This is a genomic window from Sphingomonas telluris (assembly GCF_022568775.1).
Taxonomy (GTDB): domain Bacteria; phylum Pseudomonadota; class Alphaproteobacteria; order Sphingomonadales; family Sphingomonadaceae; genus Sphingomicrobium; species Sphingomicrobium telluris.
In genome coordinates this window covers 336,382-390,179 of the sequence record NZ_JAKZHW010000001.1, presented here as the reverse complement: position 1 = coordinate 390,179, position 53,798 = coordinate 336,382, and the positions used below count along the sequence as shown (strand labels likewise).

Below are 53,798 nucleotides of genomic sequence, written 5' to 3'. Positions count from 1 at the left end.
CTACTTCGTCGACCGCCGCGGGCGGTTCGGGCGCGTCGAAGGCTTTGCCGCCGAAGACGACCAGCGCGCAGTCGAGCGCGCGGAGGAGCATGGGGAGGCACTGAAGGAACTCTGGTGCGCCGGGCGCCGCGTACGGCAGTGGGGCCAGGAAAAGGCCGCCTGAACCGCCTTACCAGCCGCTACGGCGAAGCTTCGGCTGGGGTGGCTCTTCGGCCTCGGGCAGCGAACCGCCCTCGCCGCGCTCGCGCATCTCCAGGAAGGTGCGCACGGTGTCGGCGGAAAGCGGACGGCCGAACAGCCAGCCCTGCCCCTCCGAGCAGCCATATTTGCCAAGCTCGTTGCGGACGTGCTCTGACTCGATGCCTTCCGCCGTGATCGGGACGTTGAGCGTGTGACCCAGGCTGGTGATCGTGTTGACGATCGCGGCGGTCTGCTCGCTCTTCACGATGGTGCTGATGAAGCTCTTGTCGATCTTGATGCGATCGATGGGCAGCGTGTTCACCTGCGACAGCGAGGCGTAGCCTGTGCCGAAGTCGTCGAGCGAGATGCTGACGCCCACGTTCTTCAGGCTGCGGATGGTTGCGATGACCTGATCGCGGTCCTCGAGCAGCGATCCCTCGGTGATTTCGACTTCCAGCCGGTTGGCCGGAAAGCCGCCCTCGGTCAGGATCTTCATGATCTGCGCGGCGAGAGAGGCATCGCGGAACTGCACCGGCGAGATGTTGATCGCCAGCTTGAGATGCGCGGGCCACGACCGCGCCTCGACCAGCGCCTGCTCGAACACGCTCATGGTCAGCGGGCCGACCAGGCCGGTCTTCTCGGCGACATCGATGAAGCGCTCGGCCTCCAGGAATCCGCGGCTTGCGGACCTCCAGCGAGCGAGCGCTTCGAACCCGACAAGCTCGCGGGTCTCGAGATCGATCAGCGGCTGGAAGAAGGGAATGAACTCGCCGCGTTCCACGCCGCGGCGGATGTCCTCCTCGAACTGGACCCGGTCGGTCAGCTCGCGCTCCAGCTCCGGATCGAACCAGGCGTGGCAGTTCCGGCCGGCGCGCTTCGCGGCATAAAGCGCCACGTCGCTTTCGTGGAGGATGTCCTCCTCGCGCTGATACTTGCGGATTTCGGCCAGGCCGATCGACGCCGATACGAACGCCTGGGCCGAGCCAAGATGAACCGGAAGGGCGAGACGCTCCAGCACGCTTCTGGCCACCGTTTCTGCCTCGCCCGCCGTCGAATCTTCGAGCAGGATGGCGAACTCGTCCCCGCCGATGCGGGCGCAGCAGGCGCGCTCCGGCGAGACGTCGACTAGAATGTCGGCGACGTGCTTCAGCAGGTGATCGCCCGCGAGATGGCCGTGAAGGTCGTTGACGCGCTTAAAATGGTCGAGGTCGAGCAGCAGCAGGGCCCCGCTCTTCTTCCACTCGATCGTTTCCGACAGGGCCCGCATCAATTCGCGACGATTGGCCAGTCCCGTGGTCGGGTCGGTGTTGGCGTTCTTCCGAGCGAGCTGCTCAGCCCGCTCATACGCCTGAAGGGCCTCGCGAAGGTCCTTCGAACGGCGCCAGCCGAACAGGATGATCGCGATGTTCAGCAGGAAGGCGACCGTCAACTCAGAGTCGGACGCCTGAAAGGGCACGTTCTCGAACGCGGCGGGCAGCACCTGGCTGCCCAGCGCGACGAACAAGATGATAGCCGCTGCGGTCGCACAACTCGTGATGAGGTGGCTACTCGCAATACGAACGACTTTGCTGGTTGCCCCCTGCATGTCCCGCCCACTCGAATTTCTGTCCAGCGCAAGGGTTTACGCAACATAGGTGAAGATTCTGCTACCTCAGCGAGCAGTTGTCGCGGTAGGAAATTACCTATTGCAGATAGGGAACAAATAGGGAACAGTCGACTGCTGAGTCGCCTCCCGCGCCTCGCAAGGAGTGGATTCCGTGCTCGTTCTCGATCCCCCCGCAGTGCTCGCTCTCGCTGCCCTGATCACCTCCCTTTCCGCGCTCGTCTGGGCGGTGCGGAGGAAGCCGTGACGCCTACTGCGAGCGCCGCCGCATGATATCGCCTACCTCCCGAAGCCGCGACACATAAGCGCTCGTCAGGCAGGAATCGGAACGGCAGGCATTGCGGCGATCGAGGAACTGATCACGCGTGTTGGAGAGCGACGTCCGCTTCGAGGCGTCGGCCTCCGCCCAGGACTGGCGGTAGAGCAGCGCCAATTGGCGATCTAGGCCTGTCAGGTTGCTGTTGTTGCACACTGCCTTGTCCGCCCATCCGCTGAGCGTGCGGCAGTGCGGGCTTGAGAGGTCGGCCGGAGCCGATGGTGCCGTCTTGGCCGTCTCGACAGGAGCGGCAGCGGAAGACCGCTTCGCGGACGCAACTTCCACCACCTTGCCGCTCGTCTCTGGAAGCTTCCCTGGGCGGACCACCCGCGGGGGTGAAGGCTTCGACAGGGCGATCTCCTCCGGCTTGACGTCTTCTTCCGAAATCTGCTCCCGCGGCGGCGGGCCGGCCGTGGCCAGCGAGCGCACCAGCCCGCTGGCTCCCGACAGGCTCGCTAGCCTGAAGCCTTTGTCGGCCGTGCGCAGAAGACCGAACGCAACTTCTCCGTTGAGGTTGGTCCGTCCGCCCTCGACCACCACTCCCGGCGGGAGGTTGACGGAAAGCCAGCCGCTGCAGCCGACGGCGTCGATGCCGCGGTCGCCTCGAGCCGTTGGAGAATCCAGGCGCACGCTGGCGCTGTTGCCAACGGCCTGAAGCATCTCCCCATCCGCATCGCGAAGACGTCCGGCTTGGCGCACGAGCTCCGCTCGAATGAGCCGAGGTACGGAAGGATCATCGCAAGACGCCGCATCGGCAGCTTGCGCCTTCGATGCCGCTGCTTCGCGCATCCTGTTCGCCGAGCCCGCCCGTTGCTGGCCGGCTTCAGCCAATGTGTCCGGAGGCAGCACGCCGATCGGCGGCGAGATCGCGATGGCCGTGAGCGCGACAGCCAGAGTACCGAGGGCAAGAAGGCCGGCGGGGCCGGGAATGTATCGGGAGAGCCCACGCCGCTTATCCGGTTCAGTCTTGATGAGGCGCTGAGCGGCCAGCGAACCGTCGTAGCGCGCCCTCTTCTCGGGATCGCTCAGGACAGCGTAGGCGGCGTTGATCGCGGCGGCGCGCTGCGACGCTTCGCTGCTGGGATCGGCGTCGGGATGATAGCGGCGCATCAGCGCGCGATAGGCGGCGCGGATCACGACATCCTCGGATGCCGGCGTCACTCCCAAGACTGAGTAATAATCCCGTGCCACCACCGGGTGCCCGCAACCTGCCTTCGCCAGCCACGATTTTTGAGGCCTGTTAGTCAGTTAGCGCAAGTGCTTCCGTTTCGGAATCGCTGTCTCAAATCGCGGCAGTCAGGGTTCACCCGGAACTTGCGGTTTCCCTGTCTCGTTATACTGTTGGAACGATGGACAAATAGGGGACGCATGGAGCGTTTGAGGGTCCTCGCGTTCGGAACGCTGCTGGTTTGGGCCCATCCGGGCGTCGCCGAACCCGGTAGCATAGACGAGGCGAACAAATTGCCTTCCATGGCCCGCTTCAGCGGAGAGCCCCCGGCTCACTTCCACCATCGCGGCTTCGCCTTCCCCGTTATCGAGTATACCGATCCGACCGGCGTGCGGCAGCAGCAACGCGGCGTCCTTGCCAGCAAGCGCATCGCTGCCGGCACCTTGATGGGCGTGGGTCTGTATGAGACGGCACCCAAGCACCGCGACTTCGTGCCTGAGGTCAATCCGAATCCGGCTTCGAAGCGCAAGCGGCTCGCTGCCGTTGGACTATCCTGGAAGTTTTAGTCCTACCTGCTCACCGACGAGCCTGATCGCTTCAGCAATCGATTCTTGAATGCCGAGGTCGCTCGTATCGAGCACAAGCGAATCCGGGGCCTGCCGCAATGGCGCTACGGGGCGGCCCGCATCGCGCTCGTCCCGGGCCCGAATATCCAGCAGGACATCCTCGTAATGCCCGGGCATACCGCGCTCCAGCAACTCGCGGACACGCCGCTGCGCCCGAACTTCCGCGCTTGCGGTCACGAACAGTTTCACATCGGCATTTGGCGCGATGACGGTCCCGATATCGCGGCCGTCGAGGACCGCCCCGCCCTCCTGAGCCGCGAAGTCGCGCTGTCGCTGCAGCAGGGCGTCTCGAACGGAAGGATAAGACGAGATCTTCGAAGCGATGCGTGAAACGGGTTCGCTGCGCAATTCCTCGTCGCCGGGGTCGAAGCCGAGGTCGTCGCAGGCGCGAAGAGCTTCGAATTCCACGTTGGGATCGCCGCCCCAGCGCCACAGCTTCAGGGCAACGGCGCGATAGAGCAGCCCGGTATCCATGTGCGGCAGGTCGAAATGCTTGGCGAGCGCGCGGGCGATCGTCCCCTTGCCGCTCGCCGCAGGGCCATCGACCGCAATTACGAAGCCCTTGCGAACCTCGTCGCCAGTTCCGAAATTCCTGTTCAAGGGAGGCGCTTTGACAGGGCGGATAGCCTATGGCAAGGCGCGCGCCCGAACGCTGCCGCCACTTCGCGGTCCACCGGATTTTGACTGGAGTTTACCACCATGGTGAAGCCCGAATGGGGCACCAAGCGCACTTGCCCCAAGTGCTCGACCCGCTTTTACGATCTCGGCAATGATCAGCCGGTGCACTGCCTCGAGTGCGGCACCGAGTGGATTCCCGAGCCGGTCCTGAAGTCGAAGCAGCCGCTTCCGTTCGAGGCCGCGGAAGCGCGTCAGAAGGAAGCCGCGACCGACCAGGATCTCGAAGCCGAGGATCTGGCGATCGAGGAAGAAGCCGAGCCGAGCGCCGACGAGGAAGTCGACCTCGACACCGGCGACGACGACCTCGGCGTTGAGAAGGCCCGCGAGGACGACGAAAGCTAATTTGAACGGAGCGCCTTAAATTCCCTCTTTGCGAGGGCGGACAACATCGCTTAAGGCGCGAGGGAACGGGGCCGTAGCTCAGCTGGGAGAGCGTCGCAATGGCATTGCGAAGGTCAGGGGTTCGATCCCCCTCGGCTCCACCATCCTCTGAAAATCCCGCGGAAATCCTGAAAAGCTAGGATTTTCGCGGGGTTCCTTTGCCCCCTGCTACGTCGAACTGCTACAGTGCAGGGGTGAAAGACGTGGCAAAACTCCGGGGGCTGCACCTTCGCGGCAAGACCTACTACTCGCGGATCGTCGTTCCGACGGCGCTCGTGGCGCGCTTTGGCCGAAAGCAGATCTGGAAGAGCCTGGGCACGTCGCGGCGATCCGACGCGGAAGCGCTCCATCTGCGCGAGGCCGGCAGGTGGGCGGCAGCTTTCGCCGAAGCGCAGCGAGCCGCGGTGGTCCCTTCCCCGGCGGCCTCCGCCCTATCCGACGATGAAGTGGCAGCGCTCGCCCGGCGGTTCTTCGCCCGGTCCAAAGCGGCCCTAGATCTCCGATCAGCCAGCCCCGCCGCACTCGACGATGACGAGCGCGAATTGGTCCGCGAGGATCTTCAACAGCAACTTGGGATCCTTGCCACATGGCAAAACCCCGATGTTCACTTGCTTGTCGGCCAAGCCGCCCGGGAGGCGTTGACTGGCGCCTCGAACGAACCGCGGCTGCTCGTCGACGAGCGTCTCGCCGAACTTGTCCGACGGGCGCTCATGCAACTGGTTGCACTGGAGTTGGCGCGGCTCGACGGCGACTATCGGGACCGGCTTGGCGACGCTTTCTTCGCGAACGCCCCGGCGCAGGTCGATCGAGGCGAGCGAAGCGCCACACTAAGCGAATGCCTGGCGCGGTATCAGCGGGAAGTGCTCGATCTAAAGCCTGTCACCGCAAAAACCGCGGCCAAGCAGCGGTCCCTGCTCCATCACGTCGGCCTGTTCTTTGGCCGCTCCACGCGCATTACGGAGGTCTCGCGGAGCGACTGCAACCGTTTCCGCGACACGCTCGCCAAGCTCCCTCCAAATTTCTCGAAGACCAGAGGCAGTCGATCGCTTGAGCAGCTTGCTAGGTCGAACAAGTCGGGCCGGACACTGTCGTGGGAGACCCAGAACAACTACCTGCGGATGCTCGAGGACCTGCTGCGATGGTGTGTGAGGGAGCGTATGGTCGCCGACAATGTTGGCGAAGACGTCGCGCCCCTGGTCAAGCGCCCGATCGGCGAGGACCAGCGTCTGCCCTTCGCGTCCAAAGAGCTCAAGGCCATCTTCAGCTCGCCACTGTACAGGGGCTGCGAGGACGACGGGCGCCGGTTTGCGATCAGAGGTCCGAATATCATCCGCCGCAGCCGTTATTGGGTGCCGTTGATCGCGCTTTATTCGGGCTTGCGGATGGGAGAGATCTTGCAGCTCACGCCGGCACACGTCCGCAAGTCGGCGAGCGGCACCCGCTACTTTCTGCTCACGCGGGATATGACATTAAAGACGGCGGCCGCGGAGCGCGAGGTTCCCATTCACAACGAATTGATCCGGCTCGGCTTCGTTGACTGGGTAAAGCGCTTCCAACAGCATTCGGATCGATACTGGACATTGAGCGACGCCTTTCTTCACCCCACAACGAGCAGGAACGAGAAATGCTGCGGGCTCGTAACCGCGATTCACCCGCTTTAATGGCCGGTCGGTGTGTACGCAGGGTCGATGTCTGAAGAGTTAGGCGGGCACCGATCTCGGTGCCCGCCACGGTCGATTCGGCACGCTACGAGTGTTTCATCGCCTCGAGTTCGTGGTTCTGCAAGCATCGATGGCCGTTCGCGTCAAATTGCATCGAAAGACATTTCAAGACGCGGCGTAATCGTTCAAATCTTCGATAACACCTTGGAGACGCGCTCCTAGTTCAGGAGGAACCTCCTGAGCGTCCAAGATCTGGAGAGCTTCGACCAGCATCGACAGCGCGCGGTCCAGCGGCGCTTGGTTCGATGTCTGGTCGGCGTCCTGATTGGCTGCCGCCATGATTGTATTCCCCCGAGCAAAACGGCATCGTCGGCCGACAAGCGGTCGTATCGCCGGATCGGCAAATAGCACGATATTGAGTAAACTCGATTGTTTTCAGGCGGATGTGTCGTTGAGACACACCGCCGCATTGGTACGATTTCAACTCAATATGATTGAGTTCCGACCCCCTCGTCCACGGAGCCCGAGCGAAACCGATCTTTATAGTCGGAACGGAGAACTGACAGCAGGCTCGAGAGCTTCGCCTTGGCTTCTTGCGGCACCGCGTTGGCCTCCAACTCCGCGGCAAGCTCGGTGAGGCCGTTCAGCATCGCCAGGTAGGAGCTTTGCTTCTCGGCAACCGACTGGTTTCGAAGGGTGGACATGGACATTCTCCGTACGCTGCTTCTGGGTTCGCGTCTTGCTACAGCGCGGCGTTCGACCGCGGCTATACCTCTAAATGACCAGTGGCCCCTTTCGGCAACACCCGTCTATGGGGCCCTTGAAGCCGCGAATCCCCAAGGTCCCTTCAAGAGGCCACTTGAGTCGCTCGCGGCTGCTGAAATCGCGCAGACCCACGAGGCGGCCTTCGGATAGTACGGACACAGCACACCGGCCTTTCCTGATTGCCATGGCTTGATCCTGCCCTAACGTGCGCGAACATGATCTCAATCGCGGGACAGGGCTGCAATTTGGCCAAGCAAATGCCGCTCGAGGCCAGCTGGCCGCTGTTTGATCTGGATAGACATTTCGACCTTGGGTGCATCTTGAACTCCGAGGCGATCGATGCGGTCCGACCCGCCGCGGTAGGCGATCTGAGCTGGCATCATGCCGGCTGTTGGGAATGCGACCTCAAGGACAATCGCCTGAGCTGGTCGGGCGGCGTGTACGATATCTTCGGCCTGCCCAGGGATGCGATCGTCAGCCGCGAGGAATGCACTGCCTTCTATTCAGAAGGGTCCCGTACGATGATGGAACGCTTGCGAGCCCATGCGATCCAACATCAATGTGGGTTCACTCTCGACGCTGAGATCAACGCCGCAATCGGAGGAAAAAGATGGGTCCGGCTCATTGCGGCGCCGGTTTGCGAGGGCGGCCGTGCCGTACGGCTGCATGGACTTAAAATCATCATTTCGTAACAGGGCCGGCAGGGGCCTGAACCGAGATTCTGATTGACTTTCAATCGGTTATCCCCTCCGAGAAGCGGAATACGTTTCAAAACAAGATGTTTGCAAGCGAGCCTGCTGACACCTAATCCATTGACGCTCGGTCAAATGGGTGTCGCGCTTCGCGCTGCCGGCGCAGGGGTATAGAATTGACCGACCCGAAGCATGAAGGAATGGCCGCTAACCACCTGGGGCCCAGGTACGTGGCGCTAAGCGATCGGGATATCGCTGATGCCAAGCGGATTCTAGGCCGTTTGTCGGCCGCCGGATCGTGCGACAACAGCAATGTCACGCGATCAGTCTATGAACGCGTACAGGGTGACAGTCGGCTGTTGCAGCGAGCAACGCGCCTGGTCGCCTTACGGCACAGACGCGCCAAGATTTTCGGTAAAGCCATGTTTGGTGAACCTGCGTGGGATATCCTTCTGGTACTCTACACCGCGGGCGGCGGGGTCTCGATGAGCCGACTCGCCCAAATGTCCGGACACTCCCAAGCTACGGGTCTTCGCTGGATGAACTATCTGGCGGATCAAAGGCTGATTGCCCGTGAGTCTCACCCGAATGATGCAAGGTCGTTTCGCGTGATGTTGACCGACAAGGGCAAGGCGTCGCTGGACGGCTACTTATCGGCGGCTGTTGAACTGGGCGAAGACTAACCCTTGCATGACTGTGCCGCGATCGACCGACGCGGTGGAGCGCAAATGATCTTCTCCCTGACAAGCGGCACCTGATTCATCTTTGCGCCTTGTCAATGAAGGCTGCCGATTCTGCTTCAAAACGGTGCAAATCGTAATCCCCGCTTCAAAGCTTCCTGCCAACGCAAGACCCTCTCGATCCTGAGTGTTGCGCCTGTCTCGACATCGACAGGCGCCTGAGGGAGGAATGCACCCGAATGTACCCGACGCGAGGTCATGAAACCGCATGAGACCGTTGGCTCTCCTGTTTGCAGTCTGCTGCTTACCCGCGGTCGGCACCGCACGCGCTCAACCTGCCGATGCAGCACCGGGCGCACAATCCCGGGCCTCGGTGCGGATTAGCGTCAGTGTCGCTCCCGTATTCACAAAGGAGCTGGCGCCGGAACGGACGGGCGCCGCCGGGACCCCCACCCTGCGCGCGACGGACAGGAGTTTGCGCTACACGCTCGTCCGGGTCGCGCCGATGCAGGGCACGCCTTCGAACGGGCCGCTCGTACTGGTCGTTCCCGACTAGGCGCTTTCTCAACAAGCGCCATCCTCCGCAAAAAACGCCTGTGCTTAACGTCTTGTTTACGCGCGACCTGTTAACTCCAAAGCGGACCAAAAATTAATCAGCCCGCGTGGGGGACCAGAAAATGACGAATGCTCGGTTTCGTCGGCTGTGCACGACATGCGTCGTTGCAATGCTGATGCCAGGTACTGCTTTTGCAGCCACTCAAGGAACGCTCGGCGCGACGTCGACGGGCTCCATCTCGATCGGGGCTTCGATCCCCAATCGGGTACAGATCTCAAAGCTCGCCGACGTTTCGTTCACGAACCAGGATCCGTCGGTCAACGCTTCCAACGCGCAAAGTGTCTGCGTCTGGAGCAATACCAGCACCAAGGGCTACAACGTAACGGCGACTGGGAGCGGCACCGCAAATGCCTTCACCCTGGCGAACGGCGCCCTGACGGTGCCGTACAGCGTGGAGTGGGCCGGAAGCTCCGGGCAGTCGTCGGGCTCCGCATTGACGGCCGGAACGGCTCTGACGGGTCTGACCTCGACGGCGACCAACATGAATTGCGCTAGCGGCCCGGCCACGAGTGCAAGCCTCATCGTGAAGATCAGTTCCGCAAACCTGCAGACGATGCAGGCTGCGACAACCTACACGGGCACGCTGACCCTGGTCGTCGCACCGGAATAACGAGAAAACGTGGCGGCTGACGCACATGCTGCCACCGCCTTTGCGATAAGGGAGAGCGGACGGGGAAAGTCGTGGGGCACCGCCCCCCGACCCTCCGCATCACCCTTGTGGCAATTCGCGGCAGGCATGAGGCTCGTCCTCGCCGGCACGTCGGCAATCCTGCTGGCGGCTTCGCCTGCGCACGCGGCGAGCAACAAGGTTCGTGTCACGAGCCTCAGCGATGTCGCGTTCGGAGCGATCGCCAACCTCAATTCAGACACGAGCCAGAGCCAAAGCGTCTGTCTGTTCGCCGACACGAATACGAACGGTTACAATGTGACGGCAACCGGGACCGGTCCCGGAGGTGCGTTCGAATTATCGTCCGGCTCGAATTCCCTTGCCTATGAAGTGCAGTGGAGCAGCTCGAGCGGGCAAATGTCGGGGGCGCAGCTCTCTCCGAACCTCCCGCTGACCGCACAAACCAGCACGGCAGCCCAGCAGACGTGCAACAGCGGTCCGTCGACAAGCGCGAGCCTCATCATCTTTTTGCGCTCGGGAGCCCTGTCGAGCGCAACCGCGGGCACCTATAGCGGGACCCTGACGCTCGTCGTCGGGGCTGAGTGACCGCGTCATGCGCATCATCTCTCGCCCCTTTTTTTGCCTTGCGGCGTTAACCATAAGTTCGCCCGCGTGCGCGGAAATGACCAACGCGGCCCTCTCGGCAACGGGGGTTCCGGCCGGGTTCGATGAACTCTCCTCTGCCCGCACGACACTGGTCGACGTTTACTTTGGCGAGAAGAAGGTCGGCGAGACTCTCGCGGTCACCAGGCCCGGAACGCTTCGCTTCCAGAACCCAGCCGACGTCGTCCGGATGCTCCCTCGTGCGACAGAGACGACGCTCCTCGAGTCAGGCCTCTCTGCCGAGCTTCCAACCAATGCAGCGCTCGCCTGCTCGCGGTCCAACTCCGCGCTCTGCGGAATCCTCGAGCCCGATGTCGTCGGTATCATTTATGACGAAGATCATTTCCGCGTCTCCGTCTTCGTCAATCCGCGCTTTCTTGGGGTAATCCAAAGGAATGACGAGGGTTACCTCCCTGCCCCGGATTCATCCCCATCCTTGACCAACGCGCTCGGGCTCAACGTCTCGGGCACCGTCGGGCGGCATAGCCAGTACAATCTTCAGAATCGCACGATCATTGGCCTCGGCAGTGCGCGTATCAGGGCGAACACGTCCATTGCATCGAAGTTCGGCCTGGTCGTCGACGACCTCGTCGGCGAATTCGACCACAGGGACCTGCGTTACTCCGCTGGCCTGTTTTGGAGTCCGGGAAGCGAATTCATCGGACAGCGGCGAATCCTCGGCGCTGGCCTTGGAACGCAGTTCGATACGTCCATCGATCAGGAAGCGCTCCACGAGACACCACTCGTCTTGTTCCTGGCCCAACCGGCACGCGTCGAGCTTCTCGTGGATGGCCGCCTCGTGGGCACGCAATCCTATCCTGCGGGCAACAACGAAATCGATACGTCGGGCCTCTCCAACGGCTCCTACAACGTCGTCCTTCGGATCCAGCAAGCGAACGGAAGCGTCCGCGAGGAACGGCGGTTCTTCGTCCGAAGCGATGCCCTTCCCCCGGTTGGCCGCCGCACTTTCCACGCCTACGCCGGTGTCCTTGCCAATACGGATCCCAGCCACCCGATCAGCGCATCCAACACTTTCTACTATCAGGCTTCGAGCGGCTGGCGACTGACCGATCACCTCGCCCTCGACGCGGCCGTGTTCGGGACGCAGAGCAAGGCGATGGTGCAGGTCGGCGGCTGGTTCCTCAAGGGGCCGGCGCGGGTTCGGGCCGCAGGTCTCCTGTCCACCGCCGGCGACAAAGGCGCTCTGCTGCAGGCGTCGGCCATGGGGCTCGGAGCGCTCAACATCAGCTTCGACGTTCGCCGCATCTGGTCGGCCGATGGAAAGCCGCTGATCCCGCTGTCGCAGCAGCTTGATACGTTCGATGGATCGGCCCCGACCGGCGTGCAGCTCGCCAGCGGGTCCTACACGCAGGCCACGGGAAGTGTCGGGCTACGCTTCGGAGACGGGTACCTCACCATGGTTGGCTCGTACCGCAAGGACCGAGACCTGCCGGCGGATTACAGCATCGGTCCGACCGTCAATTGGCCAATCATCTCGCGCAATCAATTGCAGATCGTCCTTGAGGCCTCGGCGCAAAAAACCCGAACGACGAGCGCAGCCTTTGTCGGCGCCAGAATCTCCTTCGCGTCGGGCGCATTGACCACGCTGGGTACGGTTGGAGGCAGCTTTCAGAACGCTCGGGACGGACTTCAGCCATCTCGCGCCAGAGCCGTCAGCACGTTCACGGCCCAATATTCCCACCAGACGCCCGGCGAAACTTTGATCAGTTACGAAGGTGGCCTTGATCGCAACATCGACACGTCGGCTCTCCGCGGTGGCGGAACGGTCTACAGCCGCCTCGGGAACTTGCGGGCCAATGTGCTCCATAGCCTCGAGGGCCAGGGTGGGAGTCAGTACGATCTCTCCTTCCAGTCAGGCTTTGCTCTAGGCGCAGGGTCCGCGGCGGCGTGGGGTGCCCGCAACCCAGAACCGAGCACGATCGTCGTTTCGCTGGACGGCGATGCTTCGGACGCCCAGTTCAACGTGATGGTCGACGACGTCGCTCGCGGCCGCGTCAGGCTTGGCGAGCGCTTCTCGATTTTCGTTCCAGGCTACCGGACGTACAAGGTGCACCTGGCGCCGGTGGATGCACCGGCAGTCAGCTTCGACACGGCGTCCAGAGATGTGACGCTTTATCCGGGGAATGTAAAATCGCTGCGCTGGCGCGCCGATACCACTTTCGCCTTGTTTGCTCAGGCTGTTTCCCTGGACGGAATCCCGATTTCCAATGCGCTCGTCCAGACCGCAAGGTCGGTCTCCGAAACCGACGACAATGGCTATTTCCAGATCGACATTCGCCAGGGTGACGAAATAACAATCGGCAAGGCCGACGAGGCAACGTGTCACATCGGTCTCGAGAAGATCGCGGTCCAGAATGACTTCGCGTCGATCGGAAGGGTCATCTGCAAGTGAAAACCATCGGTTATTCCGGAAAACTGATCTTCGCCTGCCTCATCGCCTTCGCAGATGCTGGCCCAGCGCGTGCCGACCTGGTGCTTAGCGAACTCGTCGTTGAGCTTCAGCCGAGCAAGCATGCCCGCGAGGACATCGAGGTCTGGAACAACGCCCCGGACCGCGCCTTCGTCGCGGTCGAGCCTCGTGAGATCCTCGATGCGGGCTCGCCGACGCAGCGGACCCACCAGGATGCAGATCCCGCGAAACTCGGCCTGCTGGTCGGCCCGTCGCGCATGATCCTGGAGCCGGGGCAACGCAAACTCGTGCGTATCGCAACTGTCGCCGGCGATACGGATCGGGAGCGGGTGTACCGGGTCACGATCAAGCCGGTGGTCGGGGCCATCCAGTCCGAAGACTCCGGTCTTAAGCTGCTCGTCGGTTACGACGTGCTCGTCCTTGTCCGTCCCGCCCAGCCGCTCCCCAACCTCAGTGCGCAAAGGAACGGGCGAACGCTGACCTTCTCGAATACGGGCAACGTAAGCGTCGAAGTCGTCGAGGGGCGACAATGCAGCGCCGATGAAAGGAAATGCGCTGAATTGCCCGGCAAGCGACTGTATCCGGGCGCATCATGGTCCGTCGAGCTGCCGTCGGACTCGCCCGCCGAATATAGGCTGAAATCACCTGGACATTCCGACCGCAGGCGATTCTAGCAAATAGGGCAGGTTCGCGTATCGGCACGGAGCGGAAGCCACCAAGATTTGTTCTCGAGGAACCAGAAAATGGTTTCCTCCAGGCCTTCGGCGAACGGGACCGCGGGAGACCAGCCGAGCTCTTCCTCCGACCTTCTCGGATCCAGGCGGTATCGCAGATCATGTCCGGGCCTATCCGGCACGAACGTGATGAGGTCCTCGTAGGATCTACCGTTACCGCGGGGGTTCATCCGGTCCAGCACTGCGCAGATCGCACGGACAACGACGATATTGGCCTGCGCCATGGCGGCGCCAAAGTGATAGGTTCCACCATTGCGGCCTCGGGCCAGCGCGAGTTGAAGACCGCGCGCATGATCATCGACATGCAGCCAGCTTCGCTCATTGCGGCCGTCGCCATAAACCGGGATGGAGCGACCCTGCAGCGCATTTGTAATGGTCAGGGGAATCAGCTTGTCGGGATACTGATACGGTCCGTAATTATTGGACGCGTGAGAGACGATAATCGGCAGACCGTAGGTCCGGTGCCACGCTCTGACGAGATGCTCGCCCGCCGCCTTTGAAGCCGAGTAAGGTGAGGACGGAAAATAGTTTCCGCTCACCTGTTTTTCATCGCGTCCAGCTTCTCCGAAGACCTCGTCGGTCGAGACATAATGGAAGCGAAAGGCGTCTCTGGCCGTTTGTCCGAGCTCGCGCCAATATGCGAGGACCGCCTGGAGAAGCCGAAACGTACCGACGATATTGGTCTCGATAAACTCTGCCGGCGCAGCAATGGACCGATCGACATGGGTTTCGGCTGCCAAATGGACAACGGCATCGATTGCCTCTTCCCGGAGAATGACGGCGATGGCGTCGGCCTCGGCGATATCCATGCGTTCGAAACGGTATCTTGGATGACTGCTGATGGAGGCAAGCGAAAGTAGATTGCCTGCATAGGTGAGCTTGTCAGCGACAACGACACGGCTCTGACTACTTGAAACGAACCGCCGGCAAAACGCAGATCCAATGAAACCGGCCCCGCCGGTGACCAGGACCCGGCGAGGCTCGAGATCTCGCATTTCTACTCCGATCCCCACACCCGGCCCCTCAGACTTCTTTTATAGGACGATACGCGGCCCGAAGGCGGGCGAATAGCCGCTCACGGAAACGCAAATATCGCCCGAGCAGAGGCTTCAGCGCTGGCGCCATGTCTGCTCTCCACAATTCAGTTGGCACGCGGATGCCTCGTCCATTATCCGCCTGGCTGCGCTTTATCTCAATTGCCCCCGCTTGCTGCCGCGATGCGCGAGCCCCTCGCCCGTCAGCCTGTTTGCAGGCGGGTGCTCGGGAGGAATATCTACCGAGCGGGCCTCGACTTCGAGGGCACTGACGGGCCATCGAGCCTGCTCAAATTACTGAAGCGAGGTCTCCTTAAAGATGAAAGGAGACGCAAATGGCGAAGAGGCTCTGGGCTGGCCTCGACGTAGGAGTCGAGACCACGAGCATATGCATCGTCAATGAAGCTGGCGACGTCGTGCATGAAGCGATGTGCCAGACCAAGCTGAGAGAGGTGCACCGGGAGCTGGCCGTCCTAAGGCGCCTTCGCTTCGCGAGGGTCAGTATCGAGGCGGGGGTCGGAACCGCCCTGGCCCGCGGGCTGCGAAATCTCGGCTATTCGGTGGACATTTATGAAACGCGGCAGCTGAGCAAGTTCCTGAGGGTTCGGCGAAACAAGACAGATGCTGGCGACGCCAACGGGATTGCCCAGGCCGGAAGACTGGGCACAACCATCGTATCGAAGGTTCATCTCAAGAGCCTCGAATGCCAAGTTCTGGCTTCGCGGCTTACTATCCGGCGGCATTTGATTAAAACTCGGGTGAAGGCTGCCAGCCTGCTTTGCCGGCAACTCGAACAGTTCGGTGGGAGGGTCCAAGGTCCCGGCAAGGGTAAAGACCTCAGGGTAAAGGTCGAGCAGCAATTGAAGGAACTGTTCGGCAAAGCCGCAAATCCCGTCGTCGAGCGGTTTCGACCACTACTTAGCCAATGCGAGACGCTTTCGGCATGGCAGGAGGAGATCGACCGGGATCTCTACCGGCTCGCTCACGGGAATGAGCATTGTTGCCGTCTGATGCAGATTCCCGGTGTCGGTCCGATTTGCGCCCTCACCTTTTTCGCCGCGGTGGGCGAACCGGATCGATTTCAGAACAACGCGGCGGTGGGCTGCTATCTCGGCCTGACCCCTCGATTGCATCAATCGGGACTGACGTCTCGAATGGGCCGGATCTCGAAAATGGGCAATAAGGCGGCACGCTCGCTTCTGGTTCAAGCGAGCATCCGCTTCATGCGGGCAAGTCGGACGGACATCGAGCTGCACGCCTGGGCTTCGCGCATCGAACAGCGGCGGGGACGAGGTCGGGCGCGGATCGCTCTTGCACGAAAACTTGCGGTCGTCATGCTCGCGATCTGGAAGAGCGGCCAAGATTATCGGCCAACGCTCCTCGAAGCCGCCTAGGGGGGCACGGGCAATGCTGGACCTCGTCGGGTTTCTTACCGGTCAAACGGTGTCAGGAAAGTATGAGGCCAGCATTGCTCATGGAGCTGGCGTTCCGCTTGGCTCGACCGCAGCAGCTGCCGGGCGCGCGGCCGGGATGCCCGAGTGGCCATCATCGGCGCCTTCGTCGATGGCCTCAGCAGGCGGTAAACGCGCCGGGTGATCTCAGTAATGGGCTAATCGAAAGAACGGGCCGGCTGCAAGTAATCCAAGGGGCTCCTAGAAGGCGAAAAGCTCGTTCGCCAAGCATCACGGCGACTCCACCTGTGCTTGGTCTAGGCTTTCGCGGGGAAGGCGCACCTCCTCAAGCTTATTGCGAGCCAATGCCTGAGAACGATATCCTTTGCTGGGGCCTCGACTTCGATTGCTCCATCAGGCCTTCGAGCCTGCCCACATTCCTGAAGCGAGGTCTCCTTAAAGATGAAAGGAGATGCAAATGGCGAAGAGGCTGTGGGCCGGTCTGGACGTAGGCGTCGAGACCACGAGCATTTGCGTCATCAATGACGCTGGCGAGGTCGTGCATGATGCGGTCTGCCCGACCAAGGTGACGGACGTGCACCGGGAGCTGGCTGGACTGAGGCGCCTTCGCTTTGCGAGGGTCAGTCTCGAGGCGGGGGTCGGAACTGCCCTGGCCCGTGGGCTGCGGAATTTTGGCTATTCGGTGGACATCTACGAAACACGGCAGCTCAGCAAGTTTCTGAGAGTTCGGCAGAACAAGACCGACGCCGGCGATGCCAACGGAATTGCTCAGGCCGGAAGACTTGGTACGCGGATTGTATCCAAGGTCTATCTCAAGAGCCTCGAATGCCAATCCTTGGCGTCGCGACTTTCGATCCGGCGGCATTTGGTGCGGACACGGGTCAGGACCATCAACATGCTCTGCCGCCAGATCGAACAGTTCGGCGGCCGCATTCGAAACTCACGCAAAGGGAAGGACTTGCGCTTGAAGGTTGAGCAGCAGATCCGGGAACTGTTCGGCAAAGCCTCAAGCCCTCTCGTTGAGCAACTTCGATCGCTTCTTGACCAGTGCGAGGCTCTGTGCGCCTGGCAGGAGGAGATCGACAAAGATCTCCACCGGCTCGCTCACGAAGATGAGCTTTGCTGCCGCCTCATGCAGATTCCGGGCGTCGGTCCGATCTGCGCCCTTACGTTCCGCGGTGCGATCGGAGAACCGGACCGGTTTCAGAACAATGCGGCAGTGGGCTGCTATTTCGGCCTGACCCCTCGATTGCATCAATCCGGCCTCACGTCTCGAATGGGGCGGATCTCGAAAAGGGGGAATAAGGCGGCACGCGCGCTTCTCGTGCAGGCGGGCGTCCACTTCATGCGGGCTAGTCGGACCGACATCGAGCTGCACGCCTGGGCTTCGCGGATCGAACAGCGGCGAGGGCGAGGTCGGGCCCGGGTCGCCCTTGCGCGGAAACTTGCCGTCGTCATGCTCGCGATCTGGAAGAGCGGCCAAGATTATCAGCCAAAACTAATCGAGGCTGCGTAGGGGCGGTGCTTGCATGCTGGACCTCGTCTAGCTTCTTACCGTTCAACGGTGTCATGAAAATTGAGGCCAGCATTGCTCCAGCCGTCCATTATTCGAGCCGTTGCGGAGCGAAGAGCAACCAAATGTTATGCCCGCCAGCGGCACTCCAGTTGCGCGCTTGATCCCACTTTGAGCGCAGTTCGGTGAGGGCCCGTCAGTTCGCGCTGGCGGGCCTTCTTCGCGTCTCTACCGGGCAGAGGCGAAACGTGGTGTTCTGCGCTCGAGCCAGGCAATGACCCGGTTAAGCTAATCCGGCCGCGGCTGGCTCAATGGGGTCATGGCATGAGCGCCTGTGGAAATGGGACCCGCAGCCCCGGCGCGGACGAGCCCGCTACGATTCGAACTGAAGCACTCGCACTATTGGTCGTGCGTGTGTGATGAACCAGCGTCGCCCTCGTCGATGGCCGCGAGCAGGTCGGTGAACGCACCGGTTTCGGGCAGCGGGAACGCCGAACGCAAAGCGGTGATCATGATTGCCGGCTTCTCGATATCCTCCAGGCAATCTTCGCTGAGCTGAGGCGGCCCAAACCCGGCTGCCGCCGGGCGGGCAGCGATCGAGATCATGCCGTACGGCCAAGATTACGAAGATCTGAAGCGGTCGCCTCGATCTTCAACACTTCTTCTGCAAGCTCGACGGACATTCCCGGAAGCTCGGAAATCCGCTCGCTGATCTGCAGCAGCCTCGCGCTGATCATCAGAAGCTCGTTGGCTTCCCATGAGGGACGCGAACTTGCTTGGTTCGATTTCGGCTTCGGCGAGCCACCGTTCCGATGTTCCGCAATGACAGCATCGATCCTTTGCTGTCCAACGGGCCCCGGCCGATCCACCCAATCATTGACGTTGATGGCCTCGGCAAATCGAATCCCGCACTGCTGAGCGGAAGCCCAAGCAATCCGGCCTGCAACAGCGAGGCTGCCGCGTTTTAGGAAAACGGTACGCTGGTCAGCCGGAAGGCTGCTGCCTTCCAGAAGCGCACCGTGAACGGAGAGATTCCGCACCCGAACCGGGCATGAGATCTTTCCCGTGCTGAGCACGGCCATGAGGAAGACGTGCGACCTCAGGTCCGTACGGGGATCATCCGCTTCGGGAATGGACTGGATCAGCACGGGCTCAACCATCCGCGCCTTATGAACCCGCACTCTAAGAGAATAGTGAATCATCGTTCCGGAATGGGGTGATTTCGACCGGTTCTGCGCGCCGCTACGCGCCCTCTTTCATCTGCATCTTCCTATTTTTCGCGCTGATCGCAGCGCAGGTGCGCCCGCCGAACCCACGCGCGTTCGCCCCTCGACCGATGACTTGGGCCGGGTGTTTGCTTACACTAGCACCCAATCTTGACGTGTGGGCTTCAGAAGGATGGTTCGTGCCGCCGTTTCGCGTGAGAATTGCTTTTCGGGGAAGCCGTCGGCTGGGGGGTGACAGGAACCGGCGCACGTCTGGCGCAATGCTTTCGGCACCTTTCATTCCCACCTTCGCGCACAGCTTCGTCTATTCCAACGGCAAGCCTGCCGACGGACCCGTCGCGCTCACCTCCGTTCAAGTGAAGCAGATGGAAACTTACCAAAGCTGCGCTGCGGCGATAAACGCCGCCTATGGCCGTCTCGAACGCGGCCTCATGCACGCCCTCAGTCGTCTTACCGACCTGACTGCGACGCGGGCTCGCTCCCTGACGTTAGCCGACCTCGAGCTCGTGATGGAAAGATTGGACGCTCCCATCGAATTGAGAACAGCCGTGGAGCTTTTGCGCGACCCGGAGACACGGCTGCTTGCGCACGGCTATTGTCAGACCGAAGAGTGCCCCGATCGCAATCTTCGCTTCATCCTCTCGGCCGATGGGCATCGTCACGAGTTTTCCGAGCAGGATCTAGTTCGGATTGCCGGTTCCGCACCGCGTAAGCTCGCCGCGGCCCTCCACGCCCTGTAGCTTCATGCGGGCTCGCCGGCGCAAGCCCTTGCGAAGCCTGCGCGCGAGGCTCGCGCCGACCGCTTAACGCAAACGCCAGCCATTGACCCAAGTCCCGCTGATCATGGTCGAATCTCCTCCACTATGGAGCGCAACTTAAGCCGTCGGCAGGTGCCACCGCGCCATTCTCATCGCCCGTGTGAAGCCGCTCCGGCAAGGAGCGGCGCATGTTTGAGGATGGTTCCGACTTTCCGTGAAGCCTCGTCAGGATCGCCAAAAAGTAATGATCAGGGCGAGGATGCGCGCCGGCGCCTCGTGGCAGGACGTTTGCATCCTCAACCAGTCGCTGCACGGCCTCGGGATCCAGGCGGCCGAGCCGCCCGAGCGGGGGACCTATGTCGAGATCCGGCGCGGCCAGCACGTCATCGTCGCGCGTATCGCGTGGAAAAAGGGGCATCGCGCGGGGCTCCGCTCGCAGGATCCAATCTTCCTCCAGGCGCTCCTGGTCGACGCGGCTGCCCCCGCGCGCGATCCCGCGCGCGACTGCCGCGTCGAACGGCGATCCGTTCCGCGAAGCTCCGCCGAAGCCCATGCGCGCAGCCGGCGTACGGCCCGGGCCTTCGAGCTTGTCTCTCTCGGGCTCGTCGGGCTCGTCCTCGCCGTGAGTGCCTTCGGCATGGTCGAGCAAGCGCTCGCGCGTCCGCTACAGCATATCCGCATGGCACTCGGCTGAGCAGAGGCCCGAAGATTCGGCGTCGCACGGCTTCCAAAGGTGCGGAATGGCGTTTCCGAAGCGTCTATGGGAATAGCACGGAGGCACCGGGTTCCAAGGATCCGGCAGCTGGTGACTGACATGCGCCTTCCCCCATGCCACCACTCCGGGGGACATTGGGGCCGGCGGCGCGCGCGGCGAGGAAACGCTCGCCGGACAAGGTTGGCTAGGACAGGTCGCGTTGAGCGAGGAGGACGAGGCCGCGCGCGCTCCGCGCGTCGGCCAGCGCGGCATAATCCATGCTGATCGCGTTGGTGCCACGGCAATCGCCGCAAGCCTGTGAGATCACTGTCGATCTTAAGGAATGCGCGTAAGAGCCTCAGCGCACCGGAGGGCCTCTGGTGTAATCCGTTCAAATTGGAACGAATTTCAATCCAGACTGGATCGAACCTTAACGGCGCACCTACCGAAGATGGTTAACCCCATCCCGCATTCCGCAGTAAACGGAAAGGGAAAGCCATGAACAGCGTCAGCCTCCATCCGATGGTCAGCACGAGAGCCTCCAAAGACATCACTGCCCCCATCTACAACGGGGCCGCGGCGCACTGCGAGGCGCCGCTCGATACGTCCTATCGCCGCATCCATGGCATCCGCCGCTATCTCGCCGCTCGGGCGGGCCGCGGCCGCTTCTTCAACCCGCGCCTTTTCGCCGATCCCGCCTGGGACATGCTGCTCGAGCTCTACGTCGCCTCGCTGGCCCAGCGCCGGCTGCAGGTTTCTCGCCTCAGCGAGCGCTCGGGCGTGCCAATGACGACCGCTCTCCGCTGGATCAATGCGCTGGAACGCGACGGTCTCCTCCAGCGCGAGTCCGATGTGCACGATTCACGGCTCGTGCTCCTCTCGCTCACCGAGAAGGGCCGCCACTCGATGGACAATTATTTCGCCGAACTGCCAGTCGAAGGCGGGTTGCTCTAGGCACAAGAGGACGCCGGGGCGGCGGTCGCAAAGCGGCCGCCGGCAGCGCATCTTCCGGTCGGCCCGCGAGGGCGTGCATTGGCACCTCCGCCTCCAACGGTTTCAGGCCCAGCTTGGCAAAAAGCGCCGCGCCGGAACCATCGCCCGCATTTGACGTCGTCAGCAGCCGGTCGCCGGCGAAGAGGCTGTTCGCGCCGGTGTGCGAGCGACTGCAACCGTGCGCACGAACTCGATGTCGTCGATCGGCTTCTCCCCGCCCCGTTCTGATCATCTCGCGGGCGCAGTGGAAGCTGGCGAGATGGCCATGTCGGCGGCGCGTCCGAGCAGAGGCCCAATTGGCGGGCAAGGCCGGCGTGGAGAGACCGAACCTTGCCCGCTGGGAACCAGGACCGCCTGCTTCCTAAGGCGCGAATTGCTACGAAAGCGCCAAGAACCGGACCGGATCGGATGGAATTGGGTAGGCACGCCCGAAGGCGCCGCGCCAAGTCGCTTTTTGCTCCGGACCGGAGGGACGATCAGCATCCTGGAAGGGTCGCTGCGGGAAAGAGTCCTCGCATGCTCTGGCTCCTTGTTTTTGCGCAGGCAGTTCCGTCCGTACCGGCTCCGCCGCGGGTGCAGGCGAAGGCTGCCGTGCGCGTCATGCGTGCGGACAAGGTCACGGCCGAAACCTGGGCCAAGGCCGGTCCTGCCGCACGCCGCGAGCTGCTGCGCACCGATGAAGGCGGACGCCCGATCGTGATCCGGACGATCGAGCATCAATAAGCACCAAGTTTCCCGGACGGCTTCAGCTCGCTAGCAGTGCCGCACCCTCGCAACTCAGACTGGCTTTCGAACCGCTCCGGCAAGCGGAAGTTGGCGGGCAGAAGGACTCTTGACACGCACCCGATACGAGTGCGCGCCAGTGCTCAACTCCGCCCCTGAGAAAGAGGAGGGACCTTCGTGAAGAACGGTAGATTGGAAGCGTGCCAACAGTTGCGGCGCGGCTCGGCTAAAGTGGCGTATCGATCCGCCAGCTCGCTGCCACTACTGCATTAAGGTTGATCGCGATGCATTTTAACGTTCTTGTCTGTCCCTGCTATCTGGCCGTCTCGACGTTCACCTGTCTTATCACCTACGAAACAATCAAGACCGGGAAGGCTCCGATTGGCCGCGGTGGCGGCTTGTATGTTGAGCGTGACAGAAGTCCTCTGACCTATCAGGTACGGGTCGCGGTCAGCTGTTTCGTGTCGCTCGTGTTCATCACACTGACCGTGGCAAGCTTTTACAGCTACTTCATCCGCTAACGTAATGGCAGGAATGGGTGGAAAGCTGCCACTAGCAGGTGAGGATTGCGGCAGTTTGGCAAGCTGCTCTGGTCGACGTCGTTCGACCTGCTGAGAGTTGCTGGCCTACGCGGGGCGGAAACTTCCTTCGGCCTCGTCGAATACCCACAATTCCCCTTTCCGGATGGAAAAGTGACAGCCGAGCACAACCAACGATCGCTTCTGTTCGCCTTCCGCGACGAACGGAAATGTTCTGAGGTTCGCCATGCTCTGGCGGATCGCCGCTTCCTCAAGCAGCCGGTGCCCTTCGGGGCTCGAGCCGTGCTTCTGAGCGATAGCCTGCGCACTCTCGTCGATCTGGCTCATCCAGCGATCGATGAATCCGCCTTCACCGGCCCGAGCATCGCGGAAATGGCCGGTCAGGGCGGCAGATATGCCGCCGCACTTCTCGTGACCCATGACCACGATCTCGGGAACATTCAGCTGGGTCACGCCATATTCGATGGCTGCGGAGACTCCGTCGCGCGCTCCGTTCGGTTCGAAAGGAGGCGCAAGATTGGCGACGTTCCGAACGACGAAGATGTCGCCTGGGTCGGCATTGAAAATGATCGCGGGATCGGCACGACTGTCGCAACACGCGATGATGACGGCACGAGGGGATTGCCCCTCGACTAGTTGCTGCCATTGCTGGCGCGCGGGGCGGGACTGATTTGCTCGAAATCGCCGATAGCCGTCGATGAGGTTACCATAGCCGCGCACGGTAGTCCTCCGATCGTCCGTCGGTTAGTCAGCAGCGGCATTGATGGCAAGCTCGAGCGCCACGCCATCGATGCCCACTGGGCCGGCGTCGTTCTGGTTATCGCATGGATCGGTAGCGGACATTCCCAGACCCGCATCAGGATTGCCCCGATAGGAACCCAAACGCGAAGAGCTAATCCGCCCTGATGACGAGACGGGCAATGCCGGTCGCTATAGGGCTCACCATGGTCACTGCGGCGTTTGTGCCGGCAAGCGCAGAGCAGCACCATCATTGGTCGTATTCGGGTGAGGGCGGCCCATCGCATTGGGCGGAGCTGGACACGAAGAACGCCGCCTGCGGCGAAGGGAAGAGCCAATCACCAGTGAATATCCGGATCCAGGACGTTCGGCGCACCCAGTTGCCCAAGCTGATGTTCAACTATCGGACGACGTCGCTCCACATCATCGACAACGGACATAGTGTTCAAATCAATGTTGAGCCCGGCAGCGTCCTGAAGGTGGGCGATATGAGCTACCAGCTCCTCCAGCTCCATTTCCACCACCCGAGCGAGGAACTGATCAACGGCAAGCGTTCGGAGATGGTCGCTCATCTCGTGCATCGCGGTACCGAGGGCAAGCTTGCCGTCGTCGCCGTGCTCTTGCGGGCAGGCCAACCGAACTCCACCGTGGAAGCGCTGTGGAACCACCTGCCAAAACAGAAGGAGCGCGAAGCTTACTTCAAGGATGTTCTCATCAACCCGGCAGGGCTACTTCCGATGGATCGCAGCTACTTCACATACACAGGGTCCCTAACGACTCCGCCCTGTTCGGAGGGTGTGCGCTGGCTCGTCCTGAGGTCGCCTTCGACCCTGTCGAAGCACGAGATCGCCGTTTTCTCGAAGCTCTATCCGAACGACGCTCGTCCAGTTCAGAAGCTGAACGGTCGCCAGGTCCTCGGAACTAAGTAAGCCCGGGAGCAATCGCTAGCGTCCGAAGTAGCGCGGACATGGCGTCTAACTAACGAACTCGCGTCCAGGTCTGCGACTTGCATCCCATGCCCGCGAACAAGCAGCCGCGTGCGACTACGGTATTCTGGTCCTTGACCGTGCCCGTACCGGTCAAGACCTTGTTGAGATCGGGGACGAAGACCTTTCCTTTCCAGACCTTTGGGCTCACCTCACGGAACTCTCGGAAAAGCTCGGTGCCTACCAAGTGAGGCGTTCCGCCTCGTGCCGAGTCCGCCTTTGCCTTGGCATTTGCCCACACCACCGTGCCGCAGCGGCTCTTGCCGCACGGGTGGATGCGAACGTGGACGCTATTCGAGGGATTCCGCAGAACTATGTCCTGACCGGGCTTCTGCGAGAGCGCCGGGGCGGCGATCGCCAGAAATGCCGCAACGACGGCAAGACTTGTGAACTTGCTGAAGTCCCTTATCGCGCCTTGCCCGTCTCGGCTCGGCGTTCTGGCCCTCATTTCGGAGCTGCGCTCAGGCAGGCGTCATAGCTCTTCTGCCAGGCATCCTCGCTCCTTCTATCGCCACGGCGATCCTGGCGGTTGCGTGATCCCGCTACAGCCATGCCCGCTGCCGCGCCGCTCTTCGCCTTGTCTTCCCGATTCGCATCCTTCAGAGCTCCGGATGCGTTGTCATATTGGTTGTTCTGCACGGCGCCTGCTGCCGCTCCGACGGCAGCACCTTTCGCCGCTCCCGCAACCCGGCTGCCATCTGGTCCGCTATCCCCGGGCGTGTACCCCGTTGCCTGCGTGGCTGAAGCAGAGCAATTTGCGTCAAGCGGTTGCTGTGCTGCCGTTGGCGCGCTCATTGCTGCCGCGACCACGAACAAACTTCCGAGTGTGTATTTCATGGCGGCCTCCGATCTGCGCGGACTAGGCCCGTCGATCGCTTGGCAATATCGGGATTATGTCCGACCGACCTCTCGGGGTCGGACCGTTGGCACCCCCGCAGCTATTCATTTGAAGCGATCATAGTCCGATCGCGGGATTTTCATCGTGTCCCTCAGCAGAAGGAGACCCAGCTGACTTTCCCGGATTGTGCCCCTGGTTGGCCGATTGAGATCTACAATCATCGCGACCGCCAAGGTGAGCAGAACAAATAAAATCGCGGCGATAATGCGCTGTCGCGCGCCATTGAGGACCGCACCAAGAAGCCCCGCAGTGACTACAAGGAAGGCGTAGAGCGTTACCAAGATGCCGCCGGGCACTGGCGACATTCGAGCGACCTTGCGCTCGCTGTCGTAGTCGAGAACTTTTGCGAAGAATATATAAAATGGCGCGCTGACACCTTTGTCGCGAGCGGTTTGGGTTGCAGCAAGAACAGCTGCCGAAATGTCGGTGAGGAGTTGGTCGTTCCTGGCAAGCAACTGCCGGCGATCCCCCGGCGCCGTCGAAAGAGCGATACGGTTGTCCGTGTAATCGGCAAGCAGTTTGCTGAGGCGCGTGCGGTGCGGCTCATCAAGCGCCTGGGTTTGGAAATACGCGGAGCCAATTGCGTTGGCTTCCTCGACTGCGAGCAACCGGCGCTGATCGTACAGCTCAAGGACGAAGCTCGTGGTAAAGGCCAACATCAATGCGAGCAGCACGAGGATCCCCGAGACCAGGAAATTCTCCTGGCTTTCCATTCGCTCTGTTCGGGGCGCCCGCTTGCCGTAACGAATGCCTACCTTCTGAAGCCCGTAGCCAACGAGCGCGGCTATCACGATTGCCAGAAGGATTCTCAGGACGGTGGTGGCGACGGATATCTCGCCCGTCGGCCAGAATAGCTGGAACTCCTCCATCGGCGGCCCCCGCGCGTGTGCGCACCAATTGCGAGGAATGGGACCCAGTGAGGCGCAGCCTATCCCTGTTCCCGGCTCGCGGCTTGCTTCTTACTGATACGGGCGCAGCATCGGCCCAACTTTGCTTTCAGCAGTTGTACACGCCAGCTGCGCACCGCCGTGTCGTTCGTCGAGCAACGCCGGCCACACTGACGGGCGTCAAGGGACGACCAACTCTGGCTTCCGCTGGAGCAATCAGGCTAAAGGAGTCCGTCCCTGTCAGCGTGTTGGCCGCCTCCGTTCCGAGAATGGCGATAACTGACGCGAACAGGACAATCTTCAGCGTCCTGGGCGTGGTCATTTCGCTGCTCCAATCTTGTAATTTTCCGGCAGGTCGCTCGTTTCCTTGAGCGTTTCGAGATCCTTGGCGTCCAGCTTCGTCGCACCCGCGGGCGGCTTGAAACCGAAATCGGCGGCGCCTCCTGCCTTCCAATCACGGATCGTCATCGTGAATTGGGGCGCCTGGTCGACCCCCTTGCTGGTGATCACGTAACGGCAGGGATACGGATTTGCGCCCTGTGCGATCCAGATCTGCCAGTCGGTGTCCTTGGCGCGGAAGGCGAGGTGATCGCATTCCTGTCCGCCGACCACACCGCTTCCGAGGTCCTTCACGTCGGTGACGTCGGTCATCAGTGTGTCGTACACGTTGGAACCGAGCAGGTCGGCTCCCGGCAGTTGCCGATGGAATCTGTCGCGCAACTGGTCGATCAGATTGTCGACCGTCCCTGGTACTTCCGCCTGGACATAGGCGTTCTTGCCCTTGCCGTAGATCGTCAGCGTCTTCCCGTCGAACACCGTCTCGGTATCGGTGAAGCCCGACTTGCGTGTCGCCCGGATCTTGTCCGGCCGGCTCATGTCGACTGTTCCGGACGTCGCAATCTGGAACTTCTGGTGCTGGTCCGAGACGACCTCGAACACCGAGTCATAGCTCAGCGAGAAGGCCTTCTGTGCCGCGAGATAGTCTGACATCTTCTTCAGAAGGGCTTTAGCATTCTGCGTGCTTTGATCGTTCGATGGGGCGGCCGGCTCAGTCGCTTCCTGCGCGCCCGCATTTTCCTCGGTCGCATTTGCCTGAGCAGCATTTTGCTCTGCTGGCTTTGAACATGACGACAGGCCGGACGCGACGGTCAAAGCCATGGCTGCTGCTGGAAGCAGGCCTCCGTGGATACGGTGCGTCATAGGAGGCCCCCTCTTCTTCCAATTGCCAATGGAGTTGCGGTGGGCTTGGCCTCAGGGCAGGCTCAACCCACATCCATCCGACAATCGCGGTAGCTCCGCCAAGCGACCAAGCTAATTGGGGGAACTACGGGGAACTAGCTCAGGGCTTATGTCCGCTTTGGGTCGGAAGCAGACACTCCGTTGGAGCCGGCTCGGGGAGTAGACTTGGTTAATTCGGGTGTTCGCTTTCATTCGGTGCTACGAGACAGCAATTAGGCGGCTCCCTCCCGTGAGCATACGCCTGGTATAGAGAGACCACCGAGTTCCCGCCTGCCGATCAAGGAGCCCCGTTGTGAATCAACAGCCGGAGCCGAAGAAGATCCTCCTTCAGACGACCATCTCAACCACCGAAGACGATTGGTCGATCGCGCGCTTTAGCAGCCTCGCTGCGCTGCTTCGCGACGCGCGCGATGAAAGCGGAAACCTGCTCTATGAAGTGACGGCACGCGATCGCGATCCGCCCGGCAAGCCGGACTCGGTGCTATCGACCATTGATGGAAGCGACTTCGACGAGCTTTGGCTGTTTGCGGTTGATACCGGGAGCGGTCTCACAGAGGAGGATTGCGCTGCCATCTCCCGCTTCCGGAAGAATGGCGGGGGACTGCTCGTGACGCGCGACCACATGGACTTGGGGTCATCAGTCTGCACTTTGGGCGGAGTTGGAAAGGCGCATTACTTCCATTCGAAACAGCCGGATCCGGACGTCAGCCGTCGCAAGCGCGACGACCCTTATACGACCGACATCGATTGGCCGAACTTTCACTCCGGGGCGAACGGCGATTTCCAGGAGATCGAGGTTATCGACGAGGCGCATCCTGTGCTCGCCAACGAACGATCACCCACGGGCTCGATCCGCTTCCTGCCTTCTCACCCTCACGAGGGCGACATCGACGCTCCGAAAGGTGAGGACGCGCGCGTTATCGTGACGGGGAAGAGCAAGGCGACCGGCGTCGACTTCAACATCGCTGTCGCCTTCGAGCCTGGCGAGCACGGCGGTGCAGCAATCGCCGAAAGCACCTTCCACCACTTCGCCGACTACAATTGGGACCCGCGGTCCGGCTGCCCAAGCTTTGTGAGCGAAAGGCCGGGTGACGGCCTGCAGCGCGTGCCCGCCGCGATGGCGGACACGCACCGTTACGCGCTAAACATCGCAGGATGGCTGTCCGGAGCCCTGCGGACACAGCAGAAGGCGACGCGCGACGCCGCGCTGACGGGTGCCATTCCAGCGGATTAGCTCGGACCGGGTCTAGGCGGGCCGTCCTCAGTTCGTGTGATAGCAGGGCTCGCAAGAGGCTTTCGATCCACGAGAAGCTGACATGCCGCGTTCGCCGCAGGATGGGTCGAGATAAGACGCTTCGCTAATGGCAGGAATGGGCCGAAACCTGCCACTGCGCTGACGGCAACTTTGGGTCGGAAGCTGTCACTAACCCCCTAGTGCCAGGAATGGGTGGAAACGCCCCGCGGAGGACGCGCTTCACGTGTCATTCCGCATACGTATGCGGGGTTTCGGTCAAGTTATCCGGTGAAGCGGTTATATCTGCGAATCCCACTGCAACGGTAAATGCCGTGCACGCGGGCCTTCTTCTTCCCAGCAGCGATTTTTCGAGCGGCGATCCGCATTCGGCGCTTCGAAATTCCAGTGCCCTCGGAATGGAACTCGTTCGCTTGAAGCAGGAGGTTTCCTTGGGAATTCGAACGAAGTTCAATCTCCTTATGCTTGCAATCGCGGCCGTAGGTGCCGGGTTTTTCGCCTTGGCCGCAGAGCCGCTGGTGCGTGCGGTCGCCCAGGAAGAAGTCCTCCAGAGCGCGAGGATCATGATGGAGAGCGCGGCAGGGGCGAGGAAATATACGGCCGAGGAGATCACCCCCTTGCTCAAGGCTCGGATGACCCATCAGTTCTATCCTCAGGCCGTCTCCGCCTACGCTGCCAAGCAGAGCACCGAGGTGATCAGGACAGGATATCCGGATTACACCTATCGCGAAGCGGCACTCAATCCGACCAACCCGGAAGACCGGGCGACGGACTGGGAAGCCGACATTATCAATGATTTCAAAGCGCATCGCGAGAAGACCGAAATTGCGCTGCAGCGCTCAACTCCGACCGGCCAATTCACGGTCCTCGCTCGTCCGATTGTAACCAAGCCCGCCTGCATGGAATGTCACAGCAGCGCCGCGGCCGCGCCAGCTTCGATGGTCGCGATCTATGGAAGCGAGAACGGTTTTGGATGGAAGGCCAGCGAAGTCGCCGGAGCCCAGGTGGTTTCCGTGCCTCACGCCGCGTCTGCCATCAGGGCCGAACACATTCGGCGGCTCTTCGTCGTGCCGTTCGCCGGTTTCCTCCTGCTCCTGTTCGTTGCGGTCAATCTGCTGCTCCATTTCGTCGTTATCCGGCCGATCGAACGCATTTCGACGAGGGCCGAGGCGGTCAGCATGGGTGACATCGACATGCCCGAAATCCACATCACCTCGTCAGACGAGATCGGGCGTCTCGGCGCCTCCTTTACCCGCATGCACCGCAGCGTGATCGAGGCCTTCAAGATGATTGACCGGGATTGAGCTGATGACTGCTTCAACTTCAGACCAGGAGGGGACCTGCTTCCTCAGCTACGCGAGATCCGACGAGCATTTCGCGCTGAGGTTCGCAAATGATCTGCGGTCGCTCGGCGCGTCGACTTGGATGGATCAGCTCGACCTCCGGCCGAGCCAGCATTGGGACCGTGCGATTGAGCGAGCCATTCGAGCCTGTTCCTCTGTGATCGTGATCCTTTCGCCCCGCTCCGTCGCGTCAGAAAACGTTGCCGATGAAATCGGCCTGGCCATCGATTGCGGGAAGCCCGTCATTCCCGTGATGATCGAGCCTTGCGATCTACCGCTTCGAATAACGCGCATGCATCTGATCGACGCAACCAGGGATTACCAGGCGGCATTGACGGAGTGTTTCGCCTCGATCGCAGAGGATCGCGGAAACCCAAAGTCATTCAGCGAACCGGCCCGGGAGCTTGGCGGTATCCATGAGCCGGAAGTCATCGCCTCGGCCACCCGTCAGCTTGCAACCGTCGTTGGTCCGATCGCTCAGATTCTCGTCAAAAAAGCCGCTTCAGAAGCAGCGTCGGTTGAGAGACTCTACGACCTGCTTAGCCTACACATCCAAGTTGAGGATGAGCGGGAGCGCTTCATGGACTCAGCGCCGCAACGGCATATCCCAAGCGGAAATTTGGCTCGATCAACGGAAGCTATGTTGGCGGCGGCAAAAGGAGTCCAGATCAACGGCGACGACCTGGAGCGGTTGGGAAAGATCCTGTCTAGCTATCTCGGTCCGGTAGGGATTCTAATCGCGCGAAGAGAACGCAAAGCATGTGGTTCGCTCAGGGATTTCAGGCAGCGACTTGCCACCACGCTGCGAAATAGGCGGGACCGGGAAGAATTTTCCAGGCGAGCCGAACTTGATGGCGCGAGCCACGAGACCGCTCCGCCTATGCGTTTGGCACTCCAAAGTGGCGGTTAGGTAACGTCCGGAATGGGTGGAAAGCGGACGTTTACCCCGGAGCCGCCTCGGAACGCCACTGCGCGCGTGGTGTTCGGAAGGCGCTCGTATATTTGACTATTGGCAATAATAGGCCGAGCGCAAGCTGGACGGCGGCCCTAGGGGCCAATCATTGTCCCGCCGCCATGTACCCCCCTCGCGAGAGTTCCTCGAGGCGAAGGACATCACCATGAACATGACCAACTGGTCCCGCGGCGCCGCCGCGGGCACGATCGCATTGCTGCTGATCATCGGCGCGCCCGCACGGGCCGCCGACAATCCGCAGGTCGCCGCTGAGATCATGGCCTTGGCGCGGGCGCAGTGGGCTTCGGAAATCGCCGGCGAGCCCATGGCCCAACAGAACGCCTCGCTCGCCGAGGACTATACCGAGTTCAACGGCGACTTCCCGACGCTTCTAGTCGGCAAAACCATGTCCACGCGGATGGGCGAGGTCGCACCCAACGACAAGGCGATGTATTCCGACATGCAGAATGGGCGCGTGCAGGTCTATGGCGACACCGCCATCCTGACCTACAATTTCGCCGGGCTCCGTCGCGCTGCGGATGGCAAGGTCGCCCCGTCGCTTGCCAAGTCGACGCGAGTCTATGCGAAACAGGGCGGCCGATGGATGCTCGTCCATGCCAATTTCGCGCCGCTGGCAGCCGGGCACTAGGTGCAGCGAAACAGGGCCGCGTCTTCGCCGACGCGGCCCTGCGTCCGCAATGGTTCGAAAGAAGAGCTTGGCGGTTAATGTCCGGATTGGGTCGAAAGCTGCCACTAAAGCGCTAGCGGCAGGAATGGGTGGAAAGCTGCCACTACGGATTGTAGCCAAGATCTGGCTTCCTCGTCGGAGATGCTGTGGGCAACGCTGAACCAGAACCGCTTCAGCCACAACAAGCGAAGTTCGAACGCGGCACCATGATCGGCGGACTAGCAGCTACAGCATGTGCCTTAGTCGCTGGCGTTTTGACACGTGGGATAGATTTGCTTCCGCCAATTTGGGTGCTCATCGCGTTAGGGGCCTTGTTCGTCTGGTTCTTAGTGAGTTCCGGGATGCGGTTGCTTCTGGTTCGACCGAGAAATAGTGGAGTAACACCGACCCCGACCCTCCGGCTGTGGTTTGTCGCACGCCTTGCGTCCTATTTTGCTGCGCCGATCCTGGCTTTCTTCTGGCTGGTAGCGTTGCCGTTCCGCAGCCCATGGTCAGGCATAGCCGGACGAGCATTCTTGCTGCTGCTGGCATTCAACGCGTTGATCGGACTCATCGGCTATTCGACTATCAACACCGCGCTTTTATTTGCGCGGTTGCGACGTTCGAGCTGACGCTAGTGTGGCAATGGTCGAAAGCCGCCGCTGCGCTTGTGGCACGTTTGGGTCGTCAGTGGACGTTCCGACTGGGCTCTTTCCAGAACATGATTACGAACATCACTGCCATCGTCAGGCAGGCTCCGGCGAACAGGCCGGCGAAAAGTTGTTCGCTATCAACCCTGAGGCAAGCGAACGCGAGTAGCCCCGCAAACACAGACAGCGCGAATGCGAGAAGGTGGCGGCGCGCTTTCACGAACGGAGAGCACGCCGCTGTCGCCCAGATTGCAGGAATACCGACGAAGGCTAGCCAATCCATCAGCCGTTGATACCCGAAGGCCTCATGTCCGCAATGGGTCGAAAGCGAAGGCTTCTATTTGGGCTCAATCCAGTCCGATTGTTCCGAACCGATCAGGCCGGTCTTGAATATCGTCCACGCCCGCCAAGCAGCGAACCCTACCCAGGTCAAAACGAGTAGTAGGCATGGCAAACGCCACGAATTTCCGAAGAGGGGCAGCCCAGCCATGGGTAGGAGTGCGACAATGACGGTTCCCCCACCGGGACGCCCGCCACGCGTCAGGTCGCGATCAACCCAGTTCCGTATTGATTTATAAGCCCGCACCTCGCGAGCGTAGCGCTTCGGCTCTTATGGCAGCAATGGGTCGAAAGCTGACATTCCGCGCTCAGCGATCCCTTATCCGTCTCCTGATTTGTTCATCATGCGCGTCGAACTCAAGGAACAGCTTATCGCAGGCCTCGCGGCTCGCGTCGCAGCGCATCTGTCGTTCCATGTCCGTGCCCTCACCAGAGTTGTAGAGGTACACACAAGTCACTGCCGGGTAGGCCGCATCAAATCTTGTGGTGACCGTCCATTGCTTCGATTCAAGCGATGAAAAGTAGGTCTCGAACCGATCTGATCCCGACGGCTTTTCGACAACCGTCGGATCAGATTTCAGCTTTTCCCGGATTGCGAGCGCATCAGTTCCGCTAACTCCGCAAACGTCTGAGGGGCCGTCGGCGTCGCTATGCACGCCTTCGGGAACCGTCTGCCCGGTGCTTGGCGCGTGCAAGAGCAGTGAGGCAGCGGCGAGAGGCCAAACTCGGAGCATCACGGTCTTCACGTCTGTAGATTGCTGCAACACGGTAGCGTCCGCAATGGGTGGAAAGCTGCCATTCGCAGCGATAGCATTGAAGCCATGAGAGTTTCACAGGACGGGGACCTTTACCGAGGCTCCCACATCACCGGCCCCACCCACAACTATCTCGGTTTGCGGCTCAAGCCGAACGGAGGGGTGGCGGAGGTGACTGTCTTGCCTCCAGTCGGCGAGTGTCGCCATCATGATGGTCTCGCCGCTGACGAAGTCCGTGAATGGGTTTCAGAGGGCGTAGCTCGGGCCAATGATGAACTCGGCACCGACTACGGTGTGACTTACGCTGAGGTAGTGGAGAACGACAGCCGCCGTCCCGAGGTCTATTCCGAACTCGCGAGGCGCATCGTCAAAGAGGCTCACTGCCTTAGCGCCTAATGGCAGCAATGGGTCGAAACCGGACATTAGCAACATAGCTGAACGAGGGGCCGCTTACGGGTCTCGCCGGCGCCACTCGGAGCGACCGAAATGGGCGCAAAGCGGACGTTCGCGGAGCTTGGTGTGAGCCGCCACGTCTATTGTGAGTTGCTACAGAAAGATGCTACTTCGTTCGCTGTAGCAGCAGAAAAAGCGATGTTGGATCAGTGGCTTGGGGGACTGGAAAGCGTTCCCCCTCGGCTCCACCATCCCCTTCTGATTGAAACGAAAAAGGCGCCACCCGGCGCCTTTTTCTTTGCCTACTGGACGCAATCGGCAGCAGGCCCTCGCATCGCGACCAGCCGGGGAACGCCGCACGCAGCCGACGATTGACTCCGGGAGTGTGCGGTCCTGGTCCGCGCCTGCGAGCCCACGATCGCACGCCTCATGACCAAATGAAGCAGAGGAGAAGTTGACATGCCTCGTCACGACTGGCGCGACGACGACCTCATGAGCCGCGATCGCAGCCCCGACAGCGGGTACAGCGATTACGAGGACCGCGGTCGCGGCGGATTCTTCGGCGGTGATCAGCGCGAGCTGAGCATGCGCCAGCGCCGCAGCGGCTGGGGCGACATGATGCGGGATGAGAGTTCGGGCAGCCGCCCGATGCGTGAGCGGTCTCGGGATCGCAGCTATGGCCCCGACGACGAACGGCGCGATATCCCGAGAGATGAGACCGAACGCCTGATTGCCTCGAACAAGGTCGAAGGTACCCCGGTTTACGACCGGTACGGTGAACGCCTCGGTTCAATCCACAATTTCATGGTCGACAAGTTCCGCGGCCAGGTCGTCTACGCCGTGCTCCGCTATAGCAGCGGCTTCCTTGGCCTCGACGATCGCTACATTCCACTCGACTGGGACGATCTCACGTTCGACACCCGACTTGGCGGCTATCATGTCGATATTACCGAAGATCAGCTGAAGAACTCCGGCAGCTGGGATCGCAACGAGCGCTGGTCGGAACGATCGCGCCACGCGAGCGGACGCGAGGATGAGCGCTACGGCACTCGACGGCAGATGCGCGAAGCCTGGTAATCCGTCTCACAATGAAAACGGCGGCGCCTTTCGGCGCCGCCGCTATTTTTGGCACTAGCGTCGAGAAACTAGAGGTTCTGCTCGACGTTCGTGAAGGTGCCGTTGAGCTTCGTGCCGACGCTACGCATCGCACCAATGGCCGCAACTGCGATCAGGGCAGCGATCAGGCCATATTCGATGGCCGTCGCACCCGTGCTGTCGTTCATAAGCTTGGCAAAGCGCTTGAACATTTCTGGTCTCCCAACGGTCGTACTACCGAGATTTGAAACTCGCCGCGAAAGTCGCGCCGCAGATGATTGCGCTCGAAACGGTTTCGAAACTCCTAAGAAGGCGCGTTAAGAAAACGGAACGGGCGGCGCCTTTCGGCACCGCCGTTCAGCGCAAACGAAAACGGCGGCGCCTTTCGGCACCGCCGTTCCGTTTAGAGCGAAACGTCGACTTAGAGGTTCGACGAAACGTTCGTGAAGGTCGAGTTCAGCTTGGTGCCGATGCCACGCATCGCGCCAATCGCCGCAACGGCGATGAGAGCTGCAATCAGGCCGTATTCGATGGCCGTTGCACCCTTGCTGTCATTCATCAGCTTGACAAAGCGCTTGAACATTTCCGGTCTCCTGTCCTTGTATCCCGGGAACTGGTCCCCACACCCCCGCTATTCGCGTAAGGTCGGCTGCAGAATTAGAAGGCCGGAGTTGAGAAGAGGTTAAAAGCGCCGGTTTCCAAAGATTAACTATTGATTCTTCTCGAGCAGCTTCTCGATCTGCTTGAAGAATTGGCGGAGCGGCCTGGCGCCATCGCTCCATTCCTCAGGTAGCGGGCTTTTGCGCTCATGGCGAGCGGGCGTCCGTTGCGGCCTCTGGAACGAGGCGGGAAGCGGCGGACCGGCGCGGCCGTCGATGGCAAGCGCAGAGACCATGAAGTCGTGCCACAGCTGCGCGGGGATCGTGCCGCCGCTGACCTTCCTGCCAAGCGGCTTGTCGTCGTCGCGGCCAACCCAGACGCCCACGACTAGGTTGCCGGCGAACCCAACGAAGAGCGCATCGCGGTTGCCCTGGGTGGTGCCGGTCTTGCCGAAGGTGGGCACGGCGAGCGCCGCGCGCTTGCCCGTCCCGTTGTTCGCGGCGGCGTAGAGAAGATCGAGCATCGGCGCCCAGTCGCGGCGCTGATCGAGGCTGCCCCCACCGTGGAGCAAGTCGGCAAGCCGCCCCTGCTCTTCCTGATCGGCGAGCCCGCGGGCTCGGATCGGATAACGGCCGCTGGCGACTGCGGCATAGGCCGAGGTCAACTCCAGAAGGCTCACGCCAGCCGTGCCCAAGGCGACGCTCGGGGAATTGGGAAGCGGCGTCGAGATTCCGAGCTCTCGCGCCGCGCGGAGCACATTGCCGCGGCCGACGCTCTCCGAAAGCCTGACGGTCGCCGCATTGCTCGACCGGGCGAAGGCTTCGCGGAGGGTGATCGGCCCGCGGTAGACGCCGTCGCTGTTCGCCGGCGTCCAGCCGTCGATCGTGACGGGCCGGTCTTCGATGATGCTGTCTGGCGTCCAGCCTGCGCGCAGTGCCGCAAGATATACGAACAGCTTGAATGCGGACCCCGGCTGCCGACGCGCCTGCGTTGCGCGGTTGAAGGTGCTTTCTCGGTAATTGCGGCCGCCGACCATCGCGACGACCCGGCCGTCGGGCCTCATCGCAACGAGAGCCGCCTCTCCGTCTCCGATGGGCGCGCGCGCGATCGCGCGCGAAGCGATCCGTTGAAGATCGGCGTCGAGCGTCGTGCGGACCTTCACCGTTCCGAAGTCCGCCTCGAAGGCATTTTGCGCCGCCGGCGCGACCCAATCGGCGAAGTAGGTGCCTGTCGGGATCTTCGATTTCTGCATTACCGGCCGCGCCATTCGAGCAGCACTCGCCCGCGAGCGGCTGACGGCACCGGTGTCCGCCATTGCCTTGAGCACCAGCCGGCTGCGGTTCTGGGCGGCCTGCAGGTTGCGCGTCGGCGCCAGGCGCGAAGGTGCCTGAACGACACCCGCCAGCATCGCCGACTGTCCGAGCGTCAGGTTCTCCGGTGAGCGGTTGAAATAATGCCGCGACGCCGCGCGCAGGCCATACACGCCGTCGCCGAAATAGACGCTCGACAGGTAGCGCGAGAGAATCTCCTGCTTGGTCAGCCAAGCTTCCAGCCAGAAGGCGATGATCACCTCTTGCGCCTTTCGCTTCATGCTCCGGTCCGACGAGAGAAAGCTGGTCTTCGCGAGCTGCTGCGTAATGGTCGACCCGCCCTGCCGGACACCGCCGGCGCGCATGTTGGCGACCATCGCTCGCCCGATGCCGCGCGGGTCGATGCCCCAGTGGCTGTAGAAGCGGCGGTCCTCGATCGCGACGAAGGCCGCGGGCGTCGCCGGATTGAGCTTGGTGACGTCGACCGGCGCTTCCTTGATCGCTCCGCGGCGAGCGATCGGCTCACCTTCCTGCGAGACGTAGAGGATTGCGGGATCATCGAGCGGTTCAAGAGCGCGCGACAAGGGCGCGGTAACGATAAGCCAGATCAGTGTGATGAAGACGAGGCTGGAGACTGCGTAGAGAATGATCGGCCAACGCCGCCTGCGCCTCGGCTTTTCCTCCGGAAGCGGCGGTTCCGCACCCGTTGCCGGATGAGCGGGTGCAATCGGATCGGGCAGCTCTTCGACGTTAACGCCGCCGCGACTCCAGATACCCTCGTTGTCGGCCACCCTCTATCCCGAACCCACGCCAAGTGACTTATCTTGGTAAAACAGCCGCCGCGATATATCCAGAGATTTGCTGAATGCGGGCTTACGACTAAACAGCCGGACATGCGGTGGTCTGTCCCTCGCCGTGCCTTCGCCGCGGCCGTCCTTGCCTTGGGTGCGATCCCGGTCGCCGGATGCCAGAAGACGGACACAGGCAAGACAGACGTCACCGTCATTGGGGAGCCGCCGGCGATGGCGGACCCCGCGGCCGGCCCGCTGACCACGCCCCAATCGGTCCTGCTTGGAAACGTCGCCCAGGGCCTCGTCCGCTTCGACGCCGTCGGCCAGATCGTTCCCGGCATCGCCGAGCGCTGGAACGTGACCGACGACGGCATGAGCTACATCTTCCGGCTCGAGACTGCACAGTGGCCGAACGGCCGCAAGATCACTGCCGAGCAGGTCGCGCGAATCCTGAGGCGGCAGCTTGCCGCACGCAGCGAGAATAGGCTGAAAGACACGCTCGGCGCGGTTTCAGAGATCAAGGCGATGACCGACCGCGTAATCGAAATCACTCTGAAGGCGCCGCGGCCGAACATGCTCGCGCTATTGGCGCAGCCGGAGTTCGCGATCGTCTACCAAAACGAAGGTACGGGCCCCTTCCGCATGGCGCCCAACAGCAAGCGGCCCGGCGTCGATCTCGTCCGCAGCGTCACGAACCTGGACGACGAGGTGACGCGCAAGGAAGAAGTCGTGCTGGAAGGCGCCCTCGCTCCGGCCGCCGTCCGCGCCTTCCTGCAAGGCAAGACGGACCTCGTGCTCGGCGGGACGTACGTGGACCTCCCGTACACGCGCGCGCAGAAATTGCCGAAGAACGCGCTGCGCTTCGATCCTGCCGCGGGCCTGTTCGGCCTCGTCCCGGCGCGCGCCGACGGGCCGCTTGCGGACGCCGGGCTCCGACGACTGCTCAGCCAGGCGATCGACCGGCAAGCGCTGATCGATGCCCTGAACGTACCCGGCCTGCTCCCCCGCGCGACGGTGCTCGAGCCGGGGCTGGACGGAGTCGAGGATCCTGTGGCGCCCGAATGGATGTCCACGCCGCTCGACCAGCGGCGGCCCGCGCTGGTGCAAGCGGCTGGTCAGCAACTCAGCGGCATAGACAAGCCTGTCCTGCGCGTCGCCTTATCGGATGGCCCGGGCGCTCGTGTTCTCCTGAACCGGTTGGCCACCGATTGGGGCGCACTCGGCATTCGGGTCGAGGCAGCGCCGCAGGCAAAAGACGCCGACCTCGTGCTCGTTGACCTTGTCGCGCCGTCCAATTCCGCGGCCTGGTTCCTGCGCAGCTTCCGTTGCGGCCAGGCAGCGATTTGCGATCCGAGCGCCGATCAGCTTCTGGATGGTGCGCGCAACACGACGGTCCCGCTCCAGCGCTACGCATTCCTGACGCAGGCCGCGCAGCTGATCGACCAGCAGCAGCTCTTCATTCCCATCGCGGCTCCAATTCGCTGGTCGCTCGTTTCGGATCGCGTGCAGGGCTTTGCAGTCAACCGCTTCGCGCGCCACACTCTGACTGGTCTCACCGACAGGCTCGACCGCGACCGCAACGAATGACCGACCGCCGCTTCCCCCTGCCACCGACCGGAACAGACCCCGCCTCCGTGCGAAAGCGTGTCGAAGGCCTCGAGCAGGTGCTCGAGCGCATCGTGGTCGTGCCCGTAATCAATCGTCCGGTTGGCCTCGATGTCATCCTGGACTTCGTGCCAGGGGTCGGCCCGACCATTGCGGCCGGGCTCGGCGCCTATCTCGCCTGGGAAGCGCGCAACCTCGGCATGAACAAGTGGCAGATCGGGAAGATGGCCGGCAACGTCGGCATCGACTGGCTGCTCGGTCTCATCCCCTTCGTCGGCGCGGTACCCGACTTCTTCTTCCGGTCGAACACGCGCAACCTGCGCATGATCAAGCGCCACCTCGACAAGCATCATCCCGCAGGCGCCACGATCGAGGCGGAGGCGACCCGCCGCGAACCCTAGCGGCCGATGATCCAGTAATGCTCGTAGTCGACCTCGTCCGAGATCGGTCGTCCGAAGCGGTCGGTGCCTGGCCGAAAGCGAAAGCGCTGCTCGATCAATCGGCAAGTCAGTCCATCCAACTCGGGAACGCCGCTCGATCGGCTAATGCGGCAATTGGTGGCGCGGCCGTTGACCTGGACGGTGAACGACACGCCGACATGCCCGCCGATCCCCGCCCTTCCGAGATGCCGGGGATAGTCGGAGGGGAATATGTCTCCCGCGATCTGTTCGAGATCGGTCCCTCCACCCCCGCCCTCGCCGTAACCCGTTCCGCCCGAACCACCGCCAGCACCCGTACCGGTCGCCGGGCCCGCCCCGGTACCACCGCCGGACGGAGGCGCAGTCGGCCGCGTCGGAACGATCGGCACCACGGAGGGACTGGAATGAGATTGGACTGGCCCACGCGATCCGCCGATCGGCGCCGGAGCAGCTTTCGGCGCCGCAGCCTGGTGGCTCGCCTTCGGCTTCTCTGACGGAGCGGCCCGGGGCGCAGGCTTGGGCAGTGGCGGCGGCGGTGGCGGAGTGAGGCTTACGGAGATGAGCCTCTCGACGGCCTCCTGCGCCTTCCGCACCTGCACGTGGAAACCGCTCATGAGCGCGACCAGCAGCGCAAGCTGTACGGCAAGGGCCGCGGCGAGCGCCGTGAAGCGCTCCCGCGGCCCGGTCGTATGGAAGCCGCCGGCGGGCATTTCAGCCCGCGCCGGGCCTAGCGGTAGTAGCAGCGCGATCCCGCGGTGATCGTGCGGTCGATCGCACGGCCGGCCAGTGCACCGCCGACGATGCCGGCGCCAGTGCCGAGGATGCCTTTGCCGATCACCTTGCGGCCGACGAGCGCGCCGCCGACGCCGCCAGCCACCAGGCCGGTCGTGCCGTTCGAATAGCGGCAATACTTGCGCGCATAATGGGTCTTGCCGCTCTTGAGCGTGTGATGATGTGGATAGCTCGTCGAGTGGGCCAACGCCGGCGTCATGGCCGCCGGCACCGAGCTTGTAGCGACCAGCGCGGCAGCTGCCGCGATCATGGTGAAACGCATAACTACTCCCTGTAAGATTGTTTCGTTGTCGAACGGATGGGGACACGGCACGGTTGCCCGTGGCAAGCCGGTAGCCGGCCGGTAACGATGGAACGTTGTCCTCTGGAGACGTCTCGTTGCGGGTTAACCCAGCGTAAACGGGAGAGCGCTGCGACTGCCAAGCTCGACGCTGAAAGGGGGATGCATGACCGAGGATCAGAGAACGGTAGCGGTCGGAGCCGCCAGCGGCATCCTGCTCATGGCTGCGCTTGTCTGGACGCCCTCGCACGCGATTTCGCAGCCTGGCGTTGCCGACACCAACGGCGACCGCCTCGCTTATGCGTTCCGTTGGCTCGTGGTCGCGGTCCTGCCGCTGTTCGCCATGCTGGTCGCGGTGGGGAACGAGCGCTTCCTGAGCGAGGCGATCGACCCGACGCTGGGCAAGGAAAGCCAGAAGATGGTCGTGAACGGCCGCGTCGCCGACAACACGCTGCAGCAGTTCGTCTGCTTCCTCGTTGGCGTTGCGGCCGTCGCGGTCAGTGTGCCGATCGCATGGCTGAGCATCATTCCCGCGCTGGCGATCACCTTCGTGATCTGCCGGATGATCTTCTGGATCGGCTACCGCATTCACCCGCTCTACCGAGCGCCGGGTTTCTCCTCGACGGCTTACATGAACCTCTTCATGTACATCGGGGTGCTGTGGATGAGGCTCGCCTGATCAGTCGCCGCTGATCGCTGGGTCGATCTGCTCGGGTACGATGGGCTTGCCGACGTCCCCCTGCCCCACCGTCCGGCCCGCCATCTCCAGCATGCGTTCCAGCGGGACGCGGGCGCGGTCCATGATCTCCGGCGACAGCTCGATCCGCGGTTGCAGGTCGCGCAGCGCGACGTAGAGCTTCTCGAGCGTGTTGAGCGCCATGTACGGGCACATGTTGCAGTTGCAGTTCCCGTCGCCGCCCGGGACGCCGATGAACGTCTTGTGCGGCGCCGCCTTCTCCATCTGGTGGATGATGTGCGGCTCGGTCGCGACGAGAATGGTGTTCGCGGGCGAACTCAGCGCGAAGTCGAGGATGGCTTTGGTCGACCCGACGAGATCCGCATGGTCGATGATATGCGGCGGGCATTCGGGATGCGCCGCAACCGGCGCGTCGGGATGCTCGGCCTTGAGCTTCAGAAGCTCGGTCTCGCTGAAGGCCTGGTGGACGATGCAGATGCCGGGCCAGAGCAGCATGTCGCGATCGAACTTGCGCGCGAGATAGCCCCCAAGGTGCCGGTCGGGTCCGAAGATGATCTTCTGGTCCTTCGGGATCTGGTCGAGGATGATGTGCGCGCTGCTGCTTGTAACGATGATGTCGCTCAGCGCTTTCACCGCCGCCGAGCAGTTGATGTACGTCAGCGCGATATGGTCCGGGTGCGCAGCACGGAAGGCGGCAAACTGGTCGGGCGGACAACTGTCCTCCAGCGAGCAGCCGGCATCCATGTCGGGCAGGATCACGGTCTTCTGCGGCGACAGGATCTTCGCCGTCTCGGCCATGAAGCGCACGCCGCAGAAAGCGATCACATCAGCGTCGGTCGCGGCGGCCTTACGGGAAAGATCGAGGCTGTCGCCGACGAAGTCCGCGAGGTCTTGGATCTCCGGCTTCTGATAGTAATGCGCGAGGATTACCGCGTTCCGCTCGCGCTTCAGGCGATCGATCTCCGCCAGAAGATCTAGCCCGCGTAAATCGTTGGTCTGAACCGTCATCACCTGCCGCCCCTAACGCGAATCCTGGGCGCGCCTGCGCTCCGCCTCTGCGATCGCCTCGTTATATGGTGTCGACACGTCGAGGTAGGAAGTCTCGTCGGTGCCTTCCGTTGGGAATTTCGCGACCACCTTTGCGTCCTTGAAGCCGGCGGCCAGCAGCGGCATCGCGAAGCTGCGCTGAACGGCCTGACGCGCCGCCTCGCGCGCCAGCCGCATCGGCACCGCACCGGACGCCTGCTTGCGAAGGTCGGAGACGGCTTTCGCGCGGTTGGCCTGGTCCAGTTGCTGGTCCGCATTGGTCAGCGACGAGAGCACTCCGCTTTCGCCATATTCCTGCGCCGCGCTCAGATCGACTTCGGGGCCGGCAAGCTCCACCTCTGGAAGTTGCACGCGCAACGTGTGCGACGAGGCGTCCCACGTCACGTCTTCCGGCTGCAGCTTCGACAAATCGAGCTCGTAGCGAACGTCGCCGGGCAGGATGAGCGTCCGCTTGGCATCGAAGCCGAACCTGCTGGTCGTCGACGTCGTCACCGAAACGTAACGCGCGACGAAGGCGATCAGCCGGTTCTGCGCGCGCATGGACTCGAGGCTCGCGCTGGCGATTGTCTTCGGGTTTGGGCCGCCGAAAATGCGATCGACGACGCCGCTCGTCATTCCGAGCAACACGCCGAGGATCAGCGCGACGATGATCGCGCCGATGGCGAGGGGCTTGTTCAGGCGGCTTTCGACCATTGCTGTTCTTCCCGCACAACGAGCCCGCGGCGCTCAAGGTCCAGAAGGTGCGCAAGGACCGATCCGCCAGCCGCCGTCACCAGCCGTGGATCGAGCCCGGGATAAGCGTTGGCGACAATGTCCGGAATGTCGCGCGGCTGCTCCCCGACCAAGCGGAGGATCTGCTTCTCGCGCTGCATCCGGTGACCCAGCAGGCCGCGTACGTACTGCTGCGGGTTGGTCACCGCCGGGCCATGCGCCGGATAGTAGACGCGGTCCTGCCGCTGTCGGAGCTTGTCCAGGCTCGCCATGTAGGCCGCCATTTCTCCGTCGGGCGGGACGACGACAGTCGTCGACCATCCCATGACGTGATCGCCGGTGAAGAGTGCATCGCCGTAGGCGAAGCAGAGATGATTGGACGTGTGACCGGGCGTAGCGACAGCCCTTACGGAGCGTCCGCCGATTTCGACGCTGTCACCGTCAGCCAGAACGCGGTCGGGGGTGTAATCGCCGTCGAAGGCGGCGTCGGCGCGAGGGCCGACCGCCTCCAGCGCAAGCGGCGCGCAGCCGATGATCGGCGCTCCCGTCAGGTTCGCGAGGGGCTGCGCGGCGGGGCTGTGGTCCCGGTGCGTGTGCGTGCACATGATAGCGACGAGCCGGCGTCCGGCGATCGCGTGGACCAGTGCTTCGATGTGCTCGGGAAGGTCGGGACCGGGATCGATGACGGCTACCTCGGTCTCACCGACGAGGTAGCTTTGGGTTCCGTAGTAAGTGAAGGCCGAAGGATTGTGCGCGAGCAGACGGGCAATACCGGGCTCTAGCGTCTCTAGCTTGGCGTACAGGGCGTCCACGGCCGGCCTGTGCCATGGTCGCCCGGACTTGGCAAAATGGGTGGTCTATTCGGCTGGAACGAGGACGCCGCGCGAGGACGTTTGCGGGGCAGAAAGCCGGCGGAGGCTCTCGGCGAAGGCCTTGCGGTACACGCTACCGAACAGCGCCTCCATGCTGCTGTCCCATCCGTACTGGCGCGCTTCTGCCTGGGCGACTTCGGCCATGGTGGCGCGATCGGAATTCCATACCGACAAGATATTGGCGGCCATGGCGTCGCTGTCGTCCACGGGACCGAGCCGGCCAATCGCGCTCGTAACGCGGTCGATCATCGCGCCCGCGGCAACTCCGACGACGGGGAGGCCCGAAGCCTGCGCTTCAACAATCGAAACGCCGAACGTCTCGTCGGCCATGCCGGAGACGTAGATGTCGGCGCTGGCCAGCCAGCGCGTGAGCTCCTGGCGATCCTTGACGAAACCGGGCGTGGCGATGCGGTCGTCGCCCAGCGCGGCGATCTGCTCGCGCAGCGGGCCTTCACCCAGCAACACCAGCTTCGCGCCGAGCTCGCGAGGAAGCTTGCGGAAAGCGTCCACCACGATCTGCGGCTTCTTCTCGATATCCAGCCGGCCGACGTAGATCAGCAGCGGCTTGCCGTCCTCGACGCCCAGCGCCTGGCGCACGCGCGGGTCGCGGCGGCTCGGGCTGAAATCTCCGAGCTCCACGCCAAGCGGGACGATGCCCACATCGTAGACGCCGTACGACCTGAGCTTCGTTGCGCCGCCGTTTTCGCTGAGCGCAAACACCGCGTCGAACTTGCGATAGAGCGCGCCACAGTAATTGTAGCAGATGCGGCCCGCTGCCCCGGCCAGCGTCGATCCCATCACCTTCGAGAACGGCCGCTCCACATAGACCGTCGGGAAATCGGTGAAATAGCCTGCAACCAAGGCCGTGTGGGGATCGCGCTTGCGATAGCCGATCGCCGCCCAGGGCAGATTATAGCTGTCCTGGCACTCGATGAGGTCGGGCGCGAACCGGTCCAGAACCGCGCGGACCGCGCCGTTGCGGAGCAGCAAGCGATAATGGGGGCTGCCGGGCACGTGCGGCGAGCGGATCGTCGCCGTGATCGCTCGGCCGTCCTCGGTGATCGTGTCCTCGGCGCCCGGGACGATCAGCAGATGCCGATGCGGAGTCCGCTCGAGAATGTGCCGCCGCTTGTGACGAAGATAGGTGCCGACGCCGCCACCGACCTCGGACCAGCTCTGCGTGACGTCGCAGATCAGCCGCTCCGATGCGAGCGGGCTCATGAAATCGGCGTCATCGCGGCTCATAGAGCAGCCAAACCCTGTGGCGCGCACAAAGTGCCATCAGCCGTACGGCTGTGATCCTGTCGGCACTTTTTACACATTCGAGTTGATGCCTTCATCCCCGCTCACAAAAAATAGCAGTTTTCTGCCGTTTCTTCGAATTGGCACGCCCATTGCTATATTATGAGCGTCCACTTGGTCCCACGCCAACGAAAGGGACGGTGTTAGCGGTCTTCTGGTCCCGCGCACCGTCCCTTTTTGTTTCTAGGCTCCCGTTTCCGAAGCAGGCGCTCCGACCAACTGCTGAAGCTCGCCGCTCTGGAACATCTCCAACATGATGTCGGACCCACCGACGAACTCCCCGTTCACATAGAGCTGGGGAATGGTCGGCCAATCGGAATATTCCTTGATGCCCTGGCGGATCTCCGGATCCTGAAGCACATCGACGCTTTCGAACGGCGTACCGAGATGTTCGAGGATGGTGATGGCCCGACTGGAGAAGCCGCATTGCGGGAAGAGCGGCGTGCCCTTCATGAACAGCACGATCTGATTGTTCTTCACGATCTCGTCGATGCGGCTGTTGGCATCGCTCATAGTCACTCTCCTGAGGGCGCGGCAGTCTCAAGCTGCAGCGCATGCAATTCTCCGCCCATTCGGCCGCCCAACGCGCGATAGACCAGCTGATGCTGCCTGACGCGGGGCATACCGGCAAAGGCGCGACTCACCACTCGAGCCGCATAATGATCGCCATCACCCGCCAGATCCCTGATTGTAACGTCTGCGTCGGGGATTGCTTCGCGGATCAGCCGCTCTATTTCACTTGCGGCCATTGGCATTTCAGGCCGCTCCGCCCTGCGCCTCGATCAGCTGGCGCTTGGCCTCGACGGCCTTGAACTTCAGCGTCTGGCGAATCTCGCTCTCGTCGACATCGACGCCGGCTGACGTGAGGTCGCCAAGCACCTTGCGGATAACGTCCTCGTCGCCCGCTTCCTCGAAATCGGCGCGGATCACGTCCTTCGAATAGGATTCCGTCTCGACCTCGGAGAGGCCCATCTTGCGGGCCGCCCATTCGCCCAGCAGCCGGTTGCGGCGGGCGATGAAGCGGAACTTCATTTCTTCGTCGTGAGCGAACTTGGTTTCAAACGCGCGCTCGCGGTCGTCGAACGTACTCATCGGCGTCCTTTGCTTGTTTGCGGCGCGAGATAGGGCCCTCACGCCTTGGGCGCAACGCAGCAGGCGAAGATGCGCCTAATCTATGGTGACCACGAGCTTCCCGATCACGCGCCTTTCAGACATGGCCGCAATCGATTCGCCCGCGCGCTCCAGCGGATAGACGCCGCTGATCTTCGGAGCGATCGCGCCTTGCCCCCAAAGCTTGAACAAGGCTTCGACGTGAGCCCCGTTCCGCTGCGGATCGCGAGCCGCGAACGCTCCCCAGAACACGCCACAAACGTCGCAACTCTTCAGCAGCGTCAGGTTCAGCGGAAGCTTGGCGATTCCTGCCGGGAAGCCGACGACAAGGAAGCGGCCTTCCCATGCGATGCTCCGAAGCGCGGCCTCGGTGTAATCCCCGCCGACAGGATCATAGATGACGTTCGCGCCGGCCGGTCCGACGGCGTCCTTGAACAGCTGGGCGAGGGCCTTCTGTCCATCGCGGTCGAAGGGTCCTGCCGGGTAGACGACGGCGTCGTCTGCCCCGGCGTCGCGCGCCGCCTGCGCTTTTTCTTCCGACGATACGGCCGCGATGACGCGAGCCTCGAACGCCTTGCCGAGCTCCACCGCGGCGAGGCCGACGCCGCCAGCTGCACCGAGGACCAGCAAAGTCTGCCCCGCCTCCAGCTTTCCGCGATCAAGCAGCGCGTGGATCGACGTCGCATAAGTCAGCAGCAGGGCCGCCCCTTCCTCGAAGCTGCGCTCCTCCGGCAGACGGTATGCCGCGCGCGCGGGGACCAGGATCTTTTCGGCCAGGCCGCCGAAGCCGGTCACCGCGATGACGCGATCGCCGATGGCCCAGCCTTCGACGTTTTCGCCGACGGCCTCGATCTCGCCCGCGATCTCACCGCCCGGCGAGAACGGCCGCGGCGGCTTCAGCTGGTACTTGTCCTCGATGATGAGCACGTCGGGATAATTGATCGCCCCCGCACGCACGCGGACGAGAAGCTCTCCGCGTTCAGGTTGCGGATCGGGCACTTCCTCCAGCCGCAGCGTCTCCGGTCCACCGGGTTCGTGCGAGAGGAGAGCCTTCATGAGTGCGCCTTACTGAACGAAGTTCGCGGTCGTCTTCTCGCGCACTTCTTCGGCGGTCACGCCCGGCGCCAGCTCGATCAGCTCGAACGGGCTGTCGAGGTCCGGCCGGTGGAACACGGCGAGGTCGGTGATGATCATGTCCACGACGTTCTTGCCGGTCAGCGGAAGCGTGCATTCAGGGATGAACTTCGGATCGCCGTTTTTGGACGTGTGCTCCATGACGACGATGATCTTCTTCACGCCGGCGACGAGGTCCATCGCGCCGCCCATGCCCTTGATCATCTTGCCGGGGATCATCCAATTGGCGATGTCGCCCTTCTCGCTGACTTCCATCGCGCCGAGCACGGTCAAGTCGATGTGCCCGCCGCGGATCATCGCGAAGCTGGCCGCGCTGTCGAAATAGCTCGACGACGGGAGCTCGCTGATCGTCTGCTTGCCCGCGTTGATGAGGTCGGGATCGACTTCGTCATCGTAGGGGAACGGCCCGATGCCGAGCATGCCGTTCTCGCTCTGCAGCGTGACGGTCATGCCTTCCGGAATGTTGTTCGCAACCAGCGTCGGAATGCCGATGCCCAGGTTCACGTAATAGCCGTCGCGCAGCTCCTTCGCGGCGCGCGCAGCCATCTGATCGCGGGTCCAGCCCTTCGTCTCAACTGCAGTCGCCATTATGCCGCCTCCCGCTGACGAACCGTCCTGAACTCGATCTTCTTGTCGTACGGCGTCCCGAGGATCATCCTCTTTACGTAAATCGACGGCAGATGGATGCTGTCCGGATCGAGCGAGCCGATCGGCACGATCTCCTCCACCTCGGCAATGCAGATCTTTCCGCTGGTTGCCGCCGGCTGGTTGAAGTTGCGGGCGGTCTTGCGGAAGATCAGGTTCCCGCTCTCGTCCGCCTTCCAGCCTTTGACGATGCTGAGATCGGCGCGAATGCCGCGCTCCAGCACGTACGTCTCGCCGTCGAACTCCTTGGTTTCCTTGCCCTCGGCCACGACCGTTCCGACGCCCGTCTTCGTATAGAAACCGGCGATGCCGGCACCACCCGCGCGCATGCGCTCGGCCAGCGTGCCCTGCGGCGTGAATTCGACCTCCAGCTCGCCGGCCAGGTACTGCCGCTCGAACTCCTTGTTCTCGCCGACGTAGGACGAGATCATCTTCTTCACCTGCTTGGTGCGCAGGAGCTTGCCGAGACCTTCATTGTCGATGCCGGCATTGTTCGAAGCGACGGTGAGGTTCTTGACGCCGCTCGCTTGGATGGCGTCGATCAGCCGCTCGGGGATCCCGCACAGGCCGAACCCGCCCGCCGCAATGGTCATTCCATCGAAAAGCAGCCCGTCGAGCGCGTCTTCCGCGCGGGGATAAATCTTCTGCACTTCTGCCCTCCTGATCAGCTGGCGCTATCGAAAGTTGAACCGGCTTTCAACTTGGCCGAGCCGGGCGCAATTTCTGCGAGCGGCAATAGAAGAGCGCCCGCTTTCGCTCAAGCGATGCTAAGGCTGAAAACGGAGGTGCGAATGCCCGATCATGCCACGCCGAACCTGCCTTCGCGCGATTTCCAGGCGACCGCGGACTTCTACGGGCAACTCGGCTTCACCGAACGTTATCGCGACCAGGGATGGATGATCCTGGAACGTGGCGGGTTGAAGCTGGAATTCTTCCCCTTCCCCGACCTCGATCCGGCGGGAAGCTCGTTCGGAAGCTGCCTGCGGGTCGACGACCTCGATGCACTTTACGCGGCGTTTGAGGCCGCCGGCGTGCCCGAAGTGCAAAACGGCATTCCCAGGATCGTCGCTCCGCGCACGGAGCATTGGGGCGGTCGCGTGGGCTTCATGGTCGATCCTGACGGGTCGCTGCTGCGGCTGGTCCAGAACTAGCGCGCGCGACTGCTCCTCAAGCCCGCGGCGGCGATACCGGCTTCGGCACAAGCGGCGTCGTCGATCGGCGCTTCACCGGACACACCCACCCCGCCAATGCGCGCCTTTCCCTCGGCGGACCAGACCGGAACCCCGCCGGGCACCGCCACCACGTGCGGTGCATTTACGAAACCCGGCGTTTCCTTCGCGGACTGCTCCATCTGCGCTGTCGGGAAGCCCCAGGCAGCGACCGCCTCGGCTTTCGCCAGCGAGAAATCGAAGATGCCGCTGCCGTTCCCGTCCATCCGGAGCGCCGCGACGAGATGACCGCCCGCGTCCACGACCGCGATAGCGTGGCTCTGCTTTTTCGCGGCCGCATGTGCGGTACATCCCGCGATGATCGCTTGAGCGGCGCGAGCGTCAAGAATCTGCGCCGAAGCAGGGGTAGAAAGCAGGACGGTGAGACCCACGAACGCTTTCCCCATGACCTCTCTCCTATGCGGGCCGGAACTCCTCGGCCTTCAGTCCCTCGGCATCCAGCACCCGTTGCACCGCCGGTCGCTCGAGCACCTGATCGTTGAGCCCCGCCCAGGCCGGATACTGACCCATGTCTAGCCCGATCCGCCTCCCCCATCGGAAGAACGTCAGCGCATAGCTGTCTGCGGCGGTGAAACGCCCCTCGACAAGCCAGCTTTCGCCTGAGCGCTGCTCGATTTCTGCGAAATGCTTCTCGAGCGCCTTACGCCCGCCTGCTTCGAGGGCCGGCCACACGCTTTCATCATCCGTGAAGCGGCTGCCGCGCCAGATCTCCGCGAAGGCGATGTGGACCGTGGACGCGAACCAGCCGAGTAGCTCGTTGGTCTTGGCGGCCGCGAACGGATCGTCGCGGGGCACCGAGCCGGGCGCTTCGAAGACGTCCGCGACCAGGTTCAGGATGGCGATATTCTCGGTGACGATGCCGTGCCCGTTCGCGAGCACCGGAACGCGTGCATGCGGGTTGATGGCGAGATAATCCGGCTTCAAATGCTCGCCTTGGGCAAGCATCACCCGCACAGCTTCATATTCCCCGCCGGATTCCTCCAGCGCGATGTGCGTCACGAGCGAGCAGGCGCCCGGCGAGTAGAATAGCTTCAGCATTCATCCCTCCCTGACGGCGGTCATTGTCCGCGAGAGGACCGTCCCTGCCAAATGAAACGGCGGAGGCTGCCGATAAGATCGGCTTATCGCAGCTTGGCGAGCACGCCCTGCAGCTGCATCGCGTTGGACATGTCGCCTTCGATGCGCAGCTTGCCCGTCATGAACGCCGTCATGCCGTCGAGCTGGCCCGAGGCCATCTGCTGCCAGTCGTCCCATGTGACCTTGATCGTGGTGTCTGCGGCGTTCGCGTCCGAAGCGATGTCGCTGACCTGCTGGCCCGCGCCGTCGAGCAGGATGGCGCCATGGTCGCCGCCGAAGTCGATCTTCACCTTCTTGCCCGGAACCCAGGCCTGACCTTCCTGCATGCGCTGAACCAGTTCCTGCTTCGTCATCACTGCTTTCTCCCTTATCAGTAAGGCCTACCTTGCCGTTGAACCGGCATCAAGGCGGGCCTATCTGCCGGCCATGGGATACGAAACCGACCTCAAGCTCTTTATCGACGGCGTCTGGAAAAGCGGTGAAGGCCGCGAGGCCCACACGGTCGTCAATCCGGTCAACGCCAGCGGCATTGCGGAGGTGCCCTTTGCAACCAAGGCCGATCTCGACGAGGCGCTCGAAGCCTCCAACCGCGCCTGGCCGGAATGGCGAGCGACGGATGTCGAGAAGCGTGGCGCGATCCTCCACAAGGCGGCGGCGCTCCTTCGTGAGCGCGCGGACCAGATCGCTGCGACGCTGACGCAGGAACAGGGCAAGATCCTGTTCGAAGCGAAGTCGGAAGTCGTCGCCTCCGCCCAGCTGTTCGACTGGTACGCCGAGGACGCGAAGCGCGATTATGGTCGCACGCTCGTTCGCCCGGCTGGACAAGTCTCCCGCGTGATCCGCCAGCCGGTAGGTCCGACCGCGACGTTCACGCCGTGGAACTTCCCGATCTATCTGCTCGCGAAGAAGGTCAGCGCCGCGCTCGCCGCGGGCTGCACCGTCATTTCCCGTCCGCCGCACGAGACGCCAGGCGTCGCGACCGAGCTGTTCCGTGCGCTTGCCGATGCCGGCATTCCCAATGGCGTCGCGCAGCTCGTGCACGGGGACGCGGACCTCATCAGCCGCACGCTCATCGGCAGCCGCGTCATCCGCAAGGTGAGCTTCACCGGCTCGACCGCCGTCGGCAAGCATCTGATGAAGCTCTGCGCCGACAGCATGACGCGAGTCACGATGGAGCTTGGAGGTCATGCGCCGGTGCTGATCTTCGATGACTGCGACCTTGAAAAGACGCTCGACATGGTCGTGCCGCAGAAGTTCCGGAATGCCGGCCAGGTCTGCGTTTCGCCCACCCGTTTCTACGTTCAAAGCGGCATCTACGACGCCTTCATCAAAGGCTTCGCCGAGCGCACCGCCAAGGTGACGGTCGGCAACGGGCTAGAAGCGGAAACGAAGATGGGCCCGCTCGCCAATGGCCGCCGCCCCGACGCAATCGAGGCGCTGGTGCAGGACGCCAAGGCCAAGGGCGCTCGCGTCCTTGCCGGCGGCGAACGCGGCGACCAGGGCTTCTTCTTCCAGCCGACGCTTCTCGCCGACGTGCCGAACGAGGCCGAGATCATGAACGAGGAGCCGTTCGGCCCCGTCGCCGTCTCGCGCCCCTTCGACACGTTCGAGGAAGTGATCGAGCAGGCGAACCGCCTCCCCTTCGGCCTCGCGGCCTTCGCCTTCACCGAAAACGGCCGACGCGCGAACCTCATCGGCGATCTCGTCGAGAGCGGCATGGTGGGCATCAACACTTTCGCCCTTTCCGCAGCCGACGCGCCGTTCGGCGGCGTGAAGGACTCCGGCTTCGGATCGGAAGGCGGCAAGGAGGGCCTGGAGAGCTACCAGGTGGTCAAGGCGATCCACCAGGCCTGAGCTTCGGCGTCTACTGCACCCGGTAACCGGGGAACGTGGACGCCAGCGACCTCTTCTCGGGCAGGATGTAAACGACACCGCCGTGCGACGTGAACAGCGGGCGCACGACATTCTCGTAGAACATAGGCGAGATGTTGATGCAGCCGTAGGTGATGCGGTTGTCCGCCGGCGTTTCCGAACGCAGCCGCTCGACGCGGTGCTCCTGCGGATGGTTGGTAATCACCGGATGCAGCGCCACCGCGCCCGGAATGTCGATCCACAGGACCCGCCCGAGCCCGTTCGACGGCCCGATGATCGCTACGTAGCGGCCGGCCGGCGTGGTGCGCTCGCTCGGCTTGATGTCCGACAGCTCGCGGTCGCCGATGCCGACGACTTCATGGTCCCCGCGCGTGGATCCGACGAGCGCCGGCGTAGAGCCCATGAAGCGGCCCGTCCGGTCGTAGACGAAAATCTCCGCACCGACCTTGTCGATGATCATGAACGGCCTTCCGCGGGCGTCACCCGTACTCGCGACCCAGCCGATGACCTGCGACGCCTTTGCCGACGGCATTTGCGCCATGACCGGAGAGGCGGCGCAGACTGCCAGGAACGCACAGGCTGGAGGACCGGCGAAACGCATGGCGCCTCTCCGCCAGTCTTCGACCCGCGAGGAAATACCAAGAAGTACCGAGGCTTGGTCGCTCGCAGCCTTATTCGAGCGGTTCGCCCTCCGGCGCACCCCGGCCCAGCTTGTCAGGCAGCGGTTCGCCGTTCGGGGTGAACTCCAGCGACACGGAGTTGATGCAGTAGCGCTCGCCGGTCGGCGGGGGGCCGTCCGGGAAGACGTGGCCTTGGTGTGACCCGCAGCGCGCGCAGACGATCTCCGTCCGGACCATGCCGTAGCTCGTGTCGCGGATGTACTCGAGGTGGTCGGCCGAGAACGGCTGCGTGAAGCTCGGCCAGCCGGTGCCGCTCTCGAACTTCGAACCGCCCTTGAACAAGGGCAGGCCGCAGAGCCGGCAGGTATACACACCCGGCCGCTTCTCATCGAGGAAGACGCCGCAGAACGGCGCTTCGGTGCCATGCTCCAGCAGCACGTGGCGCTCCTGATCGCTCAGGTCCGCCTCGACGTCGCGGAGCTGTTCCTCCGTCGGTGGTGTCAGGTCGAATTGGATCGTGGCAGTGTCGTTCATGGCTGCTTCCTTCAGGGGGTCAGGCCTTGCTCAAATCCATAACGGCTCGGGCGAAGTCTCGTGGCGCTTCCTGCGGCAGGTTGTGCCCGATGCCGCCGGTGAGGTTCCGATGCTCGTACTTGCCGGTGAACTTCGCGCGATAAGCCGCGGGCGGCGGATGGGGCGCGCCGTTTGCGTCGCCCTCCATCGTGATCGTCGGGACGGAGATCGTGGGACCGACAGCAAGACGCTTCTCCATGTCGTCATACTTCGCCTCGCCTTCAA

At 62.6% G+C, this 53,798-nt stretch carries 66 protein-coding genes, 1 tRNA gene and 1 pseudogene (2 of these 68 only partly in view); 30 read left to right on the top strand and 38 right to left on the bottom strand.

Going from position 1 to position 53,798, the window contains the following annotated elements:
• Positions 1-163: the 3' portion of a hypothetical protein gene (locus LZ016_RS01980; protein ID WP_241445499.1), read on the top strand. It extends 17 nt beyond the left edge of the window; only the last 163 of its 180 coding nucleotides appear in the window; its start codon lies beyond the left edge, outside the window; it ends in the stop codon at positions 161-163.
• 6 nt (positions 164-169) lie between these two features.
• On the opposite strand, the gene LZ016_RS01975 is transcribed toward LZ016_RS01980, so the two are convergent.
• Together LZ016_RS01975 and LZ016_RS01970 are read right to left on the bottom strand one after the other, a co-directional pair.
• Positions 170-1,684, bottom strand: coding sequence for a putative bifunctional diguanylate cyclase/phosphodiesterase (locus tag LZ016_RS01975; RefSeq protein WP_241445497.1), 1,515 nt, complete (start codon positions 1,682-1,684; stop codon positions 170-172).
• Positions 1,685-2,033: 349 nt separating this feature from the next.
• On the bottom strand, positions 2,034-3,290 hold the full coding sequence (locus tag LZ016_RS01970; protein WP_366512875.1) for a DnaJ domain-containing protein: 1,257 nt from the start codon (positions 3,288-3,290) through the stop codon (positions 2,034-2,036).
• A gap of 177 nt (positions 3,291-3,467) precedes the next feature.
• Between LZ016_RS01970 and LZ016_RS01965 the strand changes: the two genes are divergently transcribed.
• A complete protein-coding gene (locus tag LZ016_RS01965) occupies positions 3,468-3,833 on the top strand; it encodes a hypothetical protein (protein ID WP_241445493.1) in 366 nt (121 codons plus the stop codon).
• On the opposite strand, the gene LZ016_RS01960 is transcribed toward LZ016_RS01965, so the two are convergent.
• Entirely contained in the window at positions 3,816-4,493 is a 678-nt protein-coding gene (locus tag LZ016_RS01960; RefSeq protein WP_241445491.1) for a (d)CMP kinase, read from the bottom strand. The two genes, LZ016_RS01965 and LZ016_RS01960, sit on opposite strands and share 18 nt — an antisense overlap.
• Before the next feature lie 99 nt (positions 4,494-4,592).
• On the opposite strand from LZ016_RS01960, the gene LZ016_RS01955 reads away from it, so the two are divergent.
• The 3 genes from LZ016_RS01955 (at position 4,593) to LZ016_RS01945 (ending at position 6,613) form a co-directional block, all read left to right on the top strand.
• Entirely contained in the window at positions 4,593-4,913 is a 321-nt protein-coding gene (locus LZ016_RS01955) for a TIGR02300 family protein (protein ID WP_241445489.1), read from the top strand.
• Between the two features lie 67 nt (positions 4,914-4,980).
• A tRNA-Ala gene (locus LZ016_RS01950) sits at positions 4,981-5,056 on the top strand.
• Positions 5,057-5,155: 99 nt separating this feature from the next.
• Complete coding sequence (locus LZ016_RS01945; protein ID WP_241445487.1) at positions 5,156-6,613, top strand: site-specific integrase; 1,458 nt, start codon at positions 5,156-5,158, stop codon at positions 6,611-6,613.
• 165 nt (positions 6,614-6,778) lie between these two features.
• On the opposite strand, the gene LZ016_RS01940 is transcribed toward LZ016_RS01945, so the two are convergent.
• Positions 6,779-6,952, bottom strand: a complete 174-nt coding sequence (locus LZ016_RS01940) for a hypothetical protein (protein WP_241445485.1) — start codon at positions 6,950-6,952, stop codon at positions 6,779-6,781.
• A gap of 146 nt (positions 6,953-7,098) precedes the next feature.
• A complete protein-coding gene (locus LZ016_RS01935; protein ID WP_241445483.1) occupies positions 7,099-7,317 on the bottom strand; it encodes a hypothetical protein in 219 nt (72 codons plus the stop codon).
• Positions 7,318-7,593: 276 nt separating this feature from the next.
• Here LZ016_RS01935 and LZ016_RS01930 point away from each other — a divergent pair, with 276 nt between their 5' ends.
• The 6 genes from LZ016_RS01930 to LZ016_RS01905 all read left to right on the top strand — a co-directional run bounded on the left by LZ016_RS01930 (position 7,594) and on the right by LZ016_RS01905 (position 13,741).
• Positions 7,594-8,070, top strand: coding sequence for a hypothetical protein (locus LZ016_RS01930; RefSeq protein ID WP_241445481.1), 477 nt, complete (start codon positions 7,594-7,596; stop codon positions 8,068-8,070).
• A gap of 176 nt (positions 8,071-8,246) precedes the next feature.
• Complete coding sequence (locus tag LZ016_RS01925) at positions 8,247-8,753, top strand: MarR family transcriptional regulator (protein WP_241445480.1); 507 nt, start codon at positions 8,247-8,249, stop codon at positions 8,751-8,753.
• A gap of 728 nt (positions 8,754-9,481) precedes the next feature.
• Positions 9,482-9,976, top strand: coding sequence for a hypothetical protein (locus LZ016_RS01920; RefSeq protein WP_241445479.1), 495 nt, complete (start codon positions 9,482-9,484; stop codon positions 9,974-9,976).
• Between the two features lie 126 nt (positions 9,977-10,102).
• Entirely contained in the window at positions 10,103-10,579 is a 477-nt protein-coding gene (locus tag LZ016_RS01915) for a hypothetical protein (protein ID WP_241445478.1), read from the top strand.
• Positions 10,580-10,655: 76 nt separating this feature from the next.
• Positions 10,656-13,049 carry a TcfC E-set like domain-containing protein gene (locus tag LZ016_RS01910; protein ID WP_241445477.1) on the top strand — a complete coding sequence of 798 codons (2,394 nt, stop codon included), beginning with the start codon at positions 10,656-10,658 and terminating at the stop codon, positions 13,047-13,049.
• Positions 13,046-13,741 (top strand): fimbrial biogenesis chaperone, encoded by a 696-nt coding sequence (locus LZ016_RS01905; protein WP_241445476.1) that lies wholly within the window; start codon positions 13,046-13,048, stop codon positions 13,739-13,741. Before LZ016_RS01910 ends, LZ016_RS01905 begins: the two co-directional genes overlap by 4 nt.
• Here LZ016_RS01905 and rfbB read toward each other — a convergent pair.
• Positions 13,738-14,796: a dTDP-glucose 4,6-dehydratase gene (gene rfbB, locus LZ016_RS01900; protein ID WP_241445475.1), complete on the bottom strand. Its 1,059-nt coding sequence runs from the start codon at positions 14,794-14,796 to the stop codon at positions 13,738-13,740. The genes LZ016_RS01905 and rfbB overlap by 4 nt on opposite strands.
• Before the next feature lie 374 nt (positions 14,797-15,170).
• Between rfbB and LZ016_RS01895 the strand changes: the two genes are divergently transcribed.
• Positions 15,171-16,229: an IS110 family RNA-guided transposase gene (locus LZ016_RS01895; protein WP_241445474.1), complete on the top strand. Its 1,059-nt coding sequence runs from the start codon at positions 15,171-15,173 to the stop codon at positions 16,227-16,229.
• Between the two features lie 475 nt (positions 16,230-16,704).
• Positions 16,705-17,763 carry an IS110 family RNA-guided transposase gene (locus tag LZ016_RS01890; protein WP_241445472.1) on the top strand — a complete coding sequence of 353 codons (1,059 nt, stop codon included), beginning with the start codon at positions 16,705-16,707 and terminating at the stop codon, positions 17,761-17,763.
• A gap of 396 nt (positions 17,764-18,159) precedes the next feature.
• On the opposite strand, the gene LZ016_RS01885 is transcribed toward LZ016_RS01890, so the two are convergent.
• A complete protein-coding gene (locus LZ016_RS01885; RefSeq protein WP_241445471.1) occupies positions 18,160-18,366 on the bottom strand; it encodes a hypothetical protein in 207 nt (68 codons plus the stop codon).
• Positions 18,363-18,497: a hypothetical protein gene (locus LZ016_RS15465; protein WP_277622493.1), complete on the bottom strand. Its 135-nt coding sequence runs from the start codon at positions 18,495-18,497 to the stop codon at positions 18,363-18,365. The genes LZ016_RS01885 and LZ016_RS15465 overlap by 4 nt, the downstream gene beginning before the upstream one ends.
• 479 nt (positions 18,498-18,976) lie before the next feature.
• On the opposite strand from LZ016_RS15465, the gene LZ016_RS01880 reads away from it, so the two are divergent.
• Positions 18,977-19,726 (top strand): hypothetical protein, encoded by a 750-nt coding sequence (locus LZ016_RS01880; protein ID WP_241445470.1) that lies wholly within the window; start codon positions 18,977-18,979, stop codon positions 19,724-19,726.
• Between the two features lie 262 nt (positions 19,727-19,988).
• Positions 19,989-20,438: a hypothetical protein gene (locus tag LZ016_RS01875; protein ID WP_241445469.1), complete on the top strand. Its 450-nt coding sequence runs from the start codon at positions 19,989-19,991 to the stop codon at positions 20,436-20,438.
• A 205-nt stretch (positions 20,439-20,643) separates the two neighbouring features.
• Here the strand turns inward: LZ016_RS01875 and LZ016_RS15460 are convergent, their stop codons facing one another.
• The gene (locus LZ016_RS15460) at positions 20,644-20,766 is read right to left on the bottom strand and encodes a hypothetical protein (RefSeq protein WP_277622492.1); all 123 of its coding nucleotides are present in this window, start codon (positions 20,764-20,766) and stop codon (positions 20,644-20,646) included.
• A gap of 170 nt (positions 20,767-20,936) precedes the next feature.
• Here LZ016_RS15460 and LZ016_RS01870 point away from each other — a divergent pair, with 170 nt between their 5' ends.
• The gene (locus LZ016_RS01870; RefSeq protein ID WP_241445468.1) at positions 20,937-21,392 is read left to right on the top strand and encodes a helix-turn-helix domain-containing protein; all 456 of its coding nucleotides are present in this window, start codon (positions 20,937-20,939) and stop codon (positions 21,390-21,392) included.
• Positions 21,393-21,474: 82 nt separating this feature from the next.
• Here LZ016_RS01870 and LZ016_RS01865 read toward each other — a convergent pair.
• Positions 21,475-21,635, bottom strand: a pseudogene (locus tag LZ016_RS01865) (biotin synthase BioB); the annotation flags it as partial.
• Between the two features lie 312 nt (positions 21,636-21,947).
• Between LZ016_RS01865 and LZ016_RS01860 the strand changes: the two are divergent.
• On the top strand, positions 21,948-22,154 hold the full coding sequence (locus LZ016_RS01860) for a hypothetical protein (RefSeq protein WP_241445467.1): 207 nt from the start codon (positions 21,948-21,950) through the stop codon (positions 22,152-22,154).
• 626 nt (positions 22,155-22,780) lie between these two features.
• Here the strand turns inward: LZ016_RS01860 and LZ016_RS01855 are convergent.
• Complete coding sequence (locus LZ016_RS01855; RefSeq protein WP_241445465.1) at positions 22,781-23,413, bottom strand: carbonic anhydrase; 633 nt, start codon at positions 23,411-23,413, stop codon at positions 22,781-22,783.
• 185 nt (positions 23,414-23,598) lie between these two features.
• On the opposite strand from LZ016_RS01855, the gene LZ016_RS01850 reads away from it, so the two are divergent.
• A complete protein-coding gene (locus LZ016_RS01850; protein WP_241445464.1) occupies positions 23,599-24,360 on the top strand; it encodes a carbonic anhydrase in 762 nt (253 codons plus the stop codon).
• 49 nt (positions 24,361-24,409) lie between these two features.
• Here LZ016_RS01850 and LZ016_RS01845 read toward each other — a convergent pair whose 3' ends face one another.
• From LZ016_RS01845 to LZ016_RS01830, 4 genes are all read right to left on the bottom strand, one after another.
• A complete protein-coding gene (locus LZ016_RS01845) occupies positions 24,410-24,865 on the bottom strand; it encodes a DUF2147 domain-containing protein (protein ID WP_241445463.1) in 456 nt (151 codons plus the stop codon).
• Positions 24,862-25,254 (bottom strand): hypothetical protein, encoded by a 393-nt coding sequence (locus LZ016_RS01840; protein WP_241445462.1) that lies wholly within the window; start codon positions 25,252-25,254, stop codon positions 24,862-24,864. The genes LZ016_RS01845 and LZ016_RS01840 overlap by 4 nt, the downstream gene beginning before the upstream one ends.
• 105 nt (positions 25,255-25,359) lie before the next feature.
• Positions 25,360-26,184, bottom strand: coding sequence for a bestrophin-like domain (locus LZ016_RS01835; RefSeq protein WP_241445461.1), 825 nt, complete (start codon positions 26,182-26,184; stop codon positions 25,360-25,362).
• A gap of 336 nt (positions 26,185-26,520) precedes the next feature.
• Positions 26,521-27,402 (bottom strand): DUF2092 domain-containing protein, encoded by an 882-nt coding sequence (locus tag LZ016_RS01830; RefSeq protein WP_241445460.1) that lies wholly within the window; start codon positions 27,400-27,402, stop codon positions 26,521-26,523.
• Between the two features lie 331 nt (positions 27,403-27,733).
• On the opposite strand from LZ016_RS01830, the gene LZ016_RS01825 reads away from it, so the two are divergent.
• The 5 genes from LZ016_RS01825 to LZ016_RS01805 all read left to right on the top strand — a co-directional run bounded on the left by LZ016_RS01825 (position 27,734) and on the right by LZ016_RS01805 (position 32,287).
• Positions 27,734-28,675, top strand: a complete 942-nt coding sequence (locus tag LZ016_RS01825) for a hypothetical protein (RefSeq protein ID WP_241445459.1) — start codon at positions 27,734-27,736, stop codon at positions 28,673-28,675.
• A gap of 449 nt (positions 28,676-29,124) precedes the next feature.
• A complete protein-coding gene (locus LZ016_RS01820) occupies positions 29,125-29,997 on the top strand; it encodes a Tll0287-like domain-containing protein (RefSeq protein WP_241445458.1) in 873 nt (290 codons plus the stop codon).
• Between the two features lie 4 nt (positions 29,998-30,001).
• Positions 30,002-30,946: a toll/interleukin-1 receptor domain-containing protein gene (locus LZ016_RS01815; RefSeq protein WP_241445457.1), complete on the top strand. Its 945-nt coding sequence runs from the start codon at positions 30,002-30,004 to the stop codon at positions 30,944-30,946.
• A 151-nt stretch (positions 30,947-31,097) separates the two neighbouring features.
• On the top strand, positions 31,098-31,637 hold the full coding sequence (locus LZ016_RS01810; protein WP_241445455.1) for a nuclear transport factor 2 family protein: 540 nt from the start codon (positions 31,098-31,100) through the stop codon (positions 31,635-31,637).
• A 380-nt stretch (positions 31,638-32,017) separates the two neighbouring features.
• Complete coding sequence (locus tag LZ016_RS01805) at positions 32,018-32,287, top strand: hypothetical protein (protein ID WP_241445453.1); 270 nt, start codon at positions 32,018-32,020, stop codon at positions 32,285-32,287.
• Positions 32,288-32,952: 665 nt separating this feature from the next.
• On the opposite strand, the gene LZ016_RS01800 is transcribed toward LZ016_RS01805, so the two are convergent.
• Positions 32,953-33,411: a hypothetical protein gene (locus tag LZ016_RS01800; RefSeq protein ID WP_241445452.1), complete on the bottom strand. Its 459-nt coding sequence runs from the start codon at positions 33,409-33,411 to the stop codon at positions 32,953-32,955.
• A 234-nt stretch (positions 33,412-33,645) separates the two neighbouring features.
• Positions 33,646-33,780 (bottom strand): hypothetical protein, encoded by a 135-nt coding sequence (locus LZ016_RS15455; protein ID WP_277622491.1) that lies wholly within the window; start codon positions 33,778-33,780, stop codon positions 33,646-33,648.
• 138 nt (positions 33,781-33,918) lie between these two features.
• On the opposite strand from LZ016_RS15455, the gene LZ016_RS01795 reads away from it, so the two are divergent.
• A complete protein-coding gene (locus LZ016_RS01795; protein ID WP_241445451.1) occupies positions 33,919-34,167 on the top strand; it encodes a hypothetical protein in 249 nt (82 codons plus the stop codon).
• 84 nt (positions 34,168-34,251) lie between these two features.
• Positions 34,252-34,869 (top strand): PRC-barrel domain-containing protein, encoded by a 618-nt coding sequence (locus LZ016_RS01790; RefSeq protein ID WP_241445450.1) that lies wholly within the window; start codon positions 34,252-34,254, stop codon positions 34,867-34,869.
• 68 nt (positions 34,870-34,937) lie between these two features.
• Here LZ016_RS01790 and LZ016_RS01785 read toward each other — a convergent pair whose 3' ends face one another.
• From LZ016_RS01785 to LZ016_RS01775, 3 genes are all read right to left on the bottom strand, one after another.
• Complete coding sequence (locus LZ016_RS01785) at positions 34,938-35,099, bottom strand: Flp family type IVb pilin (RefSeq protein ID WP_241445449.1); 162 nt, start codon at positions 35,097-35,099, stop codon at positions 34,938-34,940.
• A 209-nt stretch (positions 35,100-35,308) separates the two neighbouring features.
• The gene (locus tag LZ016_RS01780; protein ID WP_241445448.1) at positions 35,309-35,470 is read right to left on the bottom strand and encodes a Flp family type IVb pilin; all 162 of its coding nucleotides are present in this window, start codon (positions 35,468-35,470) and stop codon (positions 35,309-35,311) included.
• A gap of 126 nt (positions 35,471-35,596) precedes the next feature.
• Positions 35,597-37,588: a transglycosylase domain-containing protein gene (locus tag LZ016_RS01775; RefSeq protein ID WP_241445447.1), complete on the bottom strand. Its 1,992-nt coding sequence runs from the start codon at positions 37,586-37,588 to the stop codon at positions 35,597-35,599.
• A gap of 102 nt (positions 37,589-37,690) precedes the next feature.
• On the opposite strand from LZ016_RS01775, the gene LZ016_RS01770 reads away from it, so the two are divergent.
• Together LZ016_RS01770 and LZ016_RS01765 are read left to right on the top strand one after the other, a co-directional pair.
• Complete coding sequence (locus tag LZ016_RS01770) at positions 37,691-39,175, top strand: ABC transporter substrate-binding protein (protein WP_241445444.1); 1,485 nt, start codon at positions 37,691-37,693, stop codon at positions 39,173-39,175.
• Complete coding sequence (locus LZ016_RS01765) at positions 39,172-39,594, top strand: DUF4112 domain-containing protein (RefSeq protein WP_241445442.1); 423 nt, start codon at positions 39,172-39,174, stop codon at positions 39,592-39,594. Before LZ016_RS01770 ends, LZ016_RS01765 begins: the two co-directional genes overlap by 4 nt.
• Here LZ016_RS01765 and LZ016_RS01760 read toward each other — a convergent pair.
• Both LZ016_RS01760 and LZ016_RS01755 read right to left on the bottom strand, forming a co-directional pair.
• Positions 39,591-40,322, bottom strand: coding sequence for an energy transducer TonB (locus tag LZ016_RS01760; protein ID WP_241445439.1), 732 nt, complete (start codon positions 40,320-40,322; stop codon positions 39,591-39,593). The two genes, LZ016_RS01765 and LZ016_RS01760, sit on opposite strands and share 4 nt — an antisense overlap.
• A gap of 17 nt (positions 40,323-40,339) precedes the next feature.
• Entirely contained in the window at positions 40,340-40,666 is a 327-nt protein-coding gene (locus LZ016_RS01755; protein ID WP_241445437.1) for a hypothetical protein, read from the bottom strand.
• A 184-nt stretch (positions 40,667-40,850) separates the two neighbouring features.
• Between LZ016_RS01755 and LZ016_RS01750 the strand changes: the two genes are divergently transcribed.
• The gene (locus tag LZ016_RS01750) at positions 40,851-41,363 is read left to right on the top strand and encodes an MAPEG family protein (RefSeq protein ID WP_241445435.1); all 513 of its coding nucleotides are present in this window, start codon (positions 40,851-40,853) and stop codon (positions 41,361-41,363) included.
• Here LZ016_RS01750 and nadA read toward each other — a convergent pair whose 3' ends face one another.
• From nadA to LZ016_RS01700, 10 genes are all read right to left on the bottom strand, one after another.
• Positions 41,364-42,389, bottom strand: a complete 1,026-nt coding sequence (gene nadA, locus LZ016_RS01745; RefSeq protein WP_241447422.1) for a quinolinate synthase NadA — start codon at positions 42,387-42,389, stop codon at positions 41,364-41,366.
• Positions 42,390-42,401: 12 nt separating this feature from the next.
• Positions 42,402-43,121: a DUF4230 domain-containing protein gene (locus LZ016_RS01740; RefSeq protein WP_241445433.1), complete on the bottom strand. Its 720-nt coding sequence runs from the start codon at positions 43,119-43,121 to the stop codon at positions 42,402-42,404.
• Positions 43,103-43,951, bottom strand: a complete 849-nt coding sequence (locus tag LZ016_RS01735) for an MBL fold metallo-hydrolase (RefSeq protein ID WP_241445432.1) — start codon at positions 43,949-43,951, stop codon at positions 43,103-43,105. The genes LZ016_RS01740 and LZ016_RS01735 overlap by 19 nt, the downstream gene beginning before the upstream one ends.
• A 45-nt stretch (positions 43,952-43,996) precedes the next feature.
• On the bottom strand, positions 43,997-45,256 hold the full coding sequence (locus tag LZ016_RS01730; RefSeq protein ID WP_241445431.1) for a glycosyltransferase: 1,260 nt from the start codon (positions 45,254-45,256) through the stop codon (positions 43,997-43,999).
• 240 nt (positions 45,257-45,496) lie between these two features.
• Positions 45,497-45,826: a Grx4 family monothiol glutaredoxin gene (gene grxD / locus LZ016_RS01725; protein ID WP_241445430.1), complete on the bottom strand. Its 330-nt coding sequence runs from the start codon at positions 45,824-45,826 to the stop codon at positions 45,497-45,499.
• A 2-nt stretch (positions 45,827-45,828) separates the two neighbouring features.
• Entirely contained in the window at positions 45,829-46,068 is a 240-nt protein-coding gene (locus LZ016_RS01720; protein ID WP_241445429.1) for a BolA family protein, read from the bottom strand.
• Position 46,069: 1 nt separating this feature from the next.
• Positions 46,070-46,405 (bottom strand): DUF1476 domain-containing protein, encoded by a 336-nt coding sequence (locus LZ016_RS01715; RefSeq protein WP_241445428.1) that lies wholly within the window; start codon positions 46,403-46,405, stop codon positions 46,070-46,072.
• A 75-nt stretch (positions 46,406-46,480) separates the two neighbouring features.
• Positions 46,481-47,479, bottom strand: a complete 999-nt coding sequence (locus LZ016_RS01710) for an NADPH:quinone oxidoreductase family protein (protein WP_241445427.1) — start codon at positions 47,477-47,479, stop codon at positions 46,481-46,483.
• Positions 47,480-47,488: 9 nt separating this feature from the next.
• Positions 47,489-48,145 (bottom strand): CoA transferase subunit B, encoded by a 657-nt coding sequence (locus LZ016_RS01705; RefSeq protein ID WP_241445426.1) that lies wholly within the window; start codon positions 48,143-48,145, stop codon positions 47,489-47,491.
• Entirely contained in the window at positions 48,145-48,852 is a 708-nt protein-coding gene (locus tag LZ016_RS01700; RefSeq protein WP_241445424.1) for a CoA transferase subunit A, read from the bottom strand. The genes LZ016_RS01705 and LZ016_RS01700 overlap by 1 nt, the downstream gene beginning before the upstream one ends.
• Before the next feature lie 141 nt (positions 48,853-48,993).
• On the opposite strand from LZ016_RS01700, the gene LZ016_RS01695 reads away from it, so the two are divergent.
• Positions 48,994-49,353 (top strand): bleomycin resistance protein, encoded by a 360-nt coding sequence (locus LZ016_RS01695; protein WP_241445423.1) that lies wholly within the window; start codon positions 48,994-48,996, stop codon positions 49,351-49,353.
• Here the strand turns inward: LZ016_RS01695 and LZ016_RS01690 are convergent.
• The 3 genes from LZ016_RS01690 to LZ016_RS01680 all read right to left on the bottom strand — a co-directional run bounded on the left by LZ016_RS01690 (position 49,350) and on the right by LZ016_RS01680 (position 50,861).
• Positions 49,350-49,817 carry a GlcG/HbpS family heme-binding protein gene (locus LZ016_RS01690; protein WP_241445421.1) on the bottom strand — a complete coding sequence of 156 codons (468 nt, stop codon included), beginning with the start codon at positions 49,815-49,817 and terminating at the stop codon, positions 49,350-49,352. The genes LZ016_RS01695 and LZ016_RS01690 overlap by 4 nt on opposite strands.
• A gap of 10 nt (positions 49,818-49,827) precedes the next feature.
• Positions 49,828-50,469 carry a glutathione S-transferase family protein gene (locus LZ016_RS01685; RefSeq protein WP_241445419.1) on the bottom strand — a complete coding sequence of 214 codons (642 nt, stop codon included), beginning with the start codon at positions 50,467-50,469 and terminating at the stop codon, positions 49,828-49,830.
• 83 nt (positions 50,470-50,552) lie between these two features.
• Positions 50,553-50,861 carry an SCP2 sterol-binding domain-containing protein gene (locus LZ016_RS01680; protein ID WP_241447421.1) on the bottom strand — a complete coding sequence of 103 codons (309 nt, stop codon included), beginning with the start codon at positions 50,859-50,861 and terminating at the stop codon, positions 50,553-50,555.
• 73 nt (positions 50,862-50,934) lie between these two features.
• On the opposite strand from LZ016_RS01680, the gene LZ016_RS01675 reads away from it, so the two are divergent.
• The gene (locus LZ016_RS01675; RefSeq protein ID WP_241445418.1) at positions 50,935-52,362 is read left to right on the top strand and encodes an NAD-dependent succinate-semialdehyde dehydrogenase; all 1,428 of its coding nucleotides are present in this window, start codon (positions 50,935-50,937) and stop codon (positions 52,360-52,362) included.
• 10 nt (positions 52,363-52,372) lie between these two features.
• Here LZ016_RS01675 and LZ016_RS01670 read toward each other — a convergent pair whose 3' ends face one another.
• The 3 genes from LZ016_RS01670 to LZ016_RS01660 form a co-directional block, all read right to left on the bottom strand.
• Entirely contained in the window at positions 52,373-52,981 is a 609-nt protein-coding gene (locus LZ016_RS01670; protein ID WP_241445417.1) for a L,D-transpeptidase, read from the bottom strand.
• A gap of 70 nt (positions 52,982-53,051) precedes the next feature.
• Positions 53,052-53,534: a peptide-methionine (R)-S-oxide reductase MsrB gene (msrB, locus tag LZ016_RS01665; protein ID WP_241445415.1), complete on the bottom strand. Its 483-nt coding sequence runs from the start codon at positions 53,532-53,534 to the stop codon at positions 53,052-53,054.
• Positions 53,535-53,553: 19 nt separating this feature from the next.
• On the bottom strand, positions 53,554-53,798 hold the 3' end of the coding sequence (locus LZ016_RS01660) for an alpha/beta fold hydrolase (protein ID WP_241445413.1). It continues 667 nt past the right edge of the window; 245 of the gene's 912 nt are visible here — the last part of the coding sequence; the start codon falls outside the window, past its right edge — the gene reads right to left on this strand; its stop codon occupies positions 53,554-53,556.

Bases quoted from the DNA above. Each gene is read 5' to 3' on its own strand.
- LZ016_RS01965 (WP_241445493.1), top strand. From the start codon at position 3,468: ATGGAGCGTTTGAGGGTCCTCGCGTTCGGAACGCTGCTGGTTTGGGCC.
- LZ016_RS01955 (WP_241445489.1), top strand. From the start codon at position 4,593: ATGGTGAAGCCCGAATGGGGCACCAAGCGCACTTGCCCCAAGTGCTCG.
- LZ016_RS01940 (WP_241445485.1), bottom strand. From the start codon at position 6,952: ATGGCGGCAGCCAATCAGGACGCCGACCAGACATCGAACCAAGCGCCG.
- LZ016_RS01935 (WP_241445483.1), bottom strand. From the start codon at position 7,317: ATGTCCACCCTTCGAAACCAGTCGGTTGCCGAGAAGCAAAGCTCCTAC.
- LZ016_RS01930 (WP_241445481.1), top strand. From the start codon at position 7,594: ATGATCTCAATCGCGGGACAGGGCTGCAATTTGGCCAAGCAAATGCCG.
- LZ016_RS01920 (WP_241445479.1), top strand. From the start codon at position 9,482: ATGCCAGGTACTGCTTTTGCAGCCACTCAAGGAACGCTCGGCGCGACG.
- LZ016_RS01915 (WP_241445478.1), top strand. From the start codon at position 10,103: ATGAGGCTCGTCCTCGCCGGCACGTCGGCAATCCTGCTGGCGGCTTCG.
- LZ016_RS01910 (WP_241445477.1), top strand. From the start codon at position 10,656: ATGACCAACGCGGCCCTCTCGGCAACGGGGGTTCCGGCCGGGTTCGAT.
- rfbB (WP_241445475.1), bottom strand. From the start codon at position 14,796: ATGCGAGATCTCGAGCCTCGCCGGGTCCTGGTCACCGGCGGGGCCGGT.
- LZ016_RS01895 (WP_241445474.1), top strand. From the start codon at position 15,171: ATGGCGAAGAGGCTCTGGGCTGGCCTCGACGTAGGAGTCGAGACCACG.
- LZ016_RS01890 (WP_241445472.1), top strand. From the start codon at position 16,705: ATGGCGAAGAGGCTGTGGGCCGGTCTGGACGTAGGCGTCGAGACCACG.
- LZ016_RS01885 (WP_241445471.1), bottom strand. From the start codon at position 18,366: ATGATCTCGATCGCTGCCCGCCCGGCGGCAGCCGGGTTTGGGCCGCCT.
- LZ016_RS15465 (WP_277622493.1), bottom strand. From the start codon at position 18,497: ATGATCAGCGCGAGGCTGCTGCAGATCAGCGAGCGGATTTCCGAGCTT.
- LZ016_RS01875 (WP_241445469.1), top strand. From the start codon at position 19,989: ATGATCAGGGCGAGGATGCGCGCCGGCGCCTCGTGGCAGGACGTTTGC.
- LZ016_RS01870 (WP_241445468.1), top strand. From the start codon at position 20,937: ATGAACAGCGTCAGCCTCCATCCGATGGTCAGCACGAGAGCCTCCAAA.
- LZ016_RS01860 (WP_241445467.1), top strand. From the start codon at position 21,948: ATGCTCTGGCTCCTTGTTTTTGCGCAGGCAGTTCCGTCCGTACCGGCT.
- LZ016_RS01850 (WP_241445464.1), top strand. From the start codon at position 23,599: ATGACGAGACGGGCAATGCCGGTCGCTATAGGGCTCACCATGGTCACT.
- LZ016_RS01845 (WP_241445463.1), bottom strand. From the start codon at position 24,865: ATGAGGGCCAGAACGCCGAGCCGAGACGGGCAAGGCGCGATAAGGGAC.
- LZ016_RS01840 (WP_241445462.1), bottom strand. From the start codon at position 25,254: ATGAAATACACACTCGGAAGTTTGTTCGTGGTCGCGGCAGCAATGAGC.
- LZ016_RS01835 (WP_241445461.1), bottom strand. From the start codon at position 26,184: ATGGAGGAGTTCCAGCTATTCTGGCCGACGGGCGAGATATCCGTCGCC.
- LZ016_RS01830 (WP_241445460.1), bottom strand. From the start codon at position 27,402: ATGACGCACCGTATCCACGGAGGCCTGCTTCCAGCAGCAGCCATGGCT.
- LZ016_RS01815 (WP_241445457.1), top strand. From the start codon at position 30,002: ATGACTGCTTCAACTTCAGACCAGGAGGGGACCTGCTTCCTCAGCTAC.
- LZ016_RS01805 (WP_241445453.1), top strand. From the start codon at position 32,018: ATGCGGTTGCTTCTGGTTCGACCGAGAAATAGTGGAGTAACACCGACC.
- LZ016_RS01790 (WP_241445450.1), top strand. From the start codon at position 34,252: ATGCCTCGTCACGACTGGCGCGACGACGACCTCATGAGCCGCGATCGC.
- LZ016_RS01785 (WP_241445449.1), bottom strand. From the start codon at position 35,099: ATGTTCAAGCGCTTTGCCAAGCTTATGAACGACAGCACGGGTGCGACG.
- LZ016_RS01780 (WP_241445448.1), bottom strand. From the start codon at position 35,470: ATGTTCAAGCGCTTTGTCAAGCTGATGAATGACAGCAAGGGTGCAACG.
- LZ016_RS01770 (WP_241445444.1), top strand. From the start codon at position 37,691: ATGCGGTGGTCTGTCCCTCGCCGTGCCTTCGCCGCGGCCGTCCTTGCC.
- LZ016_RS01765 (WP_241445442.1), top strand. From the start codon at position 39,172: ATGACCGACCGCCGCTTCCCCCTGCCACCGACCGGAACAGACCCCGCC.
- LZ016_RS01760 (WP_241445439.1), bottom strand. From the start codon at position 40,322: ATGCCCGCCGGCGGCTTCCATACGACCGGGCCGCGGGAGCGCTTCACG.
- LZ016_RS01755 (WP_241445437.1), bottom strand. From the start codon at position 40,666: ATGCGTTTCACCATGATCGCGGCAGCTGCCGCGCTGGTCGCTACAAGC.
- LZ016_RS01750 (WP_241445435.1), top strand. From the start codon at position 40,851: ATGACCGAGGATCAGAGAACGGTAGCGGTCGGAGCCGCCAGCGGCATC.
- nadA (WP_241447422.1), bottom strand. From the start codon at position 42,389: ATGACGGTTCAGACCAACGATTTACGCGGGCTAGATCTTCTGGCGGAG.
- LZ016_RS01740 (WP_241445433.1), bottom strand. From the start codon at position 43,121: ATGGTCGAAAGCCGCCTGAACAAGCCCCTCGCCATCGGCGCGATCATC.
- LZ016_RS01730 (WP_241445431.1), bottom strand. From the start codon at position 45,256: ATGAGCCGCGATGACGCCGATTTCATGAGCCCGCTCGCATCGGAGCGG.
- grxD (WP_241445430.1), bottom strand. From the start codon at position 45,826: ATGAGCGATGCCAACAGCCGCATCGACGAGATCGTGAAGAACAATCAG.
- LZ016_RS01720 (WP_241445429.1), bottom strand. From the start codon at position 46,068: ATGCCAATGGCCGCAAGTGAAATAGAGCGGCTGATCCGCGAAGCAATC.
- LZ016_RS01715 (WP_241445428.1), bottom strand. From the start codon at position 46,405: ATGAGTACGTTCGACGACCGCGAGCGCGCGTTTGAAACCAAGTTCGCT.
- LZ016_RS01710 (WP_241445427.1), bottom strand. From the start codon at position 47,479: ATGAAGGCTCTCCTCTCGCACGAACCCGGTGGACCGGAGACGCTGCGG.
- LZ016_RS01705 (WP_241445426.1), bottom strand. From the start codon at position 48,145: ATGGCGACTGCAGTTGAGACGAAGGGCTGGACCCGCGATCAGATGGCT.
- LZ016_RS01695 (WP_241445423.1), top strand. From the start codon at position 48,994: ATGCCCGATCATGCCACGCCGAACCTGCCTTCGCGCGATTTCCAGGCG.
- LZ016_RS01690 (WP_241445421.1), bottom strand. From the start codon at position 49,817: ATGGGGAAAGCGTTCGTGGGTCTCACCGTCCTGCTTTCTACCCCTGCT.
- LZ016_RS01685 (WP_241445419.1), bottom strand. From the start codon at position 50,469: ATGCTGAAGCTATTCTACTCGCCGGGCGCCTGCTCGCTCGTGACGCAC.
- LZ016_RS01680 (WP_241447421.1), bottom strand. From the start codon at position 50,861: ATGACGAAGCAGGAACTGGTTCAGCGCATGCAGGAAGGTCAGGCCTGG.
- LZ016_RS01675 (WP_241445418.1), top strand. From the start codon at position 50,935: ATGGGATACGAAACCGACCTCAAGCTCTTTATCGACGGCGTCTGGAAA.
- LZ016_RS01670 (WP_241445417.1), bottom strand. From the start codon at position 52,981: ATGCGTTTCGCCGGTCCTCCAGCCTGTGCGTTCCTGGCAGTCTGCGCC.
- msrB (WP_241445415.1), bottom strand. From the start codon at position 53,534: ATGAACGACACTGCCACGATCCAATTCGACCTGACACCACCGACGGAG.